Raw genomic sequence first — 55,490 nt, forward strand, 5'->3', positions numbered from 1 at the left:
GCGGGAAGGGGGGGGTTTTTCCCCCCAACCCCCCCCCCCACCTCGTCGTCGTCTGCGGCCGCCCTGTGGGTCAGGCTCTCAGCGTGGGTCAGGCTCTCAGCTGAGCGGGACCACGGCGAACGGCTCCGTGGTCGGCTGCTCCGAGCCGCCGGCCGGCTCGACCGTCAGGCCCACGGCGGCCGCCCCCTCGGGCGTCCCCTCCAGGACCACGTCACCCTCGTCGAGCACCTCGACCGTGAGGACACCGGCGGACCGGGCCGAGCCGTCGGCGCCCACGAACCACGCCTGGTAGACGCTGCCCTCCGGAGGCGGGTCCACGTCCGAGGGCAGCCGCAGGACCGCGGCGTCACGGTCGGCCGAGCTGATCACCTCGACGGTCCCCACGTCGGTGCGCGCGGAGTACTCGCGCGCGTCCGAGGCCGCGACGATCCGCTCGGCGGGGTCGGCGCCCAGCACCTGGGTGACCCCCCAGCCCCCGACCACGACGACCGCGGCCGCAGCGGCCGCAGCCAGCCAGCGGGCAGGGCGCGCGGGACGACCGGCGTCGCGGTGCGCGGGGCGACGGGAGGCCCGCAGCGGGACGACGTCACCGCCGGTGTGCACGGTGTGCGCCGTCCCCTCCGTCGCCCGGCCCGCGGCCGCGTCCGCCGCGACCGCCGCCAGCACGCGACCACGCAGGTCGGCGGGCGGCGCGACCTCGAGGTCGGTCGAGAGCTCGACCGCAGCCTCGCGCAGCTCCTGCACGACGGCGGTGCAGTCGGGACAGGTCGACAGGTGCGCCTCGAAGCGGGCGCGCTCCGTCTCGTCGACGGCGTCCACGGCATAGGCCGCTGCCAGGTCGTGGACCTGGTCGTCCTCATCCATGTCCTTCACCCCTGCTCACCTCCTGTCATCACCTGGCGCATCTTGCGCAGTCCGTCGCGGATCCTCGTCTTGGCCGTCCCCAGGGGGACCTGGGTGCGCTCGGCCACCTCACGGTGCGTCAGCCCGTCGAAGTAGGCGAGCATCAGCGCCGTGCGGTGCGGCTCGCCCACCGTGTCGATGGCACGACGCACGCGCGTGGCCTCCCAGCGCAGCTCTCCGGCCTCGGCGGTGGAGTCGAAGGGCACGGTCTCGTGCAGTGATTCGTAGCGGTGCAGCCGTGCGGATTGGGCCTCCTCGGACCGGACCCGGTCGACGGCGCGCCGGTGGGCGATCGTCATCAGCCAGGCGAGCGCCGATCCGCGGTCGGGGTCGAAGGCGGTGGCCTCCCGCCAGACCTGGAGGAAGACCTCCTGGGTGACGTCCTCGGCCATCGTGGGGTTGCGCAGGACACGCAGGGCCAGCCCGTGGACACGGGCTGCGACGGCGTCGTAGAGGTCGGCGAACGCCCCCTGGTCCTGGTCGGCGACCCGCGCCAGCAGAGCCGCCAGGTCGGTGGCGTCGTTCGTCGGCGGGCTCAGAAGGGGCCCTGCTCCTTGCGGCGGTCCCACTGCTGCTCCATGCGCTGCATGAAGCCGCCGCCGTCCCGGGGTGCCCGCGGCGGCTTGGGCCCCCGGCCCCCGCCGCCCTTGCCGCCGCCACCACCGGCGCCACCAGCCGGGCGTCGGGGCTTGCCGTCGGGTCCGGCGACCCCCAGCCGGGGCCGGCCCGAGCGTGAGGGCTTCGCGGCCCACCCGCCGCCGAGGACCATCGCCAGGAAGCCGACCGCGCCGACCCAGATCATCTGGGTCATCACCCCGGTGAGCACAAGTGCCAGTCCACCGAGCGCGACGAGCACACCGAGGGCGATGCGACGGCGGTCGATGCCGTGCGCCTGCGCAGCGGTGCTCTTCAGCGTGGTCGCCAGACGGGGGTCCTCGGCGTAGAGGGCTTGCTCCATCTGCTCGAGCACACGCTGTTCGTGTTCGGAGAGCGGCACGGTGGACCTCCGGGGTGATGTGTCGGCCGGTCCGCACGGGGGGGTAGGCGGAACGTCCATGTTCTCTAGGTCAACAAGGATATGACCTGAACGCGGGAAGTACTAGCGGGAGTTCCCGCCCGAGGGTCGCAGCAGGCTCGCCGGCCGGACCGCGTCGTGCCCGAACCGGGCAGCGGCCCGGTCCATGGCCCGCTCGGCCTCCCGCCAGCCGCGCTCGGGCTCGTCGAGACGACCCTGAACCGGGGTGCGTCCGACCTCGGTGATTCCCTCGACCCGGACCCCGAGCATCCTGATCCGGGCCCGCTGGAGCCCCAGTGCGTCATACAGGGCGCAGACGGTGGTGTGCACCTCACGGGTCACGTCGGTGGGGACCGCGACGGTCCGCGAGCGGGTGATCGTGGTGAAGTCGGAGAAGCGCACGGTGAGCACCACGGTCCGCCCGAGCACCGCGCCGTGCCGCATCCGGCTGGCGGTGCGCTCGGCGAGGTGGAGCAGCTGCCGGCGGATCACCTCCGGGTCGTCGACGTCGTGGGCGAAGGTCTCCGAGGAGCCCACGCTGCGCTCGGTCCGGGCGGGAGTCACGGGATCGGTGTCCTGCCCCCACGCCAGCGTGTGCAGGCGGGCCCCGGCCTGCTCGCCGAAGGCCCTGCGCAGCGTCACCACCGGCACGTGCGCGAGCTGGGCCACGGTGTGCAGCCCGAGCCGGTGCAGCTCGGCCTCGGTCGCCTCCCCCACCCCCCACAGCGCACCGACCGGCATCGGGTGCAGGAAGGGCACCACCTCGGCCCGGCCGACCAGGCGCATGCCGTCCGGCTTGGCCGCGCGGGAGGCCATCTTGGCCACCGCCTTGCTGGGTGCCCCGCCGACCGAGCAGGTGATCTGCTGCTCGTCGGCGACCGTGTCACGGATCCACTGCCCGATGGCGGCGGGGTCGCCCCACTGACGACCGGCGGCGGAGACGTCGAGGAAGGCCTCCTCCATGGACACCGGCTCCATCCGCGGGGTGACCTCGGCGAAGATCGCCATCACCGCCTCGGACACCCGGGCGTAGCGGTCGTGGTCGGGCCGGACGACGACCGCCGGGGGGCACAGCCGGCGTGCCGTGGCCATCGGCATGCCGGAGCGCACCCCGAAGGCCCTCGCCTCGTACGTCGCCGACAGCACCACGCTGCGCCACCCGCCCCCCACCACGACGGGCACGCCGCGCAGGTCGGGGTGCTCGAGCAGGGAGACCGCGGCGTAGAAGGCGTCCATGTCGACGTGGAGCACCGTGATGTCGGTGGTCGGACCGGCCGGCGGCGCCGGCACGAGGAGGTTCACCATCCCGAGCTCCCGGGGCTGGAGTGCCACAGCTTGCTGCCGGGGCCGCGGGTGGTCTCCCCCGCCGGGCGGATGTCGGCGTAGGGCGACTGCCGGAAGCCCGAGGCGTGGACCAGGACCCGGCGCCCCTGGCCCTGGCCCGGCGACCCGGCCTCGGCCGCCTCCGCCGCGGCGAGCAACGCCCGCGCCTGCTCCTCGGTGGCGGCCATGAGGGCGTGGACCGCGGCCGGGCCACCGGTCTCCCAGGCCTGGGACAGCGCCCCCAGCTCCCACGCCCCGGTCGCGCGCAGCGAGATCCCCCGGGGTCCCGTGCGCCTCAGCACGCCGCGCACCAGCAGCAGCCAGGAGTGGAAGATGGTCGCCGCGAACGGGCCCTGCACGTCCTCGAAGAAGGTGGCGTCCGCCGGTCCGCTGCCGTCGTCGAGGGTCAGGAACACCACCCGCCGGCCGGAGCGCACCGGCGGTGTCTGCGTGGCGACCTTGGCCCCGGCGATCAGCACCTCGGAACCGTTGCGCTGCGCCAGCAGGTCCCGGGCCCGGGTGACCCCGAGGTCGGTGAGCATCGGCACGAACCCGGCCACGACGTGCTGGCTCACGTCCATCCCGAGCACCTCGAGCTCGGCCCGCAGCTGTTCCTGGACGGTCATCTCCGGCAGTCCGCTGCCCGGCTCGGGAGCGGGCTCGTCGCCGAGCTGGAGCACCATCTGGGTGGCGGCGCCCTCGTGGGGGTGCCAGGTCCGGGGTCCGCCGGCCTGGGCACGGGTCAGGGCGGCGACCTCGCCGGCCGCACCGGCCCCGGCCCCGCCTGCCCCGCCCCCGGGCAGCGACGGTGCGGGACGGCGCCGACCGCCGCGGCTGCGCCCGGCCCCCGTCGACGCGTGCCGGGTCCAGCGGTCGAGCTCGCGCACGTGCAGCAGCAGGTCGCGGCGGGTCAGCCCACCGCGCCCGGTGCCGTGGCGACCCACGCGGTGCACCGTGTCCAGCCCCCCGGCCAGCACCAGCCGCTCGGCGATGGGTCTGCTCGGACGGGCCCGCTGCCACAGGTCGGACAGCGAGGCGAAGGGCTGGCCCGCCACGATCCGCCGGACCTCGTCGTCGCTGATGCCCTTGACGTCCGCCAGCGACAGCCGGATGCCGTAGTCCCCGGCCCGCTGCTCCACGGTGGCCATCACCCGGTCGACGTGGTCGGGGGTGCGGCCCGAGGTGCTCCGCGGAACACCTGCCACGGCATACCCCGGCCCGTCCTCGAGCCGCTCCACCCGGTAGGTCTCCCCCGAGGCGTTGACGTCCAGCCCCAGGACGCGCACCCCCATGCTGCGGACCTCGTCGAGGATGAGCCGCTTGGGGTACATGCCCGGGTCGTGCGTGAGGACGCCGGCCAGGAAGGCCGCCGTGTGATGGGTCTTGAGCCACGCCGACTGGTAGGTGGGCAGCGCGAAGGCCGCGGCGTGCGCCTTGCAGAACCCGAAGGAGGCGAAGGCGGCGAGCACCTCCCAGATCCGGTCGACGTCCGCGGGCCGATAGCCACGGCCCGCGGCCGCCGCCCGCCACCACAGCTCGACCTCGGCCTGGCCCTGCGGCGTGCCCATCGCGCGGCGCACCTCGTCGGCCTGGGCCAGGCTGACGCCCGTGGTCTCGGCGACGATCTGCAGCACCTGCTCGTGGAAGACCACGACGCCGCAGGTCTCCTGGAGGTAGGGCACGAGGCTGGGGTGGAGGTACTCCGGCTCGCCCCAGCCCTGCCGGGCGTGCAGGAAGGGCCGGATCATGTCCGACTTCACCGGGCCGGGGCGGAACAGCGAGATGTCGATGACGATGTCCGAGAACGTCTCCGGGGCGAACTTGCCGACCAGCTCGCGCTGACCGGGCGACTCGATCTGGAAGCATCCCAGGGTGCGGGTGGACTGGATGAGGGCGAAGGTGTCGCCGTCGTCCAGCGGCACCTGGGCGCGGTCGTCGAGGTCGACCGCCACCCCGTCGACGCGCGCGATCTCGTCGACGGCGTGCGACATCGCCGACTGCATCCGGATGCCGAGGACGTCGAGCTTGAGCAGCCCCAGCTCCTCGACGTCGTCCTTGTCGAACTGGCTCATCGGGAAGCCCAGCCAGCTGGCCTCGACCGGGGTCCGGTCGAGGAGCCCGGTGTTGGACAGGATCACCCCGCACGGGTGCATCGCGATGTGCCGCGGCAGCCCGTCGAGCGACTCGACCAGCTCCAGCATCAGCTGCATCCGGGGGGCGTCCAGGCCCTGCCGGCGCAGCTCGGGCAGGTCGCGGATCGCGGCCCGGGCGTCGCGGGCCCGGATGTGCGGGAACGCCTTGGCGAGCACGTCGATCTCCCCCGGGGGCATCCCCAGGGTCGCGGCGACGTCGCGGATCGCGTGCCGCACCCGGTAGGTCTCGACCATCGACACGCAGGTCACCCGGTCGGAGCCGAAACGCTCCAGGATGCGCTCGTACATCTCGGTGCGCCGGGCCGACTCCACGTCGATGTCGATGTCCGGCAGCTGCGCGCGCAGCGGCGAGCAGAACCGCTCCATCAGCAGCCCGTGCTCCATCGGGTCGACGCCGCTGATGCCGAGCAGGTAGGTCACCAGGCTGCCGGCGCCCGAACCGCGTGCCGCGACCCGCACCCCGTTGTCGCGGATGAGGTCGCAGACGGCGGCCACGGTGAGGAAGTAGGTGGGGTAGCCCAGCCCGGCGATCACGCCCAGCTCCTCGTCGAGCCGGGCGCGGACCCGGTCGAGGTATGCCGTGGACGCGCCGGCGTAGCGGGTGGGCACCGCGGCGGAGCAGCGTCGCGTGAGGACCGCGTGCGCCTCACCCACCCCGCTGACCCCGAGCACCTCGGGCTCGGGCAGGTGGACCGCGCCGACCCCGAGGTCCGAGCGGGGGTCCTGACGGCACTCCTGGGCCAGGGCCAGCGTGTCGCGCAGCAGGTCGGCGGCCCGGGCGTCGGCCCCGCCGGCCTCCTCCAGACGCCGGGCGACGTCGAGCATGGTGGCCGTGCCGGCCAGGTGGCCCGCAGCGCTGACCCGGTCGAGGTGCCGCTCGTCGAGGGCGACCATCCGGCGCGCCGCGTCGAGCACGTCCACCACCCTGGCCTGCTCGGGCACCGCGTGCCGGACGGCGGCGGTGAGCACGGCCGGGACGCCGCTCTCCCGGGCCAGCGCCCACAGCCGGGTGGCGTGGCCGAGGCTGCCCGGCGTCCCCTCCGGGCCGCCGTGGCAGACGACCTCGACCCGCAGCGCACCCGGGGGCAGCGTCGCCCGCCAGGCCTCCAGCCGGGCCCTGGCCTCTCCCCGGTGACGGGCCAGCACCGCCCGGCCGACGTCGGAGTCGGGACCGAGCAGCACCACGACCGGGGCCACGCCCTCCACCGGGGAGGCGGCCCGCGCCAGGAGCTCCGGCCGCGTCCGCGGCAGTCCCCGCTCCCCCGCGAGGTGGGTCTGGGTGACGAGCCGGCACAGCCTGGCCCAGCCCGCGCCGGGCTCGAGCCCGGCGCGCTGGCCACGGGTCAGCACGACCACGCGCGGCTGCTGGTCGTTGACCAGGGTGGAGACCGCCCTTCACCGGGGTGCGGGTGGGCGGGTCCGGTGCCGACCGGCCCAGCGCCTCCGCCCCGCTCAGCGTCACCCGTCCCGAGGTCGCCCTGCCCGTCGCCCTGCCCGTCGCCCTGCCCGTCTCGTGGCGGTCCGCGCCGAGCGCGAGGTCGACGCCGAGCACGGGGTCGATCCCGGCCTGGGTGCAGGCGCGGACGAAGCGCACGGCGCCGTAGACGCCGTCGCGGTCGGTGAGCGCGAGCGCGGGCTGACCCAGGGCAGCGGCCCGCTCGACGAGCTCGCCGGGGTGGGAGGCGCCGTAGCGCATCGAGGCGCTGGAGGCGACGTGCAGGTGCACGAAGTCGGGACCGGGCACGGGGGCACCAGCTCCGCGGCTCACCCGTGACCGAGCGGGGAGAGCTCGGAGGACAGCGGCGTGCCGCAGGGCAGGTGCAGCGCTGCACGCACCAGCTCCAGGAACCGTTCGCCCGAGCGCACCAGGTCGTCGGCGTCCCGGGGGGTCACCACGTCGGCCCCCCGCTCGAGCGCCAGCCGGCGACGCCCGGACTCGGCGAAGAAGACCGCCCACTCCGTCAGCTCGGGCGCCACCGTGGGCAGCGCCTCCCACACGCTGCGCGGCCGTGCCCGTCGGGTGGGTGCGCTCCGGGCAGCGAGCAGAGCCGCTCCGGCCCGTAGCGCGGAGAGGTGGGCCTGGGTGTAGCGCTCGGCGGCGGTGCTGCTGTGGCAGGCCAGCAGCAGCCCGCCGCGGGAGCGCTCGAGCAGGTCGAGCACGGTGCCGGCCGCACCGGGCACCGGACCAGGAGGTCCGACGGCGGGTCGGGCCGGGGCGGAGGTGGTCTGCACGGTGGTCTGGGCGGTCACGGTCTGGGCGGTCACGGTCTGGGCGGTCACGGTCTGGGCGGTCACGGTCTGGGTGGTCATGTCGGTGCCTCTCGCTCGTCTGCCGGTCGGGGTGTCGTCGCGCGGGCTCAGTCGCTGACGCGCTCCAGGAGCCACTGCTCGCCGTGAGCCGGGTCACCGTGGACCAGGTCGTAGACGCCGGTCCCCATCGCGCGTCCGGCCGAGGCCTCGACGCGCCACACCTGGTGCTCCAGCACGGCCCCGTCCCCGGGGTCGGTGCCCTCCCGGCGCCACCACGGCACCCGCTGGGTCCACCGGGCCAGGACGCCCCGCACGACGTGCACCCGCCCCCTCCACAGGAAGACGGTCGGCACCGACGTCTCCGGGACGACGTTGCGGCACCACCCCGGCTCGAGGTGCACCCGGTGCTCGACCGGGTCCCCCAGCCTGACCTCGACCGGATGCTGGTAGCGCCTGCTCATGTCCGACTCCCGTCACTCGCTCCTATCGAACTCGTGTTCGATAAGAACAAATGTACGACTCCCCACCGACAGGCTCAACCCTGCGAGCTGTCGCTGTGGAGAACTCGGCCCGTGACCTGCTCAGAGGCTGCGGTCGGTGCAGACGGCGACCAGCTCGACGAGGGCGGCACGGCCCTCGTCGGTGAGCCCCGTCGTCCGCTCCAGGGCCTGCAGGGCGGCGTCGGCGCCGCCGGTGATCATCGCCTCCGTGCGCTCCAGGGCACCGGACCCCACGAGCACCCCGCGGCAGGCCTCGACGGTCTGCAGGTCGAGGTCGGGGTCGCCCAGGCTGCCGGTCAGCAGCTCGGCCCCCTCGTGGTCGGCGAGCTCCAGGGCGTGCGCCACCAGCGCGGTGTGCTTGCCCTCGCGCAGGTCGTCACCGGCCGGCTTGCCGGTGCGGCCGGGGTCGCCGAAGACGCCCAGCACGTCGTCGCGCAGCTGGAAGGCCTCGCCGAGGTGGAGCCCGTAGCGGGACAGCAGCCCCAGGACCTCCGGCCCGGCACCCGCCGCCGCGGCCCCGATCAGCAGGGGCTGCTCGACGGAGTACTTGGCGCTCTTGTAGCGGATCACCGTGCGCACCCGCTCCAGGCGCGCCTCATACCCCAGCTCCCCCCAGCCCACGGCACCCTCGAGCATGTCGAGGAACTGCCCGCCCATCAGCTGCGAGCGCATCCGGTCGAACTCGGGCCGGGCGCGGACGAGGGCCTCGGCGGGCAGCCCGCTGGTGGCGAAGATCTCGTCGGTCCAGTTCAGGCACAGGTCCCCGGCGAGGATGGCGGCCGCGTGGCCGAAGCGCTCCGGGTCACCGTTCCAGCGCCGCTCCTGGTGCAGGGCGGCGAAGGCCCGGTGGGCGGTGGGCCGGCCGCGGCGCCGGTCGCTGTTGTCCATGACGTCGTCGTGGAGCAGCGCGGCCGCCTGGAACATCTCCATCGAGCTCGACGCACGGACGGCAGCGTCGTCGTCGGGTCCGCCGAGCGCCCGCCAGCCCCAGTAGAGGAACGCGGCACGCAGGCGCTTCCCCCCGGCCAGCAGCTCGGCGACCGCGTCCACCAGCGGCCCCATCGGGGCCCCGAGCTCGACGAGCACCTCCCGCTGCCGCGCGAGGTGCTCGTCGAGCGCCTGCTGCACGCGGGGGTGCAGGTCGACGCCGTCCAGCGGGGTGGCGTGCGCCACGGGGCCTCCAGTGCTCGGGGGTCGGTCAGCCGTCCGTGCCGAGCCTAACCGGCGGGGGCGACCTCAGAAGGCGTGCTCCTGCGCACGGCGACGCACCTCGGACTTGGACCCCGCGCGCAGGGACGCGATCGCGCTGCCGCCCACCAGCGTCTCGTCCGGGTCGTACAGCCACCGGATGATCTCCTCGTCCGCCATGCCGCCGTCGGTGAGCACCACGATGGTCCCCCGCAGGGCCGGGAGGGGCCCCTCCTCGGTGACGAAGAGGGCGGGCACCATGACGGCCCGGTTGGGGCCGCGCCGCACCCCCACGAGCTCACGGTCCTGCAGCCACCGCCTCACGGTCTGCAGCGACCGACCGGTCAGCTCGACGATCGCGGGCACGGTCAGCCAGGCGTCGTCCGGAACTACATCGATGTCACTTACCACATCTTCTAGTCAACCACACAGACCGACACGCCAGACAACTGGTGCGATGGCCCCGGAGCCGGTACTGTCCCTTTCGCCCCACCACGTGACAAGCGTCCCGCAGGTCACACCCACCCGCCGACGGCCGTCCCCACCGCCAGCCCCCACCGGAGGATTCCCCGTGAGCCCCCTCTTCGCCGCCATGCCCCCCTCCGACCTCCCCACGGTCGCCTACGCGCCCACGGCGGTGCACGCCGGCGAGCTGCTCGCCGCCGACCTCCTCGCGGTCCGCAGCGCCGGGACCCACACGGTCCGCTCCGGTGACACCGTGAGCGGCATCGCCGCCAGGTATGGCGTGTCCATGGACGCGGTGGTGCGCGCGAACGACCTCCCCCAGGGCGGTCGTTGGATCCTCCCGGGCGCCGTGCTGACCATCCCGGGCGCGGGCGGGGCGGCAGTCCTCGCCCCGGCCCCCTCGACGTCGTCCGGCGGCGCCACCGCCTCCGGGGGCTCGGTCACCGTGCGCACCGGCGACACCCTGTCGCACCTGGCGCTGCGGCACGGCACGACCGTCTCGGCGCTGGCCGGCACCAACAACATCGGCGACCTGCGGATGATCTACCCCGGCCAGGTGCTGCGCCTCCCCGGATCGCCGGCCTCCTCCGCGCCGGCCAGCTCCGGCGGAGGGTCGACCGGCAGCTCCTCGTCCACCAGCCCGGCCGCCGGCGGCACCGTGACGGTCCGCGCCGGCGACACCCTGTCCGGGATCGCGGCCCGCCACGGTGTGACGGTCGCGGACCTCGCCCGCGCCAACGACATCTCCTCCCGCGACTTCATCCACCCCGGGCAGCGGCTGCGCCTGCCGGGGGCGGCGACGTCGTCCTCCTCGGGGTCCTCCTCGTCCTCGACCAGCCCGCGCACCTCGGCCTACGACCCGTCCAACGTCGGCGACTACAAGGCCGGGGAGAGCGTCCCCGACACCTTCTTGCACTACCGCTACAGCGACGGGGTCGCCCGCTCCGCCGCGGCCAACCGCGACTACCTCACCGGCGTCGACGTCCCGGGGCAGGAGGCGATGAAGAAGCTCATCGTGTCCACGAGCAAGCGCTACGGCGTCGACCACCGGCTCATGCTCGCCCTGTCCTACCAGGAGTCCGGCTGGAACATGCGGGCCGTGTCCCCCGCCAACGCGATCGGGGCCATGCAGGTCATCCCGACGTCCGGCCAGTGGGCCAGCTCGCTCATCGGCCGCGACCTCAACGTGCTCGACCCCGAGGACAACGTGGAGGCGGGCGTCGTCATCATGCGCACCCTCCTGTCCTCCACCAGCAACCGCGACCACGCGATCGGCGGCTACTACCAGGGGCTGGCCAGCGTGCGGCAGCACGGCCTCTTCCCGGACACGAAGCAGTACGTGAAGAACATCAAGCACTTCATGACGACCCTCTGACACCGCACTGACGTCCCACGCCCGCCGCACGTCGCTCCGTAGAGTGGCGGGGTGAGGACCCGCACCGACCCCGTGATCGACCACGTGGTCGACGGTCGCTACGAGGTCGGGGCCGAGCTCGCCCGGGGCGGGATGGCGACCGTCTACCGCGCCCGCGACCTGCGCCTGGACCGGCCGGTGGCCCTCAAGGTCATGCGCGCCGAGCTGGCCCACGACGCCGCGTTCGTGCGCCGTTTCGTGCACGAGGCACGCCTGGCCGCTCGCCTGCAGCACCCGCACATCGTCAGCGTCTACGACCAGGGCGAGGACGGTGACCTCGTCTTCCTCGCGATGGAGCTGGTCGAGGGCAGCACCCTGCGCGACGTGATCACCGGCCACGCGCCGCTCACGGCGCGACGCTCCCTCTCGCTCATCACCCCGGTCCTCGAGGCCCTCGCGGCCGCGCACCACGAGGGGATGGTGCACCGCGACGTCAAGCCCGAGAACGTCCTGATCGGGGGTCCCCGGGGCACCGTCAAGGTCGCCGACTTCGGTCTCGCACGTCTCGACGGCTCGACCAACGCGACCAGCGAGATGCTCTGGGGCACGGCCGCCTACCTGGCACCCGAGCAGGTGGAGCACGGCACCGCCGACCCCCGCACCGACGTGTATGCCGTGGGCCTGCTCCTCTTCGAGCTCCTCACCGGTCGCAAGGCCTTCCCCGGCGACGACCCCCTGCGCGTCGCCTACGAGCACGTCCACGGCAGCGTGCCCCACGTCCGCGACCTCGTGCCGACCGTTCCCCCCGCCCTCGAGGCGCTCCTCCTGCGCGCCTGCGCGACCGAGCCCCAGGACCGTCCCGCGGACGCCGCCGAGCTGCTCGGCGAGCTGCGCCGGGTGGAGGCGTCGCTCGGCGACGACAAGCTCGACGCCGTGCCCGTGCCCGCCCAGGACCCCGACGAGCGCGGGGCGCACCGTCCCACCGACACCGACGCCGACGCCACCCAGGCCGTCGGGTTCGGCGGCGCCGGCGACACCCGCCGCATCCCGGTGCCCCGGGCCACCGACCAGCACTACGCCCGCACGACCGGCAACCGCGCCCCCCGGCCGGCCCGCCAGCCACGCCCGCCGCGCGAGCACCGTCGCGGTGGCGCGGTGGCCTGGGTGCTGACGCTGCTCCTCCTGCTGCTCGGCGCCGGGGCCGCCTACGGCTACTGGTACCTCACCGACGGCCCCGCCGTGCACTCCCCCATGCCGGTGGTCGAGGGGCTCCCGGAGGCCGACGCCCGGGCCACCCTCGACGCCGAGGACCTCGACGCAGCAGTCCGCTACGACTTCTCCGAGGAGGTCACGGCAGGCGTCGTCATCTCCGCGGACCGGCAGCCGGGCACCAGCCTGAGGCACAGCACCGACGTGGAGCTCGTGGTCTCCCGGGGCCCGGAGAGGTATGAGGTGCCGCGCCTGGACGGCATGACCGTCGCGGAGGCGACCGCCGCGCTGGCGGCCGAGAACCTTCTCCTGGGCCAGGTCACGCCGCAGCACGACGAGGCGGTCCCCGAGGGTCGGGTCGTCAGTGCCTCGACGGCCGCCGGCGAGCCGGTCCCCCGGGACACCCCCGTGGACGTGACGGTCAGCGACGGCCCCGCACCCGTGGACGTGCCGGACGTCACCGGCCGTGCGGAGGGCGAGGCGGTGGCTGCCCTGGAGACCGCCGGTCTGACCGTGTCCGTCGACCCCGAACGGGTCTTCGACGACACGGTCCCCGAGGGCTCCGTCGTCCGTCAGGCCCCCACCCCCGGCCAGGTCGAGCGCGGCACCACGGTGCGCCTGACCGTCTCCCAGGGGCCTGAGCTCGTCACCGTGCCCGACGTCGTGGCCCGTCAGTTCTCCACGGCGGAGCGCGAGCTCACCGAGCTGGGCCTGGTCGTGGTGCGGGACGACATCCGCGGGGCGTTCTTCGGCACCGTCCGCGAGCAGTCGCTGGAACCCGGGACCGAGGTCCCCAAGGGCACCGAGATCGTCCTGTCGGTCGTCTGAGCGCCTCCGGCCTCCGGGAGGGCGGTCGGACCGGCGCCCGGCTCAGGCCTGGTGCTCCCAGCGCTCCTCGAGCGCCGCCCGCCCCCGTGGGTGGTAGCCCCGCGCCTCCCAGTAGCCGCGCTGCGGGGCGTGGTGGTAGCTGATCTCGGCGGCCCACTTCGGCCCCTTGAAGCCGTAGAGGTGGGGCAGCACGATCCGCGCCGGCCACCCGTGCTCCCGGGTCAGCGGCTCACCGTCGACGTGCGTGGCCAGCAGCGAGTCCGGCGCCAGCAGGTCCTCGAGCAGCACCGCCGAGGAGTAGCCGCGCGTCGCGGCCAGCAGCACGTGGTGGGCCCCCGGCTCAGGCGGTGCGAGGGCGACGAGGTCTGCCAGCCGCACACCGCCCCAGCGCAGCGCTGGGACCGTGTGCCGGTCGACGCAGTGCAGGGCGGCGGGCACCTCCACGAACTCCATCGCCTCCAGCATCTGCCGGTCCACGACCGTCAGACCGCCGTCCGCGGTCGCCCCGCACAGCGTGAGTCGCCAGCGCTCGCCGTCGATCTGCGGCACCTTGCCGTAGTGGGAGGCCAGCCACCGCTCGGTGACCCGCTGGCCCGGCGGCACGACGTCCTGCCTCTCCGGTCCGGCGGGCGGCTGCGACGGCACGGTGCGCTCCCCTCCCTCAGGCGCCGCGTCGGCGCAGCAGGTCGGTCAGGACGTCGGTGGCACGGTCGGTCAGCTCGTCGTCGACGTCGAGGTGCCAGACGAAGCGGGTGTGCCGTGGCCCCATCGGGTAGCCCAGGACGCCCCCTTCGGCGGCCGCGGTGGCGAGCTCCGCCCCGGTCCGGCCGGCGGCAGCCGCGTCCAGCACGAGGATGTTGGTCTCGACCGTCGCCGGGTCGACGACCCCCGGGGCGACGAGCGCCACCGCCTCGGCGACCCGGCGGGCGCGGGCGTGGTCGTCGGCCAGCCGGTCGAGGTGGTGGTCGAGGGCGTACAGGCCGGCGGCGGCCAGCATCCCGACCTGGCGCATCCCCCCACCCAGCCGCTTGCGCCATACCCGGGCCTGCCCGATGCGGGTGGCGTCCGCCACGAGCAGGGAGCCGACGGGGGCGCCCAGCCCCTTGCTCAGGCACACGGAGACGGTGTCGGCGCACGCGCCGTAGTCGGCGAGCGCGACGCCGCTGGCGACGTGGGCGTTCCAGAGGCGGGCCCCGTCGAGGTGCACCCCGACCCCCACCGCCGCGGTGGCCTCGCGCAGCCGACGCAGGTCGGCCAGCGGCTGGACGGTGCCACCGCCGAAGTTGTGGGTGTTCTCGACCACGACGCAGGCCGTGCTGACCTGGTAGGCGCCGCCGTCAGGCACCATGACCGCCAGCGCGGTGTCGACGTCGAGCAGCCCGCGGTCGGCGACCCAGCTGCGGGTGGTGATGCCGGAGAACGCGGCCGCCGCACCCAGCTCGGCGCGGAGCACGTGGGCGAGGTGGTCGGTGATGACCTCCTGGCCCGGGCCGGCGTGCAGGCGCAGCCCGACCTGGTTGGCCATCGAGCCGGTCGGCATGAACAGCGCGGCCTCGTGGCCCAGGAGCGCGGCCACCCAGGCCTCGAGCGCGGCGACCGTCGGGTCCTCGCCGTAGACGTCGTCACCCACCTCCGCGTCCACCATGGCGGCGCGCATCTCCCGCGTGGGGCGGGTGAGAGTGTCGGACCGCAGGTCCACGACAGGCACCGTCATCTAGCGGACGCCCTTCTCCAGCATCTCCGCCACCAGGAAGGCCAGCTCCAGGCTCTGCTGGTGGTTCAGACGCGGGTCGCACAGCGTCTCGTAGCGCAGGCCGAGGTCGTCGAGGTCGACGGCGGTGGTGCCGCCCACGCACTCGGTCACGTCGTTGCCGGTCAGCTCGACGTGGATGCCGCCGGGGTGGGTCCCGGCCTCGGCGTGGGCGGTGAAGAAGCCGCGCACCTCGTCCACGACGTCCTCGAAGCGGCGGGTCTTGTGCCCGCTCGGGGAGGTGAAGGTGTTGCCGTGCATGGGGTCGCACACCCAACTGACGCGGTGCGCCTCGTCGCCGAGGGAGGTGAGCAGGGCCGGCAGCACGTCACGGATCGTGGAGGCTCCCATCCGCGTGATGAAGGTCAGCCGGCCGGGCTCGCGCTCGGGGTCGATCTTGTCCATGAGCCGCAGCACGGTGTCGCGGTCGGCGGTCGGGCCGAGCTTGACGCCGATCGGGTTCTGGACCCGGGAGACGAAGTCGATGTGCGCGCCGTCGAGGTCACGGGTGCGCTCGCCCACCCAGACGAAGTGAGCGGCCGTGTCGTAGAGCAGCCCGGTGCGGTGGTCGCGGCGGACCATCGGGCGCTCGTAGTCCAGCACCAGCGCCTCGTGCGCGGCGAAGAACTCGACCCGGCGCATCTCCTCGGCGTCCCCCACGCCGGAGGCCTCGAGGAAGCGGACGGCCCGGTCGATCTGCGCCGCCATCTGCTCGTAGCGCGCCTGCGCCGGCCCCTGGATGAAGCCCTTGTTCCAGGCGTGCACGCTGCGCAGGTCGGCGAACCCGCCGGTGGTGAAGCCGCGGACGAGGTTGAGCGTGGCCGAGCTGGCGTGGTAGGCCCGCAGCAGCCGGTCGGGGTCGTGCCGGCGCGTGTGCGGGGTGAACTCGAAGCCGTTGACCATGTCGCCGCGGTAGGCGGGCAGGGTCACGCCGTCGCGGGTCTCGCTGTCCGAGCTGCGCGGCTTGGCGAACTGCCCCGCCATCCGCCCGACCTTGACGACCGGGGTGCCGGCACCGTAGGTGAGGACGACGGCCATCTGCAGGATCGTCTTGATCCGGTCGCGGATGTTCGGTCCGGTCACGTCGGCGAGCGTCTCGGCGCAGTCGCCGCCCTGGAGCGTGAAGGCCTGACCCTGGCTGACCGCCGCCATCCGGGTGCGCAGCAGGTCGCACTCGCCGGCGAAGACGAGGGGCGGGTAGGAGGAGAGCACCGAGAGGACCTGCGCCAGCTCGGCAGGGTCGTCCCAGCTGGGCTGCTGCCGGGCGGGGAGGTCGGGCCAGTCGATGCCCAGGCCGGGGCCGGGGGCCAGTCCGGTGGTGTCGGTGCTCACCCGCACCATGGTAGGAGACGCCGGGGGGTGCTCCTTCACCCGGCGTCAGGGTCGCGCGGTCCGGCCGTCGGTCCGTCGGGCGGTCCCTCTGCCGCTGCGTCCGCCTGTGCGGGCTCGTCGTGGGCGCGGCGCTGGGCCAAGTTGGCCCGGGCCCGGTCGGTCACGTCGACGATGTTGGTGCGCGCCTGCTCCAGTCCGTGCCCGAGCCCCTCGCGCGCGTGCTCCAGCCCCGACCTCGCCCGCTCCGCCAGCCGCTTCTTGACCGCAGAGGCGTACTCGTCGACGTACTCCTGGCCGGAGAGCCGCTGGAGCTCGCGCATCACGTCGTCGGTGATGCGCCGCAGCACCTCGTGGTTCTCGATCTGGCCGGCGTACTGCGGGTAGTACAGGGGCCGCCCGATGCGCATCCCGACCCGCACGATGTTGGGGACGGTCTGCCCGGTCGGCTGCGCCTTGTCGGTGTCCACCATCGCCACCGGCACGATCGGCACGTCGGCGGCCAGCGCGAGGCGGGCCATGCCGGTCTTGCCGCGGTAGAGCCGCCCGTCTGGCGAGCGCGTGCCCTCGGGGTAGATCCCGAACAGCTCGCCGCGCCGGAGGATCTCCAGGCCACGCTCGAGGGCCGGCATGGCCGCGCTGCCGCCGGTGCGGTCGATCGGCACCTGGCCAGTCGCACGCAGGACGTTGCGGGTCAGCCAGCCCTTGACCCCGGGGGTGGTGAAGTACTCCATCTTCGCCGGGAAGGTGATCCGCCGGTCCACCATCAGCGGCAGGAAGATCGAGTCCGACGCCGACAGGTGGTTGCTCGCCATGATCGCGCCGCCCTCGCGGGGGACGTTGTCCTTGCCCTCGATCCAGGGCCGGAAGAGCACCTTCGCCGGCGGACCCACCACGAAGTGCTTGAGGAGCCAGTAGAGCATCGTCGGGTCCTTCCTCAGGGATCCCAGTGGCGTGGGCGGTCGCGCAGACTCTACCCCTGACAGCGACTGCGAGCCGTCGCGCTGCCTCGCCCCGGCGACGGCGCCGCCGTCCAGCCGTGCGTGGGAGGATGGCAGCGTGATCCCCGGCACCGAGTCCTTCTCCTCCCCCGGTCACGGCGACGCCGCCCGCACCGGGGTGCTCGTCGTGCACGGCCTCACCGCGAGCCCTCAGTCGCTGGGGCCGCTCAGCCGCCACCTCGCAGACCTGGGGTATGCCGTGAGCGCGCCGCTGCTGCCGGGCCACGGCACGACCTGGCAGGACCTTGCCCGGACGCGGTACGCCGACTGGCTGGGGGCGCTGGAGGGTGCCGCGGTCGACCTGCGCGCACGGGTCGACCGGATGGTCGTCGTCGGGCTCAGCCTCGGCGGCGCGCTGACGACCGAGCTGGCAGCCACCCGCCCCGACCTCGTCGACGCGATCGTCCTGATCAACCCGGCGTTCGCGGCGGACGACCCGCGCCTGCGTCTCCTTCCGCTGCTCAAGCACGTGCTGCCCACCGTGGAGGCGATCGGCAACGACGTCCGCCACCCCGGTGCGGAGAAGGAGCTCGCCTACGACCGGCTGCCCGTCAAGGCGTTCGCCTCCTTCGCCCAGCGCTGGCCCCACCTGCTCACCCTGGCCCGGCAGGTGCGCGTCCCGGTCCTGCTCCTGCGCTCCGCCCACGACCGGGTCGTCCCCGCCCGCAGCTCCCAGGTGTTCCTCGTGCACGTCGGCAGCGACGACGTTACGGAGGTGGTGCTGCCGGAGTCCGGGCACGTCGCCGCGCTCGACCGCGACGCGCCCCTGCTGCTGGAGCGGACGGCGGAGTTCGTCGCCCGCGTCGCCGTGGTGGTGCGATGAGCGAGCCCGTGCGCCCCGGTGGCCCTGCGGACCCCGACGACGTCGACCGCCGGTTCCGGGAGATCGTCTCCGGGCTGACGGACCGCAGCCACCTCGGGACGGGGACGCCGGAGGGGATGGCGACCGACTTCCGCTCCTACGAGCCTCCGGAGGAAGATGACCACTTCGTCCCGCCTCCCACACCCCCGCTGCCGGCCGGCGACCTCCACTTCTGGGCGATCGTCGTGGGCCTGGTCGGCGGCCCGCTGCTGGTCTTCCTGTCCGCGGTCGTGCCGCTGCTCGGGCGCGGGTGGACCAGCGTCGGTGCGACCCTTACCCTCGTCGGGTTCGGGCTCCTCATCCTGCGTCAACCCAGCCGGCGCCGCCGCGACGACGACTGGGGCGCCCAGGTCTAGCCGAAGCAGTCCACCGGCCCCGCCGACCCCGCGGTACGCGCGGTACGCCGTGCGCCCTACGCCGTGGCGCGCTACACCTCCAGGTCGACCCAGACCGGCAGGTGGTCCGACGCGCCGGCGAGGTCCAGCCCTTCCAGCACCGCGGGGTCTCCCGGGGTCGCCCCCCGGTGCCCCCGGGCGAAGATCGCGTCGATGCGCCGGTGGGGCCGTGCGGCGGGGAAGGTCGGGCGGTCGTCGCTGACCTCCGACAGCGCACCGACGACGGCGCGCCACGCCGGACCCTCGCCGTCCTCGTTGAGGTCACCGCCGACGACGAGGGGCTGGTCGAGCGCGATCCTCGGGTCCTCGGCGATCTCACGCAGGACGGTTCGGGCGTGGTCCACCCGTTGCTCCTCCACGAGCGAGAGGTGCACGGAGACGACCGTGACGGGCACCGATCCGGCGCGACGGACGCTCGCGACCGTGTAGCTGCGCGGGTTCTCGCGCAGCCCCACCCGCAGGGGCCGGTCCTCGGCGTCGGTGGGGTTGACCCTCAGGTTCGTCATGAGCGACGTGCCGCTGACCCATCGGGTGCGACCTGACCACAGCAGCCCGCACTCGCGGGCGAAGGCGCTGATCGCATAGCTCGAGGCCGGGTAGCGCGGCACCTCCTGCAGGAGCAGGACGTCGGGGTCGATCGCGCGGACCACCGCCGCCGCCGCGGCCTTGTCGTCCTTGAGTCCGCGCAGGTTGTAGGTGGCGACCCGCAGGGCGGCGGGAGTGGTCGGTGCAGGCATGGGACCATCCTCGCGCACGCGCGGGTCACGCCTCGTCACGCCCCGGTCGTGCCCGACCGCGGTGCCGGCCCGGCCCCACCGGTATGCCGTGCGCGCTCGGCCTGGCCCGCGCGCCGGGCGAGGTCCGCAGCGCCGACCAGCCCGGCGCTCACCCCCAGCGCCGCGGCCCTCACCGGCGGCAGCGGACGATGCCCCCGACCGGTGAGGTGACGGGCCAGCGACTGGCGGGCGGGAGCCAGGAGGAGGTCGCCGGCCTCGCTTGCCCCGCCGCCCACCACGATGGTGCCGGGGTCGAGGGCGGCCACGAGGTTCGCCAGACCGACGCCCAGCCAGCGCCCCACCTCCGCGAGCAGCTCGACCGCAGCACCCTCGCCGGCACGCGCCGCGCGGGTCACGTCCTCGCCCTCGAGGCGCTCCGGGTCGCCGTCGCACCACTCCAGCAGCCCGGCGGCATGCGGGCTGCCCGAGCGCAGCATCTCCAGGGCCTCGCGGCGCATCACCGACCCCGAGGCGTACTGCTCCCAGCAGCCTCGGTTGCCGCACTCGCAGCGTCGCCCCTCGGGGACGACCATCATGTGCCCGAACTCCCCCGCGAGCCCGTGCCGGCCCCGTTGGACCCGGCCGTCGATGATCGTCGAGCCGCCGATGCCGGTGCCCAGGGTGACCACCAGGAGGTGCGACTCCCCCCGCCCCGCCCCGAACCTGTGCTCGGCCCAGGCGGCGGCGTTGGCGTCGTTGTCGACCACGACCGGCATGCCGAGGCGGGTGGCGACGGTGGCCTGGAGCGGCTCGTCTCGCCACGACAGGTGCGGCGCGAAGACGACGGTGCCCCGGTCGGCGGCCACGAATCCCGCGGCACCGATCCCCACCCCCACGACGGCGCCGCCGGCCAGCTCGGGGGCGTGGAGCAGCTCGTCCACGGCGGCCACGACCGCGTCCTCGACGACGCCGGGGTCGGTGGTCCGGTCAGGGGTGTCGCGGCGTGTCGAGCGCACCACTCCGCCGTGCTCGTCGACCAGACCGGCCTTGATCCGGGTGCCCCCGACGTCGACCCCCACCGCCAGCGATGAGGACGTGCGTGTCTCCACGTCCGCCGCGCTCAGGTGCGCCTCGCGGCGAGGTCCGCCGCCCCGATCATCCCTGCCCGGTTGCCGAGCTCGGCCAGCACGACGGGGGTGATCTCACGGTGGCCGCGACCGGTGAGCTGGCGGGCGAAGGCGGAGCGGGCCGGCTGCAGCACCAGGTCACCGGCCGCACCGACCCCACCACCGATGACGATCAGGCCGGGATCGAGCACCGCCGCCAGGCTGGCCGCCCCCTCGCCCGTCCACCGTCCGATGTCCTCCAGCAGCTCGGTCGCCGCCGGGTCCCCGGCGTGCGCCACCTGGGTCACCATGGTCCCGGTCAGCGCCTCCGGGTCCCCGCCGCAGCGGTCGGCCAGGGCACCCGCGTGCGGGCTGCCGCCGGCCACCAGCGCCTGCGCCTCGCGGACCAGCGCCGAGCCCGACGCATAGGCCTCCCAGCAGCCCTTGTTGCCGCAGCCGCAGCGGTGGCCCTCCGGCACGACGCGCAGGTGCCCGACCTCCGCACCCATCCCGTGGGCACCACGGAGCAGCTGGCCGTCGACGATGATCCCGCCCCCCACGCCGGTGCCCAGCGTGATCAGCAGCATGTCCTCGACGTTCCGGCCCGCGCCGAACCGGAACTCGCCCCAGGCCGCGGCGTTCGCGTCGTTCTCGAGGACGACGGGCAGCCCGGTCACGTCCTCCAGGCGCGCCTTCAGCGGTTCGTCCCGCCAGGCGAGGTTCGGGGCGAAGACGACCATCTCCCCCTGGATGTCGATGAAACCCGCGCACGCCACCCCGACTGCCTCGACCTCGTCTCCGCGGTCCCGCGCCGCACCACCGAGCTCGGCCACCACCTCCGCGACCGCGGAGGCGATGAGGTCGGCGTCCTGCGCCGGGGTCTCCCGCTGCGCCTGCTCCAGCATCGTGCCGTCGGCAGCAACCACGCACGCCGCGATCTTGGTGCCGCCGATGTCGACTCCGACCCTGACGTCCACTGGCTTCTCCTCCACGCTGGGGAACGGTCCGGACCAGCCTAGGGGGGATGAGCCCCCGGCGGTATCGTGGGGCCCGGTCCCCCACCCGTGCCCTGTCCCTGGGTCGTCCCTCCCCCGAGGAGTATGCCGTGGACGTTGCTGTCCCCCGCCTTGTCCCGCCGTCCGCCGCCACGAACATCGCCGACTACCCGGTCCAGTGGGCCGAGCGGGAGCCCGGACGGGTGATGGTCAGCCTCCAGGACGAGCAGGGGTGGCACGACGTCACGGCCGAACGGTTCAGGGAGGACATCGACAGCCTGGCCAAGGGGTTCCTGGGGGCCGGCATCGCGCCGGGCGACCGGGTCGCGATCATGAGCCGCACCCGCTACGAGTGGACGCTGGCCGACTTCGCGCTGTGGAGCGTGGGGGCGGTGCCCGTGCCCGTCTACGAGACGAGCTCGGCCTCGCAGGTGCGGTGGATCTGCCAGGACTCCGGTGCTGTGGCCATGCTGGTCGAGGACCAGGCCATGATGTCGGTCGTGGCGTCGGTGCGCGACCAGCTGCCCGCGCTGCGCGACCTGTGGCAGATCGACGCGGGAGCCCGCGACGACCTGGTCGCGGCGGGGGCCGAGGTGCCGGACGAGCTCCTGACCGAGCGTCGTGCGCAGGTCACGCGGGAGGACCTGGCCACGATCATCTACACCTCCGGCACGACCGGGGACCCCAAGGGTTGCGAGCTGACCCACGACAACTTCATGGCCCTGGCCGAGAACGCCGCCGAGCGGCTCACGGTGGTCATGGGTCGGCCCGGAGCAGCCACGCTGCTGTTCCTGCCGCTCGCGCACGTCTTCGCCCGCTTCATCCAGGTCGTCTCGGTGCACGCCGGCGCCCGGATCGGGCACACCCCCGACCCGCGCACCGTCCTGGACGACCTCGCAGGCTTCCGGCCCACCTTCCTGCTCTCCGTGCCCCGCGTCTTCGAGAAGATCTACAACTCGGCCGAGCAGAAGGCCGCCGCGGGAGGCAAGGGTGCGGTCTTCCACTGGGCGGCCTCGGTCGCCCAGGACTACAGCCGCGCGATCGACCGCGGCCGGGTCCCCGTGCACCTGCGCGCCCAGCACGCGCTCGCCGACCGCCTCGTCTACCGCAGGCTGCGCTCCGCGCTCGGCGGCCAGGTGGAGTTCGCGATCTCCGGCGGGGCAGCCCTCGGGGAGCGGCTGGGGCACTTCTACCGTGGGCTCGGGCTGGTCGTGCTGGAGGGTTACGGCCTGACCGAGTCGACCGCACCGGCCACCGTGAACACCCCGGACGCCATCCGCATCGGCACGGTCGGTCGTCCGCTGCCGGGCGTCGGCGTCCGGGTCACCGACGACGGCGAGATCCTGCTGCGCGGGATCAACCTCTTCCGCGGCTACCACGACGACGAGGAGGCAACGCGGGAGGCGTTCGACGACGGGTGGTTCCGCACCGGCGACCTCGGGGAGCTGGACGACGAGGGGTTCCTGCGGATCACCGGCCGGATCAAGGAGCTCCTCGTCACCACCGGCGGCAAGAACGTCTCGCCCGGTCCGCTCGAGGACCGACTCCGGGCCTTCCCGCTCATCTCGCAGGCCATGGTCGTCGGTGAGGGCCGACCCTTCGTGGCGGCGCTGGTCACCCTCGACGAGGAGATGCTGCCCAGCTGGGCGGCCAGTATGGGCCTGGACGGGCTGACCGTCGAGCAGGCGCGCACCCACGAGACCGTGCGGGCCGAGGTTCAGAAGGCCGTCGACGAGGCCAACTCGACGGTCAGCCGGGCGGAGTCGATCCGCACCTTTACGATCCTCGGCGAGGACTTCACCACCGACAACGGGCTCCTCACGCCGTCGCTGAAGCTCAAGCGGACCCGGATCGGCGAGCTCCTCCACATCCAGGTCGACGAGCTCTACGGGCGCGGGGTCCACCCCGCGGAACGTCGGCGCCACCCCTAGCCCACCGCATACCTCGAGCCCGGGGTCACGGTCGCGCGTGCCCGCGCCGCCTCCTGCGGCTGGACGAGACCGGCGCGCACGAAGGCGCTCACGGCCGCGAGCTCGTCGGTGTCCAGCGGCAGGCCGAGGGTCGCCGGAGCCTCAAGGGCCCCTGCGGCGGCACCCACCTCAGCGCTGGGAGCGGGCACCCTGGGTGCGTCCAGCCAGATCTGGCCCAGGACGGGCACGAAGCAGTCGCCGCAGTGGCGTCCCCGGACGGGGCAGGTCTGGCAGTCGATGGTGGTCGTGGTCATGTCTCCACCTCCTTGCCCACGACGCTAGAGGGACCCACCGACAGACCCTGGCGGCATCGGCCTGCCTTCCGGGGTCTGTCGGTGGCCCGGTCTACGTTCGTCGCATGCAGATGGTGCAGGAGACCTTCGACGACCTGGGCGTGGCGCTGGCCGACGTCACGTTCGTCGTCGTCGACCTGGAGACGACCGGCGGCTCCCCGGCCGGGTCGCAGATCACGGAGTTCGGCGCGGTCAAGGTCCGGGGAGGGCAGGTGCTGGGTGAGTTCCAGACCCTCGTGCGCCCGAGCACCCCGATCCCGCCGTTCATCACCGTGCTCACCGGCATCACCAACGCCATGGTCGCCGACGCGCCCGGTGTCCGCACCGTCCTGCCCCAGTTCCTGGAGTTCGCCGCCGGGTCCGTGCTCGTGGCGCACAACGCCGGCTTCGACGTCTCCTTCCTCAAGGCGGCGGCGGCCGAGACCGGGCACCCGTGGCCGGCCTTCGCGGTCATCGACACCGTCCGCCTCGCCCGCCAGCTGGTCCACAAGGACGAGGCCCCCAACCACAAGCTCTCGAGCCTGGCGGCGCTCTTCGGCGCACAGACCACCCCCGACCACCGGGCGTTGCACGACGCACGTGCCACCGTCGACGTGCTGCACGCTCTGATCGAGCGGGTGGGAAACCTGGGCGTGCACACGCTGGAGGAGCTGCAGTCCTACTCCTCCCGGGTGAGCACGGCCCAGCGCAGGAAGCGGTTCCTGGCCGACGCGATGCCCTCGGCCCCGGGGGTCTACGTCTTCCGCGACCACCGTGGCGAGCCGCTCTACGTGGGCACGGCGACCGACCTTCGACGCCGCACCCGCACCTACTTCACGGCTTCCGAGACGCGCCGTCGGATGGCGGAGATGGTGGGGCTGGCCGAGTCCATCACGCCGATCGTGTGCGCCACGCCGCTGGAGGCCTCGGTGCGCGAGCTGCGGCTGATCGCACGCCACAAGCCGCGCTACAACCGCCGGTCGCGCTTCCCCGAGCGCGCCGTGTGGGTCAAGCTCACGGACGAGGCGTTCCCCCGCCTGTCGATCGTCCGGGCGATCCGTGACGACGGTGCCCACTACGCCGGCCCGTTCGCCAGCCGCCGGACCGCCGAGGCGGCAGTGACCGCCATCCACGAGGTCGTCCCGCTGCGGCAGTGCACGACGCGGCTGTCGGTTCGTGCGTCTGCGAGCACGGCGTGCGTGCTCTTCGAGATGGGCCGCTGCGGGGGTCCGTGCATCGGGGAGCAGAGCACGCTGGACTACGCGGGCGTGGTCGACCGGGCGGTGGAGGCACTCAGCGGCAGCTCCCGCGAGGTGATGACGGCGCTCCGGGCACGCCTGGAGGTGCTGGCCGCCCAGGAGCGCTTCGAGGAGGCGGGCACCCTGCGGGACCGGATGATGGCGCTCGTGCGGGCCGCCGCCCGCGCTCAGCGGCTGCAGCCGCTGAGCCAGGCCCCCGAGCTGATCGCCGCGCGGCGACGCCCCAGCGGTGGCTGGGAGGTCGTCTGCGTCCGGCACGGACGCCTGGCCGGCACCACGGTCACACCGGTCGGGGCGGACCCGATGCCGCACATCGCGGCCCTGCGTGCGACGGCCGAGGTGGTGGAGGCCACCGAGGTCCTGCCCGAGGAGACTGAGCTCGTGCTGCGGTGGCTCGAGGAGCCGGGCACCCGCCTGGTCGACCTGGAGGGCCTGTGGACGTGCCCGGTCGACGGGGCCGGAGCCAGCCGCGCGCTCCTGGAGCCGCAGGCCGGGTCCTGGTCCGCCACGGACCACCTGGACCCCTCGCCCTCCAGGGCGTGGGACCGTCCGGCCGGGGCCTTGGCTGTCGGTGCCGGCTGACCCTAGCCGTCGAGCCCGAGGTCGAAACCGGCCTCGAGGTCGTCGTTGGAGTAGGTGCGGAAGGCGATGTGGGTGCTGGTCTCGAGCACGCCCGCGACCTTGTTGAGCCGGTCGGCGATGACGTCCGCGAAGTCCTCGTGGCGCGGGACCCGGGCGACCGCGATGATGTCGACGTCGCCGGTGACGGAGTAGACCTCGCTGATGCCCTCGATCTCGGCGATCTCCTGCGCCGCCTCGGGGATGCGGTTCACTTCGGCCTTGACCAACACGATGGCAGAGATCACCGGGCCACTCTAGCGCCGTCCACTCCCCTCCGGTCTCCGACGGTCAGCCCCAGCCCAGCTCGTGCAGCGCGTCGTCGTCGATCCCGAAGTGGTGCGCGATCTCGTGCACCACGGTGACCGCGATCTCCTCGAGGAGCTCGTCCCGGTCCTGGCACATCCGCACCAGCGGACCCCGGAAGATGGTGATGCGGTCCGGGAGGTGGCCGCCCCAGGACAGGTCGCGCTCGGTCAGCGGGATGCCGTCGTAGACCCCCAGCAGGTCCGGCTCCTCCGGTGGCGGCTCGTCCTCGACGAGGAACACGACGTTGTCGAGCTGGTCCATGAGCGCGGCAGGGACCAGGTCGAGCGAGTCGCCCACCGCCTCCTCGAACTCGGCCCGCGTCAGCTGGGACGGCAGCGGGGGGGGGGGGGGGAGGGGGGGGGGGGGGGGGGGGGGGGGGGGGGGGGGGGGGGGGACGCTGGCCGTCGTCGGGCAGGTCAGAGATGCCGACCCGCCTCCACGTTCTCGTCGTGCCCGGAGACACCGACGCCGGGGATGTCGGAGACCGCCTCGCCGTGCTGCTCGATCATCGCCGCCTCCCCCGGGCCGTCGAGGGCGTCGTGCTCACCGTGGTGGTGCGCAGCCGCCAGCTCGGCCGGGGTGACCGTCGGGATGCTGTCCTTGTAGAAGAAGGTGGACAGTGCGCGACGGACGCCGCTGCCAGGACCGAGCGGGCGCCGCACACCCTGGCTGTCCTGCGAGTCGAAGGCCAGCGGGCGCGGGGGCTCGTTCTGCACGAGCGACCAGCGCTCGTACTCGTCCAGCGGCTCGTGCACCTCGAAGAACCGGCCCTCGGGGGTGCGGACGACGCGGCCGGACTCCCAGCCGTGCAGGACCTTCTCGCGGTCGTGCCGCTGCAACGACAGGCACAGTCGCTTGACGAGGAAGAAGACGATCACCGGAAGGACGAAGAAGAGCGTCCGGAACAAGATGGTCAGGTCGTTGATGGACAGCTGCAGCTTGATCGCCAGGATGTCGTTGACGCTGGCCAGGGCGAGCACGATGTACATCGAGATGCCGGCCGCGCCGATCGCGGTGCGCACGGGGGCGTGGTGCGGACGCTGCAGCAGGTGGTGCTCGCGCTTGTCACCGGTCACCCAGGCCTCCACGAAGGGGTAGGCACCCAGGATCAGCCACACCAGCGGCAGCAGCAGGAGCGAGCCGATGAAGATGTTGAAGCTCCACACCGTGTCGAAGATGGTGAACTCCATCCAACCGGGCAGCAGTCGCAGCGCACCGTCGGAGAACCACATGTAGAAGTCCGGCTGCGAGCCTGCGGTCACCTGCGTCGGGTCGTAGGGGCCGAAGACCCAGACGGGGTTGATCTGGACCAGCGCCGAGACCAGGGCGGTGATGCCGAAGACGATGAAGAAGTAGCCACCCGCCTTGGCGGCGTAGACCGGCATGACCGGGAAGCCGGCGACCGAGTCGTTGGTGCGGCCGGGGCCGGGGTACTGGGTGTGCTTGTGGATGACCACCAGGGAGAGGTGGGCCACGAAGAGACCGACGATGATGGCCGGCAGGAGCAGCACGTGGGCGATGTAGAGGCGGGGGATGATGACCTCGCCCGGGAACTCGCCGCCGAAGACGAAGAACGTCATCCAGGTGCCGATGACCGGGGCGGACATCATGAAGCCGTTCATCGCCCGGATGCCGGTGCCGGAGAGCAGGTCGTCGGGGAGGGAGTAGCCGGCGAAGCCCTCGATGGCCGCGAGCAGCGACAACACGACACCGATGACCCAGTTGATCTCGCGCGGCTTGCGGAAGGCGCCGGTGAAGAAGACACGGGCGGCGTGCAGCGCGATGCCGACGACGAAGAAGAGCGCCGACCAGTGGTGCAGCTGCCGCATCAGCAGGCCGCCCTTGACCTCGAAGCTGATGTAGAGCGTCGAGGCGTAGGCCTCGGACATCCCGACGCCCTTGAGCGGGACGTAGGACCCGTCGTAGACGACGTGGCCCATGCTCGGCACGAACCACAGGGTCAGGAAGGTCCCGGTGATGAGCAGGATGATCAGCGACCACATCGCGATCTCCCCGAGCAGGAAGCTCCAGTGGTCGGGGAAGACCTTCTTGAGGCCGAAGCGCAGCCCCTTGGCGGCACCGACGCGCTCGTCGGCCCACACGAGAGCGGGAGGGAACGTCGCGTCCGGCGACGCCTGGTCCGCGGACCAGGCCGGCTGCTCGAGGGTCTGCGGCTCCTCGGTGCGCACGTGGCGCGCACCCTGCGGCACGCGGCGTGGGGTGGTGCTCATGACTCATCTCCCATCAGCAGGCCGGGGCGCTCACGCTCGAAGAAGCTGGGGCCGATCGGCTCGCGGAAGCCGTCGGCGGCGACGATGTACCCCTCGTCGTCGATGGTGATCGGCAGCTGCGGCAGCGAACGCTTGGCCGGTCCGAAGATGACCCTGCAGTCGTCGGTCATGTCGAAGGTCGACTGGTGGCACGGGCAGAGCAGGTGGTGGGTCTGCTGCTCGTAGAGCGCGACCGGGCAGCCGACGTGCGTGCACACCTTCGAGTAGGCCACGATGCCGTCGACGCCCCAGTCGAGCTGCTTCTGGCTCTGGATGAGCGAGGGGTCGAGCCTGACGAGGATGACCTGGTCCTTGGACTTGGAGATCATCAGGGTCTCGGGGTCCAGCTCGTGCCCCGCCTCACCCACGAAGCCCTCGGGCATGATGTGGAAGACCGACCCCTGGGTCACGTCGGCTGCCCGGATGGGCGACCCGGACGGGTCGACCATGAGCCGCAGACCCGGCTCCCAGTTGGTCGTGAAGAGCTCCTCGCGCGGCCGTGGGCCCAGTCCGGCGAGCACGGGGACGACGAGCGGGAGGGCGAACAGCCCGAGCGCACCCCCGGCGGAGCCGAGGATCGCGCTGCGCCGGTTGAGCTGGGAGCTGCGCCAGCCGTGGGACAGCAGCTGCGCCACGTCCGCGCGCTCCTCCGCGGAGGACACCTGCGGGTGGCGCTCCTCGATGACCTCCTCGTCGGGCATCAGGGTCTTGGCCCAGTGCACGGCGCCCAGACCGATGCCCAGCATGGACGCGGCCATCGTCAGGCCGAGCGCGGCGTGGAAGAGGTTGATCTCGCCGATCCCGATGATCGACCCCTTGAGCGTGGGGTCGATCACGTAGTAGGCGACGAGGAACAGGATCGAGCCCAGCGCGGAGATCGTGAACATCGCCACGATCTGCCGCTCCGCCCGCTTGGCGGCCCGGGGGTCGATGTCCGAGCGGCGCGGGACGTGCGGCGGCAGGCCCGGGTTGATGAAACGGTCCTCGGAGGTCTCCTCGACGAGTGCCGGAACGTTGTCGTGCGTCGCCACGTCAGGCCGCCTTCCGTCCGACCCAGATCGCCAGTGCGATCAGGGTGCCGATCCCCAGGGTCCAGATGAACAGCGCATCGCCCGCCGGGCCGTAGTTGCCGAGGCCCGCACCGCCGTGGGAGTTGCCGCCCTCCTCGATGTTCTTGAGGAAGGCGATGACGTTCTCCTTCTCCTGCGGGGTGATGTTCTGGTCGTTGAACACCGGCATCGACTGCGGGCCGGTGACCATGGCCGCGTAGATGTGCCTGGGCTCCACGTTCATCAGGGTCGGGGCGTACTTGCCCCGCGTCAGCGCCCCACCGGTGCCCGAGGAGTTGTGGCACATCGCGCAGTTGGTGCGGTAGGTCGCCCCACCGGCAGCGATGTCGGCGCCCTCGAGGTCGAGGAACTGCGGGTCCGGCATACCAGGACCCGGGGCCAGTGAGGCGACGAAGGCCGCGAGCTGGGCGATCTCCTCCTCGCTGAACTTCACCTGGGCGGTGTTGCGCGCCGCCTGCACGTCCGGTGCGGGCAGCGGCATACGCCCCGTGGCCACCTGGAACTCGGTCGACAGGGCCCCCACGCCGTGCAGCGACGGGCCGAGCGGCTCGACACCCTCGCCGTTCGTGCCGTGGCAGGTGGCGCAGTTGCCGAGGAAGAGCTTCTGGCCCGCCTCGACGTCCTCGACCGACACCGTCGCGGACGCGGGGGCGGGGGGGGTAGCCGGCTGCAGGGCGGCGTATGCCGTGCCCGTGAAGGTCAGGCCGAGGAACAGCAGAACCAGCAGTGCCATCGGGCTGCGGCGACGAGCGGCGAGGAAACTCACGCGTCGGTCCTTCCTGGAGTGGTCGGGGCGGTGGTCCGGCCGTCGGCGGCCTCGGGCGGGGGCACGGTCGTCACCGCAGGACGTAGATCACGAAGAACAGGGCGATCCACACGACGTCGACGAAGTGCCAGTAGTAGGAGGTCACAACCGCGCCGGTGGCCTGCGCGTGCGTGTAGCGCCGGGCCGTGAAGCTGCGGCCGATGATCAGGAGGAAGGCGAGCAGCCCGCCCGTGACGTGCAGCCCGTGGAAGCCGGTCGTGATGTAGAACACCGAGCCGTAGGGGTCGGCCGTCGGCGTCATCCCCTCGCTGGTGAGCGTGGCGTACTCCCAGACCTGGCCGGCGATGAAGGTGGCTCCGAAGAGGTAGGTCAGGACGTACCACTCGCGCATCCCCCAGCCCTCGGCGCCCAGCGGGTTGCCGATCTTGAAGATGCTGCCGGTGCGGTGCGGGATCCCCCGCTCGGCCTTCCACACCCCGAACTGGCACCACACCGACGAGATCACGAGGATCAGGGTGTTGATGGAGGCGAAGGTCAGGTCGAGGTACTCGGTCCGCTCCGCCCACAGGTCCGGGGACACGGAACGGATCGTGAAGTACATGGCGAAGAGCCCGGCGAAGAACATGATCTCGCTGGACAGCCAGACCATGGTGCCCACGGCGGTCATGTTGGGCCGTGTCGCAGGCCCGTGCATGGTCGCGTGGAACCGGTCCGCGTCGGTCATTGTCGCTGCAGGTGTCGTCGCCACGCGGCCATTATGGCCCACGACAGGGGGGAGTGCGCCACCCCCGTCCCGCGTGGCGCGACCCGTTGTCGGTGACGCGACCCCAGGATGGCTACGATCGTGCCCATGACCGCCCACTCTGCCGCCTCCCAGCAGCCCACGACGACCGGGGCCCGCTCCATCTCGGTGCTGCTCTTCAGCAACGACCGGGCCGTGCGCGACGCCGTGCGCCTGGGCGTGGGGGACCAGCCCGCCGACGACGTCGTCATCGAGCGCTGGGAGGAGTGCGCGACGGCCGACATCGCGGTGAGCGAGGTCAAGAACGGTGCCTACGACGTCGTCGTCCTCGACGGCGAGGCGCAGCCCTACGGCGGCATGGGCATCAGCCGGCAGCTCAAGAGCGAGGTCTTCCGGTGCCCCCCGATCATCGTGCTGACGGGGCGCCCGGTCGACGGGTGGCTGGCCACGTGGTCGCTGGCCGAGATCGCGGTCCCGCGTCCCCTCGACCCCGCCCGGCTGACGGCGGCGGTCGTCGAGCTCGCGCGCCGGTGAGCGGGCGCACCACCAGCTCGACCCCCGGGGCCGGCACCGTCGCCGACCCGACCTGGCCTGACCTGCTGACCCACCTGGTCAGGGGCGAGGACCTCTCCGCCGACCAGACGTCCTGGGCGATGGACCGCGTCATGTCGGGCGAGGCCTCCCACGCCCAGCTCGCCGCGTTCCTGATGGGTCTGCGCGCCAAGGGCGAGACGGTCCCGGAGATGACCGGTCTGGCCTCGACGATGATCGAGCACTCCCGCCGCTTCACGGTCGACGGCCCGACGATCGACATCGTGGGCACGGGCGGTGACCGGGCGATGACGGTCAACATCTCCTCCATGTCGGCGATCGTCATGGCCGCCGCCGGAGCGGTCGTCGTCAAGCACGGCAACCGCGCCTCCTCCAGCCGCTCCGGCTCGGCCGACATGCTCGAGGCCCTCGGCGTCCGGCTCGACCTCTCCCCCGAGCAGGTCGCGGCCCTGGCCCCCGAGGTCGGCATCACCTTCTGCTTCGCCCAGACCTTCCACCCCTCGATGCGGCACGCCGCGGTGGTGCGCAAGGAGCTGGGGGTGGCGACCGCCTTCAACTTCCTCGGTCCGCTGACCAACCCCGCCCGACCCCGGTACGCCGCTGTCGGCTCGGCGGACACGCGGATGGCAACCCTCATGGCGGGCGTCTTCGCCTCGCGCGGCACGCAGGCCGCCGTCTTCCGCGGCGAGGACGGCCTGGACGAGGTCACGCCGGCCACCACCACACGGGTGTGGTGGGTCTCCGACGCCGGGACGGTCGCGGAGTGGGTCCTGGACCCGCAGCGGCTGGGGCTGGGCCTCCACCCGGTCGACGCGCTGCGCGGGGCCGACGCCGAGCACAACGCCCAGGTCGCACGGGACCTCTTCGCCGGGTCCACCGGCGCCGTCCGCGACGCCGTGCTGCTCAACGCCGGCACCGCGCTGGCCCTCGTCGACGCGGGAGAGGGTGGCGGACACCCGCAGGACGAGGACCAGCTGCACGCAGCGGTCCGTCGCGGGATGGACCGCGCCGCTGGCGCCCTCGACTCCGGCGCCTCCGCCGCCCTGCTCGAGCGCTGGGTCCAGGCGACCAAACGCCTGCCCTGACGCTCCCTACCCCGCTCCCGCTCCTCCCGTCACGCCGTTGTGCGGCACGCCCTCGGCATACTCGGTCCACATGCGAAAGGCCCCCGGTCCTTCGGACCGGGGGCCTTGCTGCGCGGGTGCGGCTCAGATGGCCTTGGCGCCGCGGAAGAACTCGAACGTCCAGCCGAGCGTGGCCAGGATGACGAACGGGAGCGCGACGATCAAGAGCCACCAGCCGATCGCGACGCCGAGCACCATCACGGACAGGGACAGGCCCAGCCACAGAGGCCACCAGGAGTAGGGGGCGAAGTGACCGTAGTCGCCGGACTGGTCGGCGATCTCGCCGTCGAGGTCGTCCTCGGGGCGGGCGTCGATGGTCTTGGCGGAGAGCCAGAAGAACCAGGCCACGAAGGCGCTCATCAGGCCCGTGAGCGCCAGGGCCACGATCCCGACCGGCTCGCCCATGTCGGTGAAGTAGGCGTAGATCACCGTCACGAGGGCGAAGAAGGGGACGAGCAGGGCGAAGGTCTTGGTCTCGGTCTTCACGTGCTCAGCGCTCCTTCCCGGTGTAGCCACCGGTCTCGGTGCCGGTCCGACCGGCAGGGTCGGTGTCGGGGCCGCCCAGGAGCTCCTCGGCGATGCCCTTGTCCGGCTCGGCCGACTCCATCGTCCCGATCTCCGGGTGCGCCGCGTCGAAGGCGGGGCGCTCGGAGCGGATCCGCGGGATCGACTCGAAGTTGTGCCGCGGGGGCGGGCAGGAGGTCGCCCACTCCAGCGAGCCACCCCAGCCCCACGGGTCGTTGACGGTGACCTTGGGGGTCTTGAAGCTCTTCCAGACGGCGTAGAAGAACGGCAGCATCGAGATCGCCAGCACGAACGACGAGATCGTCGAGAGCTGGTTCATCCAGGTGAACCCGTCCTCGGGCATGTAGTCGGCGTAGCGCCGCGGCATGCCCTCCACCCCGAGCCAGTGCTGGACGAGGAAGGTGCCGTGGAAGCCGAAGAACAGCAGCCAGAAGTGGATCTTGCCCAGCCGCTCGTCGAGCATGTGCCCGGTCAGCTTGGGCCACCAGAAGTAGTAGCCGGCGAACATCGCGAAGACGACCGTTCCGAAGACGACGTAGTGGAAGTGCGCCACCACGAAGTAGGAGTCGGTCACGTGGAAGTCCAGCGCGGGGCTGGCGAGGATGACGCCGGTCAGTCCGCCGAAGAGGAAGGTGACCAGGAAGCCGACCGCCCAGAGCATCGGGGTGTCCATCGAGATCGAGCCACGCCACATCGTGCCGACCCAGTTGAAGAACTTCACGCCGGTCGGGACCGCGATGAGCATCGTCATGATCGCGAAGAACTCGAGCAGGACGGCGCCGGTGGCGTACATGTGGTGCGCCCACACCGACGCGGACAGCGCGCCGATGGAGAAGGTCGCGAAGACCAGCGTCTTGTAGCCGAACAGCGGCTTGCGCGAGAACACCGGGATGATCTCGGTGATGATGCCGAAGAACGGCAGCGCGATGATGTAGACCTCGGGGTGGCCGAAGAACCAGAACAGGTGCTGCCAGAGCATGGCGCCACCGTGCGCCGGGTCGTAGATGTGCCAGTCGAAGATGCGGTCGGCCGCCATCCCGAAGAACGCGGCGGCCAGCACCGGGAAGACCATCAGCACCAGGATCGAGGTGATGAGGATGTTCCAGGTGAAGATCGGCATCCGGAACATCGTCATCCCCGGCGCCCGCATGCAGACGATCGTGGTGATGAAGTTGACTGCGCCGAAGATCGTCGCGAACCCGGTGAGCGCGAGGCCCAGGACCCACAGGTCCCCGCCCAGGCCAGCGCTGTGCGCGTTGCCGGCCAGCGGCTGGTAGGCGAACCACCCGAAGGCGGCGGCACCGCCCGGGGTCAGGAAGCCGGCGACGGCGATGACCCCTCCGAAGAAGAACATCCAGAAGGCCAGCATGTTCAGGCGCGGGAACGCCACGTCCGGCGCACCGATCTGCAGCGGGACTAGTGCGTTCGCGAAGCCTGCGAACAGCGGTGTCGCGAACATCAGCAGCATGATCGTGCCGTGCATCGTGAACATCTGGTTGTACTGGTCGGGGTTGTCGACGACCTGCAGACCGGGCGTGAAGAGCTCCGCGCGGATGATCAGCGCCATCAGGCCGCCGATGACGAACCACACCATGGTGGTCACGAAGTAGAGGTTGCCGATGACCTTGTGGTCGGTCGTGGTGAGGACCGACACGGCCCGCCGCACGAACGAGCTGCGGTGCTCCTCAGGGGCGACGCCCGGCGTCGACCGCGTGGGTTGGGTGATGATCGCCATCAGATGTCCTCTCAGCCGCCGAGCTGGGCCGGCAGCTTCTCAGCCTGGTCGGGCTGCAACGGGTAGCGGTCGAGCTCGGTGCCCAGCAACCCCGTGTTGCCGGACGCGCGCAGGCTCTCGATGTGGGCGGTGTACTCGTCCTGAGAGACGACCTCCACCTGGAACAGCATCTCGGAGTGGTAGGCGCCGCAGAGCTCGGCGCACTTGCCCTGGAAGACACCCTCCTCGGTGGTGGTCACCTGGAAGATGTTGACGCGGCCGGGGACCATGTCGAGCTTCTGCAGGAACTGCGGCACCCAGAAGGAGTGGATGACGTCGCGCGAGGTGAGCACGAACTCCACCCGGCTGTCGACGGGGAGGACCAGCGTGGGCAGCGTCTCGGGCAGCCCCTCCTCACCGTCGTTGAGGCCGTTGGCCTGCAGCCCGGAGATGTGCACGTCCTCGTTGACGTAGTTGAAGTCCCAGCTCCACATCTTCCCGGCGACGTTGACGACGACGTCCGGGTCGTCCTGGCGCTCGAGGAGGGTGTTCTGGACCTCGACGGTCTTGCCGAAGATCGCGGCGACCATGAGGATCGGGACGATCGTGTAGAGGATCTCCAGCGGCACGTGGTAGCGGAACTGGGTGGGCAGGTCGTCCTCGCTGCGCCGCCGGTAGGCGAAGATCGACCACAGGATCAGCGCCCAGACCAGGCCGCCGACCGCCAGCGCGGCGATCCACGTGGCGTTCCAGAACTGGACGACGTCGACACCCGCCTCGGTGACGGGCTCGGGCAGGTAGCCGCGTGCGGCAGAGCCGCTGCACCCGGCCAGCAGCAGTGTCGTCGCGCCCCCGGTGGCGGCCAGCCCCCACCGTCGCGCGGCAGATGGGGTCTTCGACTCCTCACGCCGTTGCACTGGTCACCTCACGTCTCTCACAGATCCGGACACAACGGGTGAACCATACCGCCACCCGAATCGCATTCTGGCACGTGGGGCGGACCTGCGGAAGGTTCACCACGCCAGCGCTGCGGGAGCGGTCTGCGGACCGCGGCGCGGACCATCTCCAGGTATGCCGTGCGCGGCACCTCGCGCACGCCGAGGCTGGCGAGGTGCTCGGTCTGCCACTGCACGTCGAGCACCCACGGCTCACCGTCCGCGTCCAGGATGTCGACCAGCGCGACCACGGCGGCCTTGGACGCGTCGGTGACGTGGTGGAACTTGGACTCCGCCGCGAAGAGCCGGCCGATCGCCAGGCCGTAGAGACCGCCGACGAGCCGCTCCCCCTTCCACACCTCCACCGAGTGCGCCCACCCCAGCTCGTGCAGGCGTCGGTAGGCGGTCCGGAACTCGGCGGTGATCCAGGCGCCGTGGCGGTCCGGGTCGGCACATCCCGCGACCACGTCGTCGAAGGCGGTGTCCACCCGGATCTCGAAGCTGCGCAGCGAGCGCCGCAGCGACCGGCTCACGTGCAGGTCGCCGGGCAGCAGCACCCCGCGCGGGTCCGGCGACCACCACCCCAGCGGCCGGGCGCCCCCCACCCCGACCCCCATCGGGAAGATCCCGTTGCGGTAGGCGGCCAGCACCGTGCCCGGCTCCAGGTCGGCACCCACCCCGACGAGGTCCTCAGACGGCTCCGCCCCCGCCACCGTGAGGATCCACAGGGACGGGGGCGGCTCAGCAGGCACCGGGCTCGGTGGTCAGCTGAAGCTGTCGCCGCAGGCGCAGGAGCTGCCCGCGTTGGGGTTGTCGATCGTGAAGCCCTGCTTCTCGATGGTGTCGGCGAAGTCGATCTTCGCGCCGTCGAGGTAGGGGGCGCTCATCCGGTCGACCACGACGGCCACGCCGTCGAAGTCGACGGCGAGGTCGCCGTCAAGGGTGCGCTCGTCGAAGTAGAGCTGGTAGATGAGGCCGGAGCAGCCACCGGGCTGCACGCCGATCCGGAGGCGGAGGTCGTCGCGCCCCTCCTGGGCCAGCAGGCTCTTGACCTTCTCCGCAGCGACGTCGGACAGCTGGACGCCGTGGGCGGTGGTCTGGGTCGTGTCGGTCATGCTGGTGGTCCTCTCCTGAGGGAAGTTCGTCGTCCGGGCCAACGACGCCCGGGGGCGTGGTTGTTCCCGCACCCCAGACTACGTCAGCGGTCGGGGCGTCCAGGTCCGCGCGACACGGGCGGCCAGCGCAGACAGGTCCTCGCCCTCCCGCAGCTCGTAGGAGCCGCTCACCCCCAGGGCCATCCCCTCGCGGCGCCCGACGAGCACCTCCTCGGCGAGCACGACGGTCGGCGTGGCGGTCTCCAGCGCGGCGCGGGCGGTGTCGGCGACGACCCCCTCGTGCACCGTCGTGGCGTCGTAGGAGCGGGTGACCAGCACCAGCAGGGAGCCCGGCAGCCGCTCACGCAGCCCGAGCTCGTCGAGCAGCAGGCGCGCCCCGGTGTCCGTGCGGGCACCCAGCAGCCGCAGGGCGTAGCCCACCCCTCCCCCGGCCCCCGCGCCCGGCTCGCGCTCAGGACGCCGCGGCAAGCCGGTGAGCAGGTCGCGGCGTGGTGGCAGGAGGGCGTTGACGCGGTCGGCCAGCCCGCCCATCGCGGTCTCGAGCCGCTGGGTGACCTCAGGCGCTACTCCTTCTTCTTCTGTGAGCATCGCGCTGGCCCCGTGGAAGCCGAGCAGCGGCGACTCCGTGGTGGTCGCGAGCACGAGGTGCGTGCCCGCCCACTCGCGCCGCACGTCCGCGAGCGCGGCGAGGTCCGCGCCGGCCCCCAGCTCGGCGAGCAGCCCGCTCCCCCCGTCGTGGCAGGCCAGCGGCCCGACCCCCACGACGACGCGCCCGACCCCCAGCCCCCGCGCGAGGTGCAGCAGCCTGCCGACCCCGGCGCTCGACATACCCGAGGGGTCTGCCAGTCGCTCCGGCCCGACCAGGTGGCGCCCGCAGACCTGCGCGGTGTCGAGGTATGCCGTCGCGCCCGCCGGTCCGTCCACGACCGTGACCGCCGCGGGGACGTCCTCCCCCAGGGGTCCCGGGACCACCACGGGGTGGACGGTGCCGCCGAGCGCGTTCCCGACGACCTCCGCGAACCCGGCACCGCCGTCGTGCGAGACGTGGGCCTCGACGACCACGTGCGGTGCCCGGCGGGACCACCCGGCGGCCACCTGGTCGGCGACCTGCCAGGGCGAGCCGAGGCCGGCCCCGTCGACCACGACGACTACACGTGGTGCGGCCATCCTCAGGCGTAGACCATCTGCATCGCCTCGCGCACCTCGGCGAGGGTGGCGTCGGCGACCTCGTTGGCGCGCGCGTTGCCCTCGGCGAGGACGCGCCGCAGCCCGGCGGGGTCGGTCTCGAGCTCCGCGCGGCGGGCACGGAGCGGGGCCAGGTGCTCGTTGACGGACTCGGTCACCAGCTTCTTGAGCGTCCCGCTCCCGCCGTCGCCGATCTCCTCGGCGATCTCGTGCGGGTCGCGCCCGGACGTCAGCGCCGCGAGCTGCACGAGGTTGGACACCTCGGGCCGGTTGGCGGGGTCGAAGGTGATGCGGCGGTCGGCGTCGGTGACCGCCTTCTTGATCGCGCGGGCCGTCTCGTCGGCGCTCATCCGCAGCTCGATCACGTTGCCCCTGGACTTGCTCATCTTCGTGCCGTCGGTACCGAGCAGGTTCGTGACCTCGGAGAGCAGCGCGTCGGGGGTCGGGAAGACCGGTGCGCTGCGGTCGCCGGCGCGGCCGTAGCGCTCGTCGAAGCGGCGCGCGACGACGCGCGTCTGCTCGAGGTGGGGCAGCTGGTCCTTGCCGACCGGCACGACGTTGGCCTTGCAGAAGAGGATGTCGGCGGCCTGGTGCACGGGGTAGGTGAGCATGAGGCCGGACATCGGGCGCCCGCCGGCGGCGTCCTGCTCCGCCTTGACCGTGGGGTTGCGGCGCAGCTCGCTGTCGGTGACCAGGGAGAGGAACGGCAGCATGAGCTGGTTCAGCGCCGGGACCTGGGAGTGGGCGAAGATCGTCGTCCGCGCCGGGTCCAGGCCGATCGCCAGGTAGTCGGTGAGCAGCGAGAAGACGCGCTCCGGGATGCTGTCGACGCTGTCGCGGTCGGTGATGACCTGGTAGTCGGCGATGAGCACCCAGGTGTCGACGCCCTTCTCCTGCAGCGCGAGCCGGTTGCGGAGGCTGCCGAAGTAGTGGCCGAGGTGCAGGTGACCGGTCGGCCGGTCGCCGGTGAGCATCCGGTAGCGCCCCGGGTTCGTCTCCAGGTCCGCCTCGATCTGCGCCGAGCGGGCGACGCTGCGGGCCAGCGAGGCGTCGGACGTCGAGTCGGCGAGGGCGTCGGAGCTGTCGTCCAGGGGGGCGGCGGGAGCGTCGGTCACGGGGTCCGATGCTACGGGACGGGCGGGGGTGTGCTGCCGCGGCCTCAGCGCCGCGTCCCTGAGACGGGGCGCCACCGCAGTGTGTCCCATGTCTCACTCACGGCCGATACTCGTGTACATCTGGGCTTGACGGCTAGCCGTTGCAGGCTAAGGTAAAGGCAGCGCAAAGGCTAAGGTGAAGAAGGCGCAAGCGCTGCACCGTGACGACAAGGGGACAAGCCGTGACTTCTCAGCAGACCGGTGGGCCGACGCCCACCCGCCGTACCTTGGTCAAGGGGGCTGCCTGGAGCGTCCCTGTCGTGGCGATGGGGAGCGCCACCGCCCATGCTCGAGGTGCCAGCCAGTGCGATGCCTTCTCTTTCGGTGACGGAAGTTTCAAGTGCGCCGGTCAAAGCACAGGGTTCAGCTTCGGGTATGGGTTGCGCTTCTGCCTCAACAGCGAATGCCTACCGGGTGCCATCGATGGCCAAGAGGTGACCATTCTTCTCAGTATGGGCGTTTTCACAAACCGTCGGCTGGACCCGCTCTTTGTTTACTCGGACCCCACCATCGTTATCAACGCCGGCGCACAAAGCTGCACCAACACTCTGTACCAGTTCGGGTCCAGTAACAGCAACAGCCAGGTAACTTTCTACTACCAGGTTGGGACCGGTCCCGTCCAGGAGATCACCATTACTGCTCCGCCCAGCTGCACGCCGGTCGAGGTTCCCGACCTGACGGGGTCCACACAGGCTGAGGCCCAGGCCCTACTTGAGAGCATCGGTCTACGTCTTGGAGCGGTGACCAATGCGTCAAGCGAGACTGTGCCGGCTGGAGAGATCATCAGCCAGAACCCCTTGCCTGGAACTTTGCTCACTCCGTTGTCGACGGTGGCTGTCACCATCAGCACTGGACCTGCCGCTGGGGCCGCTGCTCCTACGGAGAGCGAGTCCGACACTTCGGAGGGTCAGGCGAATTTGACGGTTGAGCCGAAGTCACTCGACACCACCGAGCCAGTAGACACAGGCAGCGTCGATCAGTCAACCGCCACCGCGGAGCCGGACAACGGCTAGTCCTCTAGGCTGACTGCCCAGCCCCGGAGAAGCCCCCGATCTACGGATCGTGGGGCCTTCTCCGTGCCCAGCAGGGGTGTTGCGCGCATCAACACTCCCGCCCCGCCGGCTCCTCCCACCCCGACACGTCCGGCCCCTTCGGGACGATCCCTGTCGGGTTGATGTCCAGGTGCGTGGCGTAGTAGTGCGCCTTCACGTGCTTGAAGTTCACCGTCGAGCCGAAGTCCCACGTCTGCCACAAGTCACGGGCATACGCCCACAGCACGGGCATCTCGGTCAGCTTGTTGCGGTTGCACTTGAAGTGCCCGTGATAGGCGGCGTCGAAACGCACCAGAGTCGGCCACAGCCGCACGTCCGCGAGTGTCAGCTGGTCCCCCACCAGGTACCGCTGCCCTGACAGCCGCTCCTCCAGCCAGTCCATCCGCGCCCACAGCGTGTCGTAGGCCTTCTCGTACGATTCCTGCTTCCCCGCGAACCCGCACCGGTAGACGCCGTTGTTGACGTCCCGGTAGACGCGGTCCGACACCTCCTCGATCTCGTCGCGCAGGTGCTCGGGCCACAGGTCGGGCGCGTCTGGGCGCTGGAACTCGGTCCACTCGGTCACCAGGTCCTTGACGATCTGGTGGAAGTCGTTGGTCACCACCTGCCCCGTCGTCGTGTCGACGATCGCGGGCACGGTCACCCCGGACTCCGGATAGCCGTCCGGCCGCGCCTCGTACGCATCCTTGAGCTTCGGGATCCCGAGCACCGGGTCGACGCCGCCGGGGTCGAGGTCGAAGGTCCACGAGTCGGCGTCGTGCACCGGCCCGGCGACCGCCATCGACAGCACGTCCTCCAGCCCGAGCAGCTTGCGCGTCAGGATCGCGCGGTGCGCCCACGGGCACGCCCGCGACACCGCGAGCCGGTACCGCCCCGGCTCGACGGCATACCCGTCCCGCCCGTCCCTGGTGACGCGCGTCTCGATGTAGCGGGCCTTCCGCTCGTAGCTGTCCTGCACGTACGCGGCCTTGGTGTCCTCGGTCATCCCTCAGTCCGTCCCTCGGTGGCCCAGCCGCTCCAGCAGCAGGGTCTCGGCGACGCACACCCGCTCGAACTCGCCGAGGTGCAGGCTCTCGTTCGCCGCGTGGGCGCGGGTGTCGGGGTCCTCGACACCGGTGACCAGGATCGCGGCGCCCGGGAAGCGCTCGGCGAACGACGCCACGAACGGGATCGACCCGCCCACGCCGATGTCCACCGGGTCCACGCCGCCCCACGCGTCGCGGAACGCCCCCCGTGCCACGTCATACACCGGCCCTTGCGCGTCGGCGGCGAAGCCGCTCCCGTCGTCGTCCAGGGTGACACTCACCTGGCACCCCCACGGGGCGTTGTCCTCGAGGTGCTGCTTCAGGGCGAGGTATGCCGTCGCCGGCACCTCTGCGGGGTGGATGCGCATCGACAGCTTGGCGCGCCCGACCGGCGTGAGCAGATTGGCGGCCTTCTCCACCGACGGTGCGTCGATGCCGATGACGGTCATCGACGGCTTGGTCCAGAGGCGGGACAGCAGCGACCCGGTGCCGATCGGCGAGACGCCGTCGGCCAGACCGGAGTCGGCGCGGAGGTCGTCCTCGGTGTAGTCGAGGTCGGCGGCCTCCGAGGTCATCAGCCCCGGCACGGCGACGTCGCCGGCCTCGTCGTGGAGGGTCGCAAGGAGCCGGCAGAGGGCGGTCAGCCCGTCGGGCACCGCCCCGCCGTAGAGACCCGAGTGCACGCCGTGCTTCAGCGCGCGCACCTCCACCACCACCCGCACCATGCCACGCAGCGTGGTGGTGAGGGCGGGGACGCCGATCTTCCAGTTGTGGGAGTCTGCCAGCACGATCGCGTCGCAGGCCAGCCGGTCGCCGTGCCGCTCGAGAATGCGCGGCAGGCTCTCGGACCCCACCTCCTCCTCGCCCTCGACGAAGACGGTCACGCCGACCGGCGGGCGGCCGCCGTGCGCCCGCAGGGCAGCCACGTGGGCCATGACGCCGGCCTTGTCGTCGGCCACGCCCCGGCCGTAGAGCCGCTCCCCCACCAGCGTCGGCTCGAAGACCGGCGTGTCCCAGTCGGCCTCGTCGCCGGGTGGCTGCACGTCGTGGTGGGCGTAGAGGAGCACGGTCGGCGCCCCGTGCGGCGCGGGCAGGTGGCCGATGACGGCCGGGCGGCCACCCTCCCGGACCACCTCGACCTCCAGCCCCTCGCCGCGCAGCAGGTCGGCGACGGTCGCGGCGCTGTCCTCGACGTGGCGCTGGTCGAAGGAGCTGAGCGACACCGAGGGGATGCGCGTCAGGGACTCGAGGTCCGAGATCACCCCCGGCATCACGTCGTGCACGCGGGCGCTCAGCTCGGCGGTGCGGGAGTCGGTCTCATGGGTTCCGGTCATGTCGTCCTTCACACCCCGACCCTATAGAGGCGGGCACTCGGGCGATCCACCCGTCTGACCTCTCCTTCTCGACATCGCGCAGTCGGACACGTTCCCGACTCTCCGATGTCGAGAACAGGCGGTCACCTGCGGGCAACACCCTGGGCCCCCTCCCTCCTCGCCGACCTGTGGACGACGACAGCAGCCCCGCATCCCGACATGGCAGGGTTGGGGCGGCTGCTGCGGAGGAGGGTGCCCGATGAAGAAGGACGCGAGACTTCGGCAGCAGCGACGACAGGCGGTGGGAAAGCGGCTGGCGCAGCCGTACGACGGCGTGGTGCGGCGCGCCGACCTCCTTCGAGAAGGACTCAGCGACCACGACGTGCGGACGGAGATCGACCGGGGCGCGTGGCACCGGGTCGGCGTCCACACGGTCAGCATCGACGGAGCCCGGCTGTGGGGGCGCGGTCCGATGTGGCGAGCGCTCTGGGAAGCGGGGCCGCGAGCAGTGCTGGACGGACCCAGCGCACTGCTGGCCGCCGGCCTGAAGAGCTGGGGCGAGACCCAGGTCCACGTCAGCGTCCCCAACAATGCTGCCGTCCGTCCGCTCGACGGGGTCACCCACCACCGGCTCAGGGACATCGGCCCGGTCGTGGTGTCGGAACTTCGGCGCACCCGACCCGAGGTGGCAGCCATCAGGGCGGCCCAGTGGGCGCGCAGCAACCGGGCGGCAGCGACCATCGTCGCGATGACGGTCCAGCAAGGCCTCGTCCGGCCCGAGACGCTGCTCGAACGGTGGCGAAGCCTGCGGTCGAGCTCGCGTCGGTCTCTCCTCGACGGCGTCGTCGGGGACGTGTGCGACGGCGCGCACTCGCTCAACGAGCTGGACGTCGCCGGCGCCTGCCGCCGGCGGGGGATCCCGACTCCCCAGCGTCAGTCCGTCCGGATGGCCGACAACCGACGTGTCTACCTCGACCTGCTCTGGGAAGACGAGGGTGTGCACGCCGAGATCCACGGTGCCCACCACCAGCAGGGAGTCGCCGGGGTGGACGACGCTTTGCGAAGCAACGCGATCACGATCACGAACCCCGACATCCGCATCAGCCTGCAGATCCCGGTGCTGGGATGGCGCCTGCACCCGGAGCGGTTCCTCGACCAGATCGAGCAGGCGCTCGACGAGGCGCGGCGACGCCCAGCCTGATAGGCGTCGGTCCCGACAAGGTCGCGCCAGAACGACGTGGTCCAGCGCGCCCGCCGCCCAGGCCGACAGACAAGAGGTGACCGTGCCTTCTCGACATCGCCTTTTCGACATCGCCTTCTCGGGACCGTGCCCGAGAAGGCGATGTCGAGAACGGACGGTCAGGGAGCGCTGGGCGTCGCGGGGTGTCGCCGGACGTCGTTCGGAGATGGTGTGCGCGCTGAACGGCTGCCGGGTTGATCACCCGCCGCGCGGACCACCGCCGCGCGGGACCGCCCCAGCCGAGCGGCCGGACCACCCCACGTCGCCGCATACACTGAGGCGGTGCTTTTCGGGAAGAAGAACGAGACGACCAGGGTGAGTGACGCCGACGCGGCCGCCGCCGCGCGCGCGACCGCCGTCGACGCGTCCCGACCGCAGCGGAAGGGGCACCCGACGCCGAAGCGTCGCGAGGCGGAGGCCGCGAACCGCCGCCCCCTCGTCGGCGGCACCGCGGGCAAGTCGCCCGAGGACAAGGCGAGGGTCCGCGCCGAGCGCGCGAAGATCCGCGAGGGCATGACGCGGGGCGAGGAGAAGTACCTGCTCGCGAGGGACCGCGGGCCCGAGCGCCGCTACCTGCGCGACGCCGTCGACGTGCGCTGGAACACCGGCGAGGTCCTGCTGCCGGCGATGATCCTCGTGCTCGCCATCTCGCTGGTGCCGATGGACTGGGCACGCAACTACGCGTTCCTGGCCGCCTACGGCCTGATGATCTTCGGCATCCTCGACGCGTGGCTGCTCGTGCGCCGCACCAAGAAACGCTTCACCGCCGAGTTCGGCCACGAACCGGGTCGCGGGTCAGCCTGGTACGTCGTGCTCCGCAGCTTCCAGATGCGCGGGTCGCGGGTGCCGCGCGCCGCGGTCGACCGCGGCAGCGAGCTGCACCGCCGCTGAGCGCGGACGACCGGTGCGTCAGCCCGGCTCGGCCGGGCTCAGGCTCATCGGCCCGTAGACCTCCTCTTCGTCGCGTCGCAGGGTCACCGCCTGCACGCCGCCGTCGGCCAGCACCGCCCACTCCTCCGAGAGCCAGGCCTCGGCCTCGGCCTGCGTCGGGAAGCTGGTCGAGGCCAGCCCCAGGTCCGTGACGGGGGTGCCGTCTGCCCTCTGGTAGTCCCAGGTCCACGTCTCGCTCATGGGGCCAAAGGTAGGCCCTCCCGTCGACGGTGTCCTACGCTCGCAGGAGCGACGGCCTCACCGTGAGGCCGGACGACAGGAGAACTGACCATGTACGACCAGCTGATGAAGGCGATCCCCACCGACCAGCTCGCGAAGGCCGTCGGCGAGGACGAGGCGACGACGCGGCAGGCGGTCGAGACCGCACTTCCCGCGCTGCTCGCCGGCCTGACCGCCAACGCCCAGACGCCCGAGGGCACCAGCTCCCTGCTCGGCGCACTGAGCAAGCACGACGACGGACTCGCGGACGACGTGTCCCTGGACCGGGTCGACACGACCGACGGAGAGAAGATCGTCGGTCACGTCTTCGGCGGCAACACCGACGCGGTCGTCAACCAGCTCGGCGGCCTGAGCGGCGCGCAGACGAGCAGCCTGGTCCGCAAGCTGCTCCCGATCCTGGCCCCGATCGTGATGTCCTACCTGGCCAAGCAGATGGGTGGCGCGGGTCGTAGCGATGCCGGCACCGGCGCTGGTGGCACCGGCGCTGGTGGCACCGGCGCTGGTGGCACCGGCGCTGGTGGCACCGGCGGTCAGCTGTTCCCCGACGCCCAGTCCGCGCCCCAGGGGCAGGCCTCCCCCCAGGGCGGCGCCGACATGGGCTCGATCCTGCAGGACGTGCTCGGTTCGGCTCTCGGCGGCGCCACGGGCCAGCGGTCGACCGGGGGTGGCGGCAGCATCCTCACCGACGTGCTGGGCGGCATCCTCGGCGGACGCCGCTGACGATCCCCCGGGACCGCGCAGACCCCGCGGCACCCGCTGACCGGCCCCCTGGCACCTCAGCGGGTGTCGCTATGCTGGCCCCCGTCCCGCGTGCCGACCCTGCTGGCCCGGGCGAACCCGTGTGCACCGCCTGTGACGAGGAGACCTGCCGATGACGACGACCCTGGTCCTGGGGGGCCCGCGCAGCGGAAAGTCTCGACACGCCCAGTCGCTGCTCGAGGCGCACCCCCAGGTGACCTTCGTCGCCACCTGCGTGACGCCTGACCCGGCTGCCGACCCCGACCTGACGTCCCGCATCGCCCGGCACCAGGAGCGCCGCCCGCAGGGTTGGCGCACCGTGGAGACACTCGACCTGACGCGCGCCCTCCTGTCCTCGCGGCAGCCGGTCGTCGTCGACGACCTCGCGTCGTGGGTGCTCGGCCAGTTCGACCAGAACGACCTCTGGGCCGACCAGCACCGGGCACGACAGGTCATCGACGACCTCGTCGACGAGTTCACCCTCGCGCTCCGCGCGGTCCCGGTCGACGTCGTCACCGTCTCGCACGACCCGGCCTGGGTCCGGCAGCTGGACGACCCCCGCGAGCGCCTCTACGCCGACCTGCTCGCGCACGTCAACCAGCGCGTCTCGGCTGTCTCCCAGCACGTGCACGCCATCGTCGGCGGTCGCGTCCTCGACCTCAGCGCCGCCCCCGTGGTCGGCACCTGGGCGGCTCAGCGCTGACCTGGCAGGGGGCCCGCCGCCCGTGCACCCGCGCGCCGACGGCCGTCGGACAGACCGCAGTCCCGGACCCTTCGGTCCGGGACTGCGGTCTCTCCCCTGCCGCGACGATCGTCGGCCAGGTCACTCCGCGGCGTGGGCAGCGTGGCCGAACCACGTGCCGACGCCACCTTCCGGGCCGCCACCACATCCCTGGGCGGTGACGTGGTTGCTGGTGACCACCTCGCCGCCCGCGTGAGCGGAGACTCCCGCCACGGCGAGGACGCCGAACAGGAGTCCCGCCGACGCAGCTGCGAGCATCCGGGTGTGCATCTGTGTGTCCATCTCATCAACTCTCTGTGGAAAGGCCCCTTCCCGGACCCACCGTCCGGGTGATGAGGTTGTCCCGCACCTCCACGGTCCATCCGTGCGTCCCGCGGCGGAATCCGACGTTCCGCGCAGTACGACGTTCCGCGTACAGCGGCGCTCCCGATCCCGGACCTATCCTGAGGAACGACGTCCCAGGAGGACCCGACGGACGAGTTGAGTACCCCGGCCAGGACCTTGCCGTGCTCGGCTGCGACAACCTGTCCTTCCAGGAGCTCCTCGTGATGCCGTCGCGGCAGACGCACCTCAGCCAGACGCACGTCCAAGCAGTCGCCCACGGGGAGCGGGAGATCTGGGTCGACCCGACGGAGCTCGCGGGCGGGTCGGCGCCCGGGGCGGACGTGCTGGCCGAGCATTGGTGGCGGCTGCCGTGCAGCCAGGTGGACCGGACCGGCGAGCCGGGGGGTCTCGGATCAGCCAGCACTTCGGGCAGGTGGAGTGGGCCCGGCACCCCGCCAACACCGAGTGCCTGCACAACGTCGACGAGATCGCCCTGGGCTACCCCTGCGGCAACGGGCGCTCCTGGCGCGTTCTCGTCGTCCGCGAGTCCGGTCCGGTCTTCGGACCGCGGGAGTCGACCCTGGTCGAGCTCTTGCTCCCTCACCTCCGGGAGCCTCTGGCCGCGACGGTCGTCGGCCGGGCGCGGTCCCCCCTCGCGTCACTGACGGAGCGCCAGACGGAGATCCTGAGGCTGGTCGCCCTCGGGATGCCCAACAAGCACGTCGGTCGTCGGCTCGGGATCTCCGAGAACACGGTGCGAAAGCACCTCGAGAACGCCTACGCCCTGCTCGGCGTGCAGAGCCGTACGGCCGCCATGCTGACGCTGGTCACCAGCAAGCAGACGGTCTGACATCTCCGTCAGGCGCTGGCGCCACCCTGCACGAACGGCGGCTTCTTGACGGCCGCGGCGATCTGCCGGCCGCGCACGTCGATGACCACCTCGTCGCCCTCGGCGACGGACCGGTCCAGCAGCGCGAGGGCGACGCCCTGCTTGAGCGTCGGCGAGAAGGTGCCCGAGGTGATCTCGCCGACGGGCGCACCCTGGGCGTCGAGCACGGCATACCCGGCCCGGGGGATGCCGCGGCCGGTGACGAGCAGGCCACCGGCCAGGCGGCACCCCTTGGCCTCCCGCTGCGCGGTGAGGGCCTCCTTGCCCCAGAACGCGTCCTTCTTCCAGCCGACCGCCCAGCCGGAGCGGGCCATCACCGGGGTGATGTCGAGGGACAGCTCGTGCCCGTGCAGGGCATACCCCATCTCGGTCCGCAGCGTGTCGCGCGCGCCCAGCCCGCACGGCAGCCCCTCGAACGGCTCCATCGCCGCCACGATCGCGTCCCACACCGCCGACGCGTCCTCGACCCGGCAGACGACCTCATACCCGCGCTCCCCCGTGTAGCCGGTGCGGCACACCGTGACGTCGCGGTCCTGCCAGCGCGCGTCGACGAAGCTCATGTAGTCGTGCCCGGCCGGCAGGCCCACCGCCTCCAGCACGTCGTCGGACCGGGGTCCCTGGACGGCGAGGATCGCGTAGTCCTCGTGCACGTTCTCCACCACGACACCCTCGGGCGCGGCCTCCCCCAGCATCCGCACGACCTCGGCGGTGTTCGCCGCGTTGGGGATGAGGAAGAGGTCGTCGTCACCGCGCAGGTAGACGATGAGGTCGTCGACCACGCCGCCCTCCTCGTCGCAGCACATCGTGTACTGCGCCCTGCCGGGCTCGATCCGGTCGATGTCGTTGGTCAGGCACCGGTTGACGAAGTCCTTCGCGCCCGGTCCCGTGACGCGGGCGTTGCCCAGGTGCGACACGTCGAAGACCCCGACCCGCTCACGCACCGCGGTGTGCTCGGCGACGACCCCGCCGCCGGGGTACTCGATCGGCATCGACCACCCGCTGAAGTCGGCCATCTTGGCCCTGAGCGCGGTGTGCTTCTCGTCGAGCGGCGACGTCTTCGTCGTGATGTCGGTCATGCCGTCAGCGTAGGGGACACCGTTGGCCTAGTCTCGTGGGGACTCTGTAGACCTCGAGAAGGACCGCACGCTCATGGGCGACCCCCGCAGCACCACCATCACCCTCACCGACCAGGCCCCCGGATCCATCGAGGCCGACGCCCTGGTCGTCGCCGCGACGAAGAACGACGGCGCGGTCCGCCTCGTCGCCGACCACGGGCTCGACGCCGAGACCGCGGGCCACGTCGAGGAGGCGCTGGCCGCCCTCGGGGCCGAGGCCGGGGCCGAGGAGGCCACCCGCCTGGTGGGCGTGCCCGGCGTGTCCGCAGGCCTCGTCGTCGTCGTGGGTATGCCGTCCGGCCGGGCGAGCCGCGCCGAGCGGCTCCGGCGTGCGGCGGGTGTGGGCTCCAGGGCGCTGGCCGGTCGTGGGCGTGCGGTGCTCGCGCTGGGCCAGTCCGGTCCCGAGGAGGCGGCCGCCGTGGCGCAGGGCGCGGCGCTGGGCGCGTACACGTTCGTGGAGTACCACGGCGTCGGCAAGGCGGCGAGCACCAGGCCGGGGCTGGGCGAGGCCGTCGTCACCGGCGTCTCCGCCGACGAGGTCGAGGCTGCCACGGCCGACGCCGTCGCCGTGACCGAGGCGGTCCGCTGGGTCCGCGACCTGGTCAACACCCCGCCGAACCAGCTCTACCCCGAGTCCTTCGCCGAGACCGTCACCGGCCGGCTCTCCGACGCGGTCGAGACCGAGGTCTGGGACCCGGCCCGCCTCGAGCAGGAGGGCTGCGGCGGCATCCTCGGCGTCGGCCAGGGCTCCGGCCGAGGCCCGCGCCTGGTCACCCTGCGCTACGCGCCCGAGGGCGCGACGACCCACCTGGCGCTGGTCGGCAAGGGCATCACCTTCGACTCCGGCGGTCTGTGCCTCAAGCCGGGGGCCTCGATGGTGACGATGAAGATGGACATGGCGGGGGCCGCCGTCTGCGCCGCGGCCGTCGAGGCGATCGCCGCGCTCGGCCTCCCGGTCCGGGTCACGGCATACCTCTGCCTGGCGGAGAACATGACCGGGGACCTCGCCCAGCGCCCCGGGGACGTGGTCACCATGCGCGGCGGCCGCACCGTGGAGATCATCAACACCGACGCCGAGGGTCGCCTGGTGATGGCCGACGGCCTCGTGCTGGCCTCCGAGCAGGAGCCCGACGCGATCGTCGACGTCGCGACCCTGACCGGGGCGTGCATCATCGCCCTCGGCGAGCGCACGCTGGGCGTCATGGGCAACGACGAGGAGCTGATCGCCAAGGTCACCCGGCTGGCCAACGAGGCTGGTGACACCGCCTGGCCGCTGCCGATGCCCGAGGAGATCCGACCCACGCTGGACACCCCGGTCGCGGACCTCAAGCACACGGGTGAGCGCTCGGCCGGCGCCAGCGTCGCCGCGACGTTCCTGCAGGAGTTCGTCGGGCGCCGCGGCGAGGGCGACGACGCCCCGGTCATCCCGTGGGCGCACCTGGACATCGCCGGGCCGGCGTTCAACGAGAAGACCCCCTGGGGCTACCAGCCCAAGGGGGCGACCGGCGCCGGGGTGCGCGCGGTCGTGGCGCTGGCGCGCGACCTGGCCGGCTGAGCGGACGGGCGACGCCTGCGCGCGCCCGCCCACCCACGAGGGGCACCGTCCACATCCCGTGGTCGGTGCCCCTCGCGTCCGCCTGGACGGGCTCGTCAGCCGCCGCTCTTGCGCCGGAACATCTGCTGGGTCGCCGAGGACTTCGCCTCGGACGAGCCCGCGACCTTCCCGTGCTCGGAGTGGTCCGACACGTCAGTGCCTGCGTGGGCCTGCTTCTTGGCCAGAGCCTCACGGAACTTGGCCTTGACGTCGTCCGTGGCCGGATTGTCGTTCATAGGCCACCTCCTTTGCTTCGGGGTCAGATGCCACCACTCTCGCACGTCCCACCGGCACCCGCACCAAGATTTCGCCCCGCGGGCGGCGGACCCTCCCGCCCCCGCTCGGCGCCCGGTCCTCGTGAGGTGGCAGGATTGCCGCCATGCCGACCGAGACGTACGACATCGTGATCCTGGGTGCCGGCAGCGGGGGCTACGCGTGCGCGCTGCGCGCCGCCCAGCTGGGCCAGCGCGTAGCGCTCGTGGAGAAGGACAAGCTCGGGGGCACCTGCCTGCACCGGGGCTGCATACCCACCAAGGCGCTGCTGCACTCCGCCGAGGTCGCGGACACCGCGCGGGACGGGGCCAGGTATGGCGTGCACACCTCCCTGGACTCCATCGACATGGCGGGCGTCCACTCCTACAAGGACGGGGTGGTCGGGCGGCTCTACAAGGGGCTGCAGGGGCTGGTCAAGGCCGCTGACGCCATCACCTACGTCGAGGGTGAGGGGCGGCTGACCTCGCCGAGCACCGTCCAGGTCGGGGACCGCGAGCTCACCGGCACGCACGTCGTCCTGGCCACCGGGTCCTACGCCCGGACCCTCCCCGGCATCGAGATCGGCGGCCGGATCATGACCAGCGACGAGGCGCTGTCCCTCGACCACGTGCCGGGGCGCGTGGTCGTGCTGGGCGGCGGCGTCATCGGCGTCGAGTTCGCCTCCGTGCTGCGCAGCTTCGGCGCCGAGGTGACGATCGTCGAGGCGCTCGAGCGGCTGGTGGCGGGCGAGGACGTCGCGGTGTCCAAGGTGCTCGAGCGGGCCTACCGCAAGCGCGGCATCACCAGCCGCACCGGCGTGAAGGTGGCCTCCGCCACCCAGGACGGCGAGGTCGTGCGGGTCGAGCTCGAGGGCGGCGACGTGCTGGAGGCGGACCTGCTGCTGGTCGCGGTGGGGCGCGGTCCGCGGACGGAGGGCATGGGTTTCGAGGAGGCCGGAGTCAGCGTGGACCGGGGCTTCGTGCCCACGGACGAGCGGTTGCGCACCAACGTCGGCGGCGTGCGGGCCGTGGGCGACATCGTGCCCGGGCCGCAGCTCGCGCACCGCGGCTTCGCCCACGGGATCTTCGTGGCCGAGGACATCGCCGGGCTGGAGCCCGTGCCGGTGGACGACATCCTCGTGCCGCGGGTCACCTACTCCGACCCCGAGATCGGCTCGGTCGGGCTGACCGAGGCACAGGCGAGGGAACGGCACGGCGACGGGGTCAGCACCTACGAGTACAACCTCGGCGGCAACGGCAAGTCCCAGATCCTCGGCACCGCCGGCTTCGTCAAGCTCGTGCGGTCCGGGCCGGAGGGACCGGTCGTCGGCATCCACCTGGTCGGCGCCCGCATGGGCGAGCAGATCGGCGAGGCGCAGCTCATCGTCGGGTGGGAGGCGCTGCCCGAGGACGTCGCGGCGTTCGTGCACGCCCACCCGACGCAGAACGAGGCGCTCGGCGAGGCCCACCTCGCGCTGGCCGGGAAGCCGCTGCACGCGCACGGCTGAGACCCGACCGGGACTCGCCCTGGCTCGACCTACCCGAACACACCAAGACCCGTAGACTTCCAATCCCCGGACGAGGAGAGACAAGAGACATGTCGGAACGCGTATCGATGCCGGCCCTCGGTGAGTCCGTCACCGAAGGGACCGTGACCCGTTGGCTGAAGAATGTCGGCGACACCGTGGAGGTCGACGAGCCTCTGCTCGAGGTCTCGACCGACAAGGTCGACACCGAGATCCCGTCGCCGGTGTCCGGGGTGCTGCTGGAGATCCTCGCCCAGGAGGACGACACCGTCGAGGTCGGCGGTGACCTGGCCGTCGTCGGGGACGCGTCCGAGTCCTCCGGTGACTCCTCCGGGGGCGACGCTGCCGCCAGCGAGGAGCCCGCCGAGGAGCCCGAGCAGGAGGAGCCCGCGCAAGAGGAGCCCGAGCCCGCCGAGGAGCCCGCGCAGGAGACGGCCGAGGAGCCGGCCGAGGAGCCCGCGGCGCAGCCCGCCTCCTCGGGTGGCGAGGTCAGCGGTGGTGAGACCGTGACGATGCCCGCGCTGGGCGAGTCGGTCACCGAGGGCACGGTCACCCGCTGGCTGAAGTCCGAGGGCGACGACGTCGAGGTCGACGAGCCACTGCTCGAGGTCTCCACCGACAAGGTCGACACCGAGATCCCGTCGCCGGTCGCCGGCAAGCTGACCAAGATCCTGGCCGCCGAGGACGACGTCGTCCCGGTCGGCGGCGATCTTGCGCTCATCGGTGGCGAGGCCGGCGGTCAGGCTGAGAGCTCTCCTGCCGAGAGCGCCCCGGTCGAGAGCGCCCCGGCCGAGGCCGAGGCCGAGCAGGAAGACGCCGCGGCCGACGCCGACAGCGACCTCGGCGAGGAGCAGGAGGTCCAGGAGCAGGCGGCGCAGGAGTCCGTGACCGAGGCCGACACCGGCGAGGCCAGCAAGGACGAGACCCAGGAGCCCGAGGAGGCCGTGGGCCTGGGCACCATGTCCGACGAGAACGGCACCACCAGCCACAAGGACGTCCCCGAGGGCTCCTCCCCCGGCACCGACGCGGGCTCTGCCCCGGCGGCGCCGGCCGGTGGCCAGGACGTCAGCGCCTACGTCACCCCGCTGGTCCGCAAGCTCGCGGCGCAGCACGGCATCGACCTGTCCACGCTGACCGGCACCGGTGTCGGTGGCCGCATCCGCAAGCAGGACGTGCTCGACGCCGCCAAGGCCGAGGAGTCCAGGGCCGCTGAGGCGAAGGCAGCGGAGGCGAAGGCAGCTGAGACGAAGGCAGCCGAGACGAAGGCAGCCGAGACGAAGGCAGCCGAGGCCAAGCCGGCCGAGGCTCCTGCCGCTGCGCAGGCCCCGCCCGCTCAGGCCCCCTCCGCCCAGCCGGCCAGCTCGGACGCGCAGTCCAAGCGGGGGACCACCGAGAAGATGACGCGCCTGCGCAAGGTCATCGCCAGCCGCATGGTGGAGTCGCTGCAGGTCAGCGCTCAGCTCACCACCGTCATCGAGGTCGACGTCACGAAGGTGGCCCGCCTGCGCAAGAAGGTCAAGGACGAGTTCGCACGCCGCGAGGGCACCAAGCTCTCGTTCATGCCGTTCTTCGCCCTGGCTGCGGTGGAGGCGCTCAAGGAGCACCCGATCGTCAACTCCAGCGTGGAGGACGACTCGATCGTCTACCACGCCTCCGAGCACCTCGGCGTCGCGGTCGACACCCCGCGCGGCCTGCTCGTGCCGGTGATCAAGGACGCCGGTGACCTCAACATCCCCGGGCTGGCCCGCAAGATCGCCGACCTGGCTGCGCGTACCCGCGACAACAAGGTCACGCCCGACGAGCTGGCCGGCGGCACGTTCACGCTGACCAACACCGGTTCGCGCGGTGCGCTCTTCGACACGCCGATCATCAACCAGCCCAACGTGGCGGTCCTCGGCACGGGCGCGGTCGTCAAGCGTCCTGTCGTCGTGGTCGACGAGGACGGCGGCGAGACCATCGCGATCCGCGACATGGTCTACCTGGCGCTGTCCTACGACCACCGCGTGGTTGACGGTGCCGACGCGGCTCGCTTCCTGAGCACGATGAAGGCGCGCATCGAGGACGGTCAGTTCGAGGTCTGAGACCATGACGGAGCCGGTCCCCTCGTCCACCGGCCGCACGGTCGCCATCAACGGCGCCAGCGGCCTGATCGGCTCTGCCCTGTCAGCAGCACTCCGCGGGCGCGGCGACCAAGTGGTCCACCTGGTCCGCCGCGCCCCGCGCGCGTCCGGCGGTCTAGAGCCGGGCGTGCGCGAGGTGCAGTGGTCGCCCGGCGGCGAGCTCGACCCGGCCGCCCTCGACGGGGTGAGCGCGGTCGTCAACCTGGCCGGGGCCGGCATCGGCGACCAGCGCTGGAGCGACGCGCGCAAGCGGCTGCTCGTCTCCTCACGGCTGGAGAGCACCGGAACCATCGCCAGGGCGGTGGCTGCGTGCGCCCCCGACACGCGTCCGCGGCTCCTCTCGTCGTCTGCCGTCGGCTACTACGGCGACCGCGGTGACGACGTCCTCACCGAGGAGAGCGACCCGGGTGACGGTTTTCTGGCCAACCTCTGCCGCGACTGGGAGGCCGCGACGTGGCCCGCCGAGCGGGCGGGCGCCTCAGTGGTGCACTTCCGCACCGGCATCGTCATCTCACCGCGCGGGGGCGCCCTGGGTCGGCTGATGCTGCTGGCCAGGTTCGGGCTCGCCGGTCCCCTCGGGCGCGGCAAGCAGTACTGGTCCTGGATCACGCTGCACGACCACGCCCGCGCTCTGACGTTCCTCGTCGACCACCCCTCTCTCACCGGTGCGGTCAACCTCACCGGTCCCCACCCCGACACCCAGGCCGACGTCGTGCGGGCCCTCGGTGACGAGCTCCACCGCCCGACACTGCTGCCTGCGCCCGGCTTCGCGCTCCGGCTGGGGCTCGGCGAGCTCGCCCAGGACATGGTGCTGGCCAGCCAGCGGGTGCTGCCGCAGGTGCTCTCGGAGGCCGGCTTCTCCTGGGACCACGAGGACCTGTCGACCGCGATGACCTGGCTCGGGCACGCGCAGCGCGAGGCGGCACCCGCCGGTCGAGACTGAGCCGCCGGCGTCACGAGCCCCCCGGCTCCGCCCAGGACCACAGCAGCCACCCGTCGTCGCCGGCGGCGAGCACCAGCCGCACGCGTTCCGTCCCGACCGGGTGGCCCGCCCGGAGCTCCCCCTCCTCGTCCACCCCGGACAACGCCGCCCGGGTCAGCGTGGCGTCGACGGTGAGCCGGTCCTCCGTCCGACCGACCACCGTGGCGTCCTCGACCCTGAAGGTCACGTCGGGGTAGCGCACGCCCGAAGAACGCAGCTCCGCCAGCCACCCGCGCTCAGCGTGCAGTGCCGGTGAGCCCTCGGCCATCACACCCATCAGCTCCGCCTCGTCCGCGCTCTCCCACGCCTCGCCGCGACCGTCGACCAGCCTCTGCAGCGCGGCCCGCACCCGGTCGTCGTCGGGCCCCGGCTCGGTGCTCGCAGCCGCCTCGTCCGCCACCGCCTCCTCCTCGGACCGTGCCGTCCCCGCCGACGAACCGGACCCGGAAGTGACCTGCCCCGGCTCATCCGACCGCGTGGGCAGGGC

Annotated in this window: 54 protein-coding genes and 1 pseudogene (1 of these 55 running past the window's edge); 18 read left to right on the forward strand and 37 right to left on the reverse strand. The window is 72.4% G+C overall.

What is annotated here, in order from left to right; all coding sequences use genetic code 11:
* Positions 1-96 precede the first annotated feature (96 nt).
* The 9 genes and pseudogenes from ACI3ET_RS00785 to ACI3ET_RS00825 form a co-directional block, all read right to left on the reverse strand.
* Positions 97-864, reverse strand: coding sequence for an anti-sigma factor (locus ACI3ET_RS00785; protein ID WP_405030996.1), 768 nt, complete (start codon positions 862-864; stop codon positions 97-99).
* A 5-nt stretch (positions 865-869) separates the two neighbouring features.
* Entirely contained in the window at positions 870-1,472 is a 603-nt protein-coding gene (sigK, locus tag ACI3ET_RS00790; RefSeq protein ID WP_405030997.1) for an ECF RNA polymerase sigma factor SigK, read from the reverse strand.
* Positions 1,439-1,900: a DUF3040 domain-containing protein gene (locus ACI3ET_RS00795; RefSeq protein WP_405030998.1), complete on the reverse strand. Its 462-nt coding sequence runs from the start codon at positions 1,898-1,900 to the stop codon at positions 1,439-1,441. Before ACI3ET_RS00795 ends, sigK begins: the two co-directional genes overlap by 34 nt.
* Before the next feature lie 102 nt (positions 1,901-2,002).
* The gene (gene dinB / locus ACI3ET_RS00800) at positions 2,003-3,223 is read right to left on the reverse strand and encodes a DNA polymerase IV (RefSeq protein WP_405031107.1); all 1,221 of its coding nucleotides are present in this window, start codon (positions 3,221-3,223) and stop codon (positions 2,003-2,005) included.
* Positions 3,217-7,090 (reverse strand): annotated as a pseudogene (locus tag ACI3ET_RS00805) (DNA polymerase III subunit alpha). The gene dinB and the pseudogene ACI3ET_RS00805 overlap by 7 nt, the downstream one beginning before the upstream one ends.
* 68 nt (positions 7,091-7,158) lie before the next feature.
* Positions 7,159-7,704, reverse strand: a complete 546-nt coding sequence (locus tag ACI3ET_RS00810) for an SAV_6107 family HEPN domain-containing protein (RefSeq protein WP_405030999.1) — start codon at positions 7,702-7,704, stop codon at positions 7,159-7,161.
* A gap of 47 nt (positions 7,705-7,751) precedes the next feature.
* Complete coding sequence (locus tag ACI3ET_RS00815; protein ID WP_405031000.1) at positions 7,752-8,105, reverse strand: DUF6504 family protein; 354 nt, start codon at positions 8,103-8,105, stop codon at positions 7,752-7,754.
* Positions 8,106-8,225: 120 nt separating this feature from the next.
* On the reverse strand, positions 8,226-9,317 hold the full coding sequence (locus ACI3ET_RS00820; RefSeq protein ID WP_405031001.1) for a polyprenyl synthetase family protein: 1,092 nt from the start codon (positions 9,315-9,317) through the stop codon (positions 8,226-8,228).
* Between the two features lie 63 nt (positions 9,318-9,380).
* On the reverse strand, positions 9,381-9,743 hold the full coding sequence (locus tag ACI3ET_RS00825; RefSeq protein WP_405031002.1) for an Rv2175c family DNA-binding protein: 363 nt from the start codon (positions 9,741-9,743) through the stop codon (positions 9,381-9,383).
* 160 nt (positions 9,744-9,903) lie between these two features.
* Between ACI3ET_RS00825 and ACI3ET_RS00830 the strand changes: the two genes are divergently transcribed.
* Both ACI3ET_RS00830 and pknB read left to right on the forward strand, forming a co-directional pair.
* Positions 9,904-11,172 carry a LysM peptidoglycan-binding domain-containing protein gene (locus ACI3ET_RS00830; protein WP_405031003.1) on the forward strand — a complete coding sequence of 423 codons (1,269 nt, stop codon included), beginning with the start codon at positions 9,904-9,906 and terminating at the stop codon, positions 11,170-11,172.
* 51 nt (positions 11,173-11,223) lie between these two features.
* Positions 11,224-13,188: a Stk1 family PASTA domain-containing Ser/Thr kinase gene (gene pknB, locus ACI3ET_RS00835; RefSeq protein ID WP_405031004.1), complete on the forward strand. Its 1,965-nt coding sequence runs from the start codon at positions 11,224-11,226 to the stop codon at positions 13,186-13,188.
* Positions 13,189-13,230: 42 nt separating this feature from the next.
* On the opposite strand, the gene ACI3ET_RS00840 is transcribed toward pknB, so the two are convergent.
* From ACI3ET_RS00840 to ACI3ET_RS00855, 4 genes are read right to left on the reverse strand one after another with little or no spacing between them, the layout of a single operon-like run.
* Positions 13,231-13,833, reverse strand: a complete 603-nt coding sequence (locus ACI3ET_RS00840) for a molybdopterin-dependent oxidoreductase (protein ID WP_405031005.1) — start codon at positions 13,831-13,833, stop codon at positions 13,231-13,233.
* Between the two features lie 16 nt (positions 13,834-13,849).
* Complete coding sequence (locus tag ACI3ET_RS00845; protein ID WP_405031006.1) at positions 13,850-14,902, reverse strand: threonine aldolase family protein; 1,053 nt, start codon at positions 14,900-14,902, stop codon at positions 13,850-13,852.
* Positions 14,903-16,279, reverse strand: a complete 1,377-nt coding sequence (locus tag ACI3ET_RS00850) for a class II 3-deoxy-7-phosphoheptulonate synthase (RefSeq protein WP_405031108.1) — start codon at positions 16,277-16,279, stop codon at positions 14,903-14,905. It lies immediately after the preceding gene.
* A 26-nt stretch (positions 16,280-16,305) separates the two neighbouring features.
* Positions 16,306-17,190: a 1-acyl-sn-glycerol-3-phosphate acyltransferase gene (locus tag ACI3ET_RS00855; RefSeq protein ID WP_405031007.1), complete on the reverse strand. Its 885-nt coding sequence runs from the start codon at positions 17,188-17,190 to the stop codon at positions 16,306-16,308.
* A gap of 136 nt (positions 17,191-17,326) precedes the next feature.
* Between ACI3ET_RS00855 and ACI3ET_RS00860 the strand changes: the two genes are divergently transcribed.
* Both ACI3ET_RS00860 and ACI3ET_RS00865 read left to right on the forward strand, forming a co-directional pair.
* Entirely contained in the window at positions 17,327-18,091 is a 765-nt protein-coding gene (locus ACI3ET_RS00860) for an alpha/beta hydrolase (RefSeq protein ID WP_405031008.1), read from the forward strand.
* Positions 18,088-18,486, forward strand: coding sequence for a hypothetical protein (locus ACI3ET_RS00865; protein WP_405031009.1), 399 nt, complete (start codon positions 18,088-18,090; stop codon positions 18,484-18,486). The genes ACI3ET_RS00860 and ACI3ET_RS00865 overlap by 4 nt, the downstream gene beginning before the upstream one ends.
* Before the next feature lie 71 nt (positions 18,487-18,557).
* On the opposite strand, the gene ACI3ET_RS00870 is transcribed toward ACI3ET_RS00865, so the two are convergent.
* The 3 genes from ACI3ET_RS00870 to ACI3ET_RS00880 are packed head-to-tail and all read right to left on the reverse strand — an operon-like array spanning position 18,558 to position 21,324.
* The gene (locus ACI3ET_RS00870) at positions 18,558-19,262 is read right to left on the reverse strand and encodes an endonuclease/exonuclease/phosphatase family protein (protein WP_405031010.1); all 705 of its coding nucleotides are present in this window, start codon (positions 19,260-19,262) and stop codon (positions 18,558-18,560) included.
* A gap of 35 nt (positions 19,263-19,297) precedes the next feature.
* Entirely contained in the window at positions 19,298-20,350 is a 1,053-nt protein-coding gene (locus ACI3ET_RS00875) for an ROK family glucokinase (protein WP_405031011.1), read from the reverse strand.
* Between the two features lie 11 nt (positions 20,351-20,361).
* Positions 20,362-21,324 carry an ROK family glucokinase gene (locus tag ACI3ET_RS00880; protein WP_405031012.1) on the reverse strand — a complete coding sequence of 321 codons (963 nt, stop codon included), beginning with the start codon at positions 21,322-21,324 and terminating at the stop codon, positions 20,362-20,364.
* Between the two features lie 47 nt (positions 21,325-21,371).
* On the opposite strand from ACI3ET_RS00880, the gene ACI3ET_RS00885 reads away from it, so the two are divergent.
* Positions 21,372-23,273, forward strand: coding sequence for an AMP-dependent synthetase/ligase (locus tag ACI3ET_RS00885; protein WP_405031014.1), 1,902 nt, complete (start codon positions 21,372-21,374; stop codon positions 23,271-23,273).
* On the opposite strand, the gene ACI3ET_RS00890 is transcribed toward ACI3ET_RS00885, so the two are convergent.
* Positions 23,270-23,566 (reverse strand): hypothetical protein, encoded by a 297-nt coding sequence (locus ACI3ET_RS00890; protein ID WP_405031016.1) that lies wholly within the window; start codon positions 23,564-23,566, stop codon positions 23,270-23,272. The genes ACI3ET_RS00885 and ACI3ET_RS00890 overlap by 4 nt on opposite strands.
* A 104-nt stretch (positions 23,567-23,670) precedes the next feature.
* On the opposite strand from ACI3ET_RS00890, the gene ACI3ET_RS00895 reads away from it, so the two are divergent.
* Positions 23,671-25,425 carry a DEDD exonuclease domain-containing protein gene (locus tag ACI3ET_RS00895; RefSeq protein WP_405031017.1) on the forward strand — a complete coding sequence of 585 codons (1,755 nt, stop codon included), beginning with the start codon at positions 23,671-23,673 and terminating at the stop codon, positions 25,423-25,425.
* A 2-nt stretch (positions 25,426-25,427) separates the two neighbouring features.
* Here the strand turns inward: ACI3ET_RS00895 and ACI3ET_RS00900 are convergent, their stop codons facing one another.
* From ACI3ET_RS00900 to ctaE, 6 genes are all read right to left on the reverse strand, one after another.
* The gene (locus tag ACI3ET_RS00900; RefSeq protein WP_405031018.1) at positions 25,428-25,709 is read right to left on the reverse strand and encodes an Lrp/AsnC family transcriptional regulator; all 282 of its coding nucleotides are present in this window, start codon (positions 25,707-25,709) and stop codon (positions 25,428-25,430) included.
* Positions 25,710-25,752: 43 nt separating this feature from the next.
* Entirely contained in the window at positions 25,753-26,106 is a 354-nt protein-coding gene (locus ACI3ET_RS00905) for a metallopeptidase family protein (protein WP_405031109.1), read from the reverse strand.
* Positions 26,107-26,186: 80 nt separating this feature from the next.
* Positions 26,187-28,001: a cytochrome bc1 complex cytochrome b subunit gene (qcrB, locus tag ACI3ET_RS00910; protein ID WP_405031020.1), complete on the reverse strand. Its 1,815-nt coding sequence runs from the start codon at positions 27,999-28,001 to the stop codon at positions 26,187-26,189.
* Positions 27,998-29,071, reverse strand: a complete 1,074-nt coding sequence (gene qcrA, locus ACI3ET_RS00915) for a cytochrome bc1 complex Rieske iron-sulfur subunit (protein WP_405031021.1) — start codon at positions 29,069-29,071, stop codon at positions 27,998-28,000. The genes qcrB and qcrA overlap by 4 nt, the downstream gene beginning before the upstream one ends.
* Before the next feature lies 1 nt (position 29,072).
* On the reverse strand, positions 29,073-29,876 hold the full coding sequence (qcrC, locus tag ACI3ET_RS00920; protein WP_405031023.1) for a cytochrome bc1 complex diheme cytochrome c subunit: 804 nt from the start codon (positions 29,874-29,876) through the stop codon (positions 29,073-29,075).
* Between the two features lie 70 nt (positions 29,877-29,946).
* A complete protein-coding gene (gene ctaE / locus ACI3ET_RS00925) occupies positions 29,947-30,600 on the reverse strand; it encodes an aa3-type cytochrome oxidase subunit III (protein ID WP_405031110.1) in 654 nt (217 codons plus the stop codon).
* Positions 30,601-30,726: 126 nt separating this feature from the next.
* Here ctaE and ACI3ET_RS00930 point away from each other — a divergent pair, with 126 nt between their 5' ends.
* The gene (locus ACI3ET_RS00930) at positions 30,727-31,152 is read left to right on the forward strand and encodes a hypothetical protein (protein WP_405031024.1); all 426 of its coding nucleotides are present in this window, start codon (positions 30,727-30,729) and stop codon (positions 31,150-31,152) included.
* Positions 31,149-32,255: an anthranilate phosphoribosyltransferase gene (gene trpD / locus ACI3ET_RS00935; RefSeq protein ID WP_405031026.1), complete on the forward strand. Its 1,107-nt coding sequence runs from the start codon at positions 31,149-31,151 to the stop codon at positions 32,253-32,255. The genes ACI3ET_RS00930 and trpD overlap by 4 nt, the downstream gene beginning before the upstream one ends.
* 123 nt (positions 32,256-32,378) lie before the next feature.
* Here the strand turns inward: trpD and ACI3ET_RS00940 are convergent, their stop codons facing one another.
* The 7 genes from ACI3ET_RS00940 to trpS form a co-directional block, all read right to left on the reverse strand.
* Positions 32,379-32,780, reverse strand: a complete 402-nt coding sequence (locus ACI3ET_RS00940; RefSeq protein ID WP_405031027.1) for a cytochrome c oxidase subunit 4 — start codon at positions 32,778-32,780, stop codon at positions 32,379-32,381.
* A gap of 4 nt (positions 32,781-32,784) precedes the next feature.
* On the reverse strand, positions 32,785-34,554 hold the full coding sequence (gene ctaD, locus ACI3ET_RS00945) for an aa3-type cytochrome oxidase subunit I (RefSeq protein ID WP_405031028.1): 1,770 nt from the start codon (positions 34,552-34,554) through the stop codon (positions 32,785-32,787).
* Positions 34,555-34,565: 11 nt separating this feature from the next.
* Positions 34,566-35,450, reverse strand: coding sequence for an aa3-type cytochrome oxidase subunit II (gene ctaC / locus ACI3ET_RS00950; protein ID WP_405031030.1), 885 nt, complete (start codon positions 35,448-35,450; stop codon positions 34,566-34,568).
* A gap of 17 nt (positions 35,451-35,467) precedes the next feature.
* Positions 35,468-36,220 (reverse strand): leucyl/phenylalanyl-tRNA--protein transferase, encoded by a 753-nt coding sequence (gene aat, locus ACI3ET_RS00955; RefSeq protein WP_405031031.1) that lies wholly within the window; start codon positions 36,218-36,220, stop codon positions 35,468-35,470.
* A gap of 12 nt (positions 36,221-36,232) precedes the next feature.
* A complete protein-coding gene (gene erpA / locus ACI3ET_RS00960; protein WP_405031033.1) occupies positions 36,233-36,583 on the reverse strand; it encodes an iron-sulfur cluster insertion protein ErpA in 351 nt (116 codons plus the stop codon).
* A 78-nt stretch (positions 36,584-36,661) separates the two neighbouring features.
* Positions 36,662-37,750 carry a glycerate kinase gene (locus ACI3ET_RS00965; RefSeq protein ID WP_405031034.1) on the reverse strand — a complete coding sequence of 363 codons (1,089 nt, stop codon included), beginning with the start codon at positions 37,748-37,750 and terminating at the stop codon, positions 36,662-36,664.
* A gap of 2 nt (positions 37,751-37,752) precedes the next feature.
* Positions 37,753-38,883, reverse strand: coding sequence for a tryptophan--tRNA ligase (trpS, locus tag ACI3ET_RS00970; protein WP_405031036.1), 1,131 nt, complete (start codon positions 38,881-38,883; stop codon positions 37,753-37,755).
* A 305-nt stretch (positions 38,884-39,188) separates the two neighbouring features.
* On the opposite strand from trpS, the gene ACI3ET_RS00975 reads away from it, so the two are divergent.
* Positions 39,189-39,935: a PASTA domain-containing protein gene (locus ACI3ET_RS00975; RefSeq protein WP_405031111.1), complete on the forward strand. Its 747-nt coding sequence runs from the start codon at positions 39,189-39,191 to the stop codon at positions 39,933-39,935.
* A gap of 88 nt (positions 39,936-40,023) precedes the next feature.
* On the opposite strand, the gene ACI3ET_RS00980 is transcribed toward ACI3ET_RS00975, so the two are convergent.
* Positions 40,024-40,959, reverse strand: coding sequence for a glutathione S-transferase family protein (locus ACI3ET_RS00980; protein ID WP_405031037.1), 936 nt, complete (start codon positions 40,957-40,959; stop codon positions 40,024-40,026).
* Between the two features lie 3 nt (positions 40,960-40,962).
* Complete coding sequence (locus ACI3ET_RS00985) at positions 40,963-42,333, reverse strand: dipeptidase (RefSeq protein WP_405031039.1); 1,371 nt, start codon at positions 42,331-42,333, stop codon at positions 40,963-40,965.
* Between the two features lie 238 nt (positions 42,334-42,571).
* On the opposite strand from ACI3ET_RS00985, the gene ACI3ET_RS00990 reads away from it, so the two are divergent.
* Both ACI3ET_RS00990 and ACI3ET_RS00995 read left to right on the forward strand, forming a co-directional pair.
* On the forward strand, positions 42,572-43,513 hold the full coding sequence (locus tag ACI3ET_RS00990) for a hypothetical protein (RefSeq protein ID WP_405031040.1): 942 nt from the start codon (positions 42,572-42,574) through the stop codon (positions 43,511-43,513).
* A 321-nt stretch (positions 43,514-43,834) separates the two neighbouring features.
* Complete coding sequence (locus ACI3ET_RS00995; protein WP_405031041.1) at positions 43,835-44,443, forward strand: DUF3043 domain-containing protein; 609 nt, start codon at positions 43,835-43,837, stop codon at positions 44,441-44,443.
* A gap of 18 nt (positions 44,444-44,461) precedes the next feature.
* Here the strand turns inward: ACI3ET_RS00995 and ACI3ET_RS01000 are convergent, their stop codons facing one another.
* On the reverse strand, positions 44,462-44,683 hold the full coding sequence (locus ACI3ET_RS01000) for a hypothetical protein (protein ID WP_405031043.1): 222 nt from the start codon (positions 44,681-44,683) through the stop codon (positions 44,462-44,464).
* A 90-nt stretch (positions 44,684-44,773) separates the two neighbouring features.
* Between ACI3ET_RS01000 and ACI3ET_RS01005 the strand changes: the two genes are divergently transcribed.
* Both ACI3ET_RS01005 and ACI3ET_RS01010 read left to right on the forward strand, forming a co-directional pair.
* Positions 44,774-45,442 carry a DUF937 domain-containing protein gene (locus ACI3ET_RS01005; protein ID WP_405031044.1) on the forward strand — a complete coding sequence of 223 codons (669 nt, stop codon included), beginning with the start codon at positions 44,774-44,776 and terminating at the stop codon, positions 45,440-45,442.
* Between the two features lie 151 nt (positions 45,443-45,593).
* Complete coding sequence (locus tag ACI3ET_RS01010) at positions 45,594-46,163, forward strand: bifunctional adenosylcobinamide kinase/adenosylcobinamide-phosphate guanylyltransferase (RefSeq protein ID WP_405031045.1); 570 nt, start codon at positions 45,594-45,596, stop codon at positions 46,161-46,163.
* A gap of 120 nt (positions 46,164-46,283) precedes the next feature.
* Here the strand turns inward: ACI3ET_RS01010 and ACI3ET_RS01015 are convergent, their stop codons facing one another.
* Positions 46,284-46,484: a hypothetical protein gene (locus tag ACI3ET_RS01015; protein WP_405031046.1), complete on the reverse strand. Its 201-nt coding sequence runs from the start codon at positions 46,482-46,484 to the stop codon at positions 46,284-46,286.
* Positions 46,485-46,884: 400 nt separating this feature from the next.
* On the opposite strand from ACI3ET_RS01015, the gene ACI3ET_RS01020 reads away from it, so the two are divergent.
* On the forward strand, positions 46,885-47,376 hold the full coding sequence (locus tag ACI3ET_RS01020) for a helix-turn-helix transcriptional regulator (protein ID WP_405031047.1): 492 nt from the start codon (positions 46,885-46,887) through the stop codon (positions 47,374-47,376).
* Between the two features lie 8 nt (positions 47,377-47,384).
* Here ACI3ET_RS01020 and gcvT read toward each other — a convergent pair whose 3' ends face one another.
* The gene (gene gcvT, locus ACI3ET_RS01025) at positions 47,385-48,491 is read right to left on the reverse strand and encodes a glycine cleavage system aminomethyltransferase GcvT (protein ID WP_405031048.1); all 1,107 of its coding nucleotides are present in this window, start codon (positions 48,489-48,491) and stop codon (positions 47,385-47,387) included.
* Positions 48,492-48,564: 73 nt separating this feature from the next.
* Between gcvT and ACI3ET_RS01030 the strand changes: the two genes are divergently transcribed.
* Positions 48,565-50,085: a leucyl aminopeptidase gene (locus tag ACI3ET_RS01030; protein ID WP_405031049.1), complete on the forward strand. Its 1,521-nt coding sequence runs from the start codon at positions 48,565-48,567 to the stop codon at positions 50,083-50,085.
* Between the two features lie 95 nt (positions 50,086-50,180).
* On the opposite strand, the gene ACI3ET_RS01035 is transcribed toward ACI3ET_RS01030, so the two are convergent.
* Positions 50,181-50,360: a DUF5302 domain-containing protein gene (locus ACI3ET_RS01035; RefSeq protein WP_405031050.1), complete on the reverse strand. Its 180-nt coding sequence runs from the start codon at positions 50,358-50,360 to the stop codon at positions 50,181-50,183.
* Positions 50,361-50,503: 143 nt separating this feature from the next.
* Here ACI3ET_RS01035 and lpdA point away from each other — a divergent pair, with 143 nt between their 5' ends.
* The 3 genes from lpdA (at position 50,504) to ACI3ET_RS01050 (ending at position 54,964) form a co-directional block, all read left to right on the forward strand.
* Positions 50,504-51,883, forward strand: coding sequence for a dihydrolipoyl dehydrogenase (gene lpdA, locus ACI3ET_RS01040; protein WP_405031051.1), 1,380 nt, complete (start codon positions 50,504-50,506; stop codon positions 51,881-51,883).
* An 89-nt stretch (positions 51,884-51,972) separates the two neighbouring features.
* On the forward strand, positions 51,973-53,982 hold the full coding sequence (locus ACI3ET_RS01045) for a 2-oxo acid dehydrogenase subunit E2 (RefSeq protein WP_405031052.1): 2,010 nt from the start codon (positions 51,973-51,975) through the stop codon (positions 53,980-53,982).
* 4 nt (positions 53,983-53,986) lie between these two features.
* Positions 53,987-54,964: a TIGR01777 family oxidoreductase gene (locus ACI3ET_RS01050; RefSeq protein ID WP_405031053.1), complete on the forward strand. Its 978-nt coding sequence runs from the start codon at positions 53,987-53,989 to the stop codon at positions 54,962-54,964.
* A 10-nt stretch (positions 54,965-54,974) separates the two neighbouring features.
* Here the strand turns inward: ACI3ET_RS01050 and ACI3ET_RS01055 are convergent, their stop codons facing one another.
* On the reverse strand, positions 54,975-55,490 hold the final stretch of the coding sequence (locus ACI3ET_RS01055; protein WP_405031054.1) for a serine/threonine-protein kinase. 1,233 nt of this gene lie beyond the right edge of the window; the window shows 516 of its 1,749 coding nt (coding positions 1,234-1,749); the start codon falls outside the window, past its right edge — the gene reads right to left on this strand; its stop codon occupies positions 54,975-54,977.

This window comes from Ornithinimicrobium jinqii (assembly GCF_045032595.1).
Taxonomy (GTDB): Bacteria; Actinomycetota; Actinomycetes; order Actinomycetales; family Dermatophilaceae; genus Ornithinicoccus.

What these genes read in the sequence shown, in the direction of transcription:
- ACI3ET_RS00850 (WP_405031108.1), bottom strand. Translation starts at nt 16,279, where the DNA reads ATGGTGCGGGTGAGCACCGACACCACCGGACTGGCCCCCGGCCCCGGC.
- ACI3ET_RS00985 (WP_405031039.1), bottom strand. Translation starts at nt 42,333, where the DNA reads ATGACCGGAACCCATGAGACCGACTCCCGCACCGCCGAGCTGAGCGCC.
- dinB (WP_405031107.1), bottom strand. Translation starts at nt 3,223, where the DNA reads ATGGTGAACCTCCTCGTGCCGGCGCCGCCGGCCGGTCCGACCACCGAC.
- ACI3ET_RS01050 (WP_405031053.1), top strand. Translation starts at nt 53,987, where the DNA reads ATGACGGAGCCGGTCCCCTCGTCCACCGGCCGCACGGTCGCCATCAAC.
- lpdA (WP_405031051.1), top strand. Translation starts at nt 50,504, where the DNA reads ATGCCGACCGAGACGTACGACATCGTGATCCTGGGTGCCGGCAGCGGG.
- ACI3ET_RS00785 (WP_405030996.1), bottom strand. Translation starts at nt 864, where the DNA reads ATGGATGAGGACGACCAGGTCCACGACCTGGCAGCGGCCTATGCCGTG.
- ACI3ET_RS00865 (WP_405031009.1), top strand. Translation starts at nt 18,088, where the DNA reads ATGAGCGAGCCCGTGCGCCCCGGTGGCCCTGCGGACCCCGACGACGTC.
- ctaE (WP_405031110.1), bottom strand. Translation starts at nt 30,600, where the DNA reads ATGACCGACGCGGACCGGTTCCACGCGACCATGCACGGGCCTGCGACA.
- ACI3ET_RS00855 (WP_405031007.1), bottom strand. Translation starts at nt 17,190, where the DNA reads ATGCTCTACTGGCTCCTCAAGCACTTCGTGGTGGGTCCGCCGGCGAAG.
- ctaD (WP_405031028.1), bottom strand. Translation starts at nt 34,554, where the DNA reads ATGGCGATCATCACCCAACCCACGCGGTCGACGCCGGGCGTCGCCCCT.
- ACI3ET_RS01030 (WP_405031049.1), top strand. Translation starts at nt 48,565, where the DNA reads ATGGGCGACCCCCGCAGCACCACCATCACCCTCACCGACCAGGCCCCC.
- ACI3ET_RS01005 (WP_405031044.1), top strand. Translation starts at nt 44,774, where the DNA reads ATGTACGACCAGCTGATGAAGGCGATCCCCACCGACCAGCTCGCGAAG.
- ACI3ET_RS00810 (WP_405030999.1), bottom strand. Translation starts at nt 7,704, where the DNA reads ATGACCACCCAGACCGTGACCGCCCAGACCGTGACCGCCCAGACCGTG.
- ACI3ET_RS00980 (WP_405031037.1), bottom strand. Translation starts at nt 40,959, where the DNA reads ATGACCGAGGACACCAAGGCCGCGTACGTGCAGGACAGCTACGAGCGG.
- qcrB (WP_405031020.1), bottom strand. Translation starts at nt 28,001, where the DNA reads ATGAGCACCACCCCACGCCGCGTGCCGCAGGGTGCGCGCCACGTGCGC.
- erpA (WP_405031033.1), bottom strand. Translation starts at nt 36,583, where the DNA reads ATGACCGACACGACCCAGACCACCGCCCACGGCGTCCAGCTGTCCGAC.
- gcvT (WP_405031048.1), bottom strand. Translation starts at nt 48,491, where the DNA reads ATGACCGACATCACGACGAAGACGTCGCCGCTCGACGAGAAGCACACC.
- ACI3ET_RS00975 (WP_405031111.1), top strand. Translation starts at nt 39,189, where the DNA reads ATGGGGAGCGCCACCGCCCATGCTCGAGGTGCCAGCCAGTGCGATGCC.
- ACI3ET_RS00885 (WP_405031014.1), top strand. Translation starts at nt 21,372, where the DNA reads ATGAGCCCCCGGCGGTATCGTGGGGCCCGGTCCCCCACCCGTGCCCTG.
- ACI3ET_RS00870 (WP_405031010.1), bottom strand. Translation starts at nt 19,262, where the DNA reads ATGCCTGCACCGACCACTCCCGCCGCCCTGCGGGTCGCCACCTACAAC.
- ACI3ET_RS01035 (WP_405031050.1), bottom strand. Translation starts at nt 50,360, where the DNA reads ATGAACGACAATCCGGCCACGGACGACGTCAAGGCCAAGTTCCGTGAG.
- ACI3ET_RS00845 (WP_405031006.1), bottom strand. Translation starts at nt 14,902, where the DNA reads ATGACGGTGCCTGTCGTGGACCTGCGGTCCGACACTCTCACCCGCCCC.
- ACI3ET_RS00990 (WP_405031040.1), top strand. Translation starts at nt 42,572, where the DNA reads ATGAAGAAGGACGCGAGACTTCGGCAGCAGCGACGACAGGCGGTGGGA.
- ACI3ET_RS00930 (WP_405031024.1), top strand. Translation starts at nt 30,727, where the DNA reads ATGACCGCCCACTCTGCCGCCTCCCAGCAGCCCACGACGACCGGGGCC.
- ACI3ET_RS00890 (WP_405031016.1), bottom strand. Translation starts at nt 23,566, where the DNA reads ATGACCACGACCACCATCGACTGCCAGACCTGCCCCGTCCGGGGACGC.
- ACI3ET_RS00895 (WP_405031017.1), top strand. Translation starts at nt 23,671, where the DNA reads ATGCAGATGGTGCAGGAGACCTTCGACGACCTGGGCGTGGCGCTGGCC.
- ACI3ET_RS01015 (WP_405031046.1), bottom strand. Translation starts at nt 46,484, where the DNA reads ATGGACACACAGATGCACACCCGGATGCTCGCAGCTGCGTCGGCGGGA.
- ACI3ET_RS01010 (WP_405031045.1), top strand. Translation starts at nt 45,594, where the DNA reads ATGACGACGACCCTGGTCCTGGGGGGCCCGCGCAGCGGAAAGTCTCGA.
- ACI3ET_RS01045 (WP_405031052.1), top strand. Translation starts at nt 51,973, where the DNA reads ATGTCGGAACGCGTATCGATGCCGGCCCTCGGTGAGTCCGTCACCGAA.
- ACI3ET_RS00965 (WP_405031034.1), bottom strand. Translation starts at nt 37,750, where the DNA reads ATGGCCGCACCACGTGTAGTCGTCGTGGTCGACGGGGCCGGCCTCGGC.
- ACI3ET_RS00815 (WP_405031000.1), bottom strand. Translation starts at nt 8,105, where the DNA reads ATGAGCAGGCGCTACCAGCATCCGGTCGAGGTCAGGCTGGGGGACCCG.
- ACI3ET_RS01000 (WP_405031043.1), bottom strand. Translation starts at nt 44,683, where the DNA reads ATGAGCGAGACGTGGACCTGGGACTACCAGAGGGCAGACGGCACCCCC.